Genomic DNA, 57,671 nt, shown 5'->3' with positions numbered 1-57,671 from the left:
ATCAACGGAGTAGATATTTATAGTCCTAAGACTGATACGGTTGATTTGCGGAAAAAAGTCGGGATGGTTTTTCAACAACCTAATCCTTTTCCATTTTCGATCTATGAGAATGTAACTTATGGGTTGCGGATTGCGGGTGTTAAAGATAAACAGCTCTTAGATGAAAGAGTTGAACACAGTCTAAAACAGGCTGCTGTCTGGGATGAAGTCAAAGACGATCTTCATAAAAGTGCTTTGTCACTCTCTGGTGGACAGCAGCAGCGTGTTTGCATTGCCCGCGTACTGGCAGTTCAACCAGATGTGATTTTATTGGATGAGCCAACGAGTGCACTTGATCCGGTTTCGAGTGGGTTAATTGAGGATATGCTGCTGACTATTAGGGATAAGTATACAATTATTATCGTAACTCATAACTTACAGCAAGCATCACGAATTTCTGACAGAACAGCTTTTTTTCTGAATGGTGAGTTGATTGAAGCCGGTAAGACAAAGAGAGTCTTTTTAAATCCGCAACGTCAAGAAACAGATGATTATATCAGCGGCCGTTTCGGCTAATAGGAGAGTGATTTTATGCGTAAAATTCTTGAAAGACAATTAAAAAATTTGCACCAGGATTTTGCTAATATGGGATTTGATGTTGCGTCGGCAATTCAAAATGCAATAGACGCATTTGAAAGCAATGATAAGGAACTTGCACAAAAGGTTATTGGTAATGATCAGAATATTAATGAGCAGGAGATCTACTTGGAGAGAAAAGCAGCACAAGTTATAGCTCTTCAGCAGCCAGTTGCAAGCGATTTGAGGATATTGATAACGATTCTAAAAGCGAGTTCTGATTTAGAACGTATCGGTGATCATGCTGTTAGCGTGGCACGAGCAGGGTTAAGAATTAAAGAAGAGAAGAAGAATGCATTGATTGAAGAAGCAATCAGTGATATGAGCAAACACGCATATGAAATGCTTGAACAGATAATTCATGCTTATGTGGAAAATGATGAGCAGTTGGCTCGGGATGTAGCTTTGTCTGATCGAAAAACGGATGAATATTTGAAAAAAATAAGAAAAGAAGCTTTTCGTTCAATGCAAAATGATCCTGATTTTATAGGTTCTGGAACTGAGTACATTGTAGTAGCCAGTCATATAGAACGAATTGGAGATTACGTTACAAATGTTGCAGAGTGGATTGTGTACACCAATACCGGAAGAATTACTGAATTAGGTTAAAACTAGTACACTACTTATCATAGATTCTGATGCTGAGATAGTAGCATTTTAATTCTATTTTTATAAAAATTAAAAATCACAAAGAAAACATTGTGCGCGAGGCTATTGGCTTTAGCGCATTTTTTGTATTGTATTTATTAAAATTATGTGATATTTTTAGGTAAATGAGATTGGTTCTCAACTGAATGGAAGTGATAAAAAAATGGAATCTTTGGCAAAGATTGGTAACAAAGGACAATACATTATTGTGGATGTTTTAGGGGAACGTAGGCTGGCGAAAAGACTAGCGGAGATGGGGGTTGCTGCTAATAACGTCCTAACTGTCGTAACTGTTTCAAATAATGAAAGTGGCATGGTAATCTATTTGCGCGGTCAGAGACTTGCAGTAAGTTACTCGATGGCCCAAAGTATAATGGTAAAAGATGTCAATAACAATGACAAGGAAAAACTGGTTTCATTGTCACGTGTAGGGCTTGGAAAATCTGGTGTTGTCAACAAAATTATTGGTAATAAAGAATTGAGAAAAAGGTTAATGGATATGGGGCTTACCAAGAACACGGTCGTTAAGGTTCACCAAATTGCTCCTTTAGGTGATCCAATTGAATTGATTGTGCGTAATTATAAATTAAGCATTAGAAAAAATGAAGCTGATTTTGTATTAGTCAGCGAAGTGGAGGTAATGGAATGACGGTAATTGCACTTGCAGGAAATCCGAATAGTGGTAAAACAACACTGTTCAATCGATTGACGGGCTCAAATCAATATGTTGGTAACTGGCCGGGCGTTACAGTTGAACGCAAAGAGGGAAAATTAAAAAGTGACAAGGCAGTCACTGTTCAAGATCTTCCAGGCATATATTCACTTTCCCCATACACAGCAGAAGAAGTTGTTACGCGCAAATACTTATTGGATGAGTCTCCAAACCTGATTGTTGATACTGTGGATGCAACTAATATTGAACGAAATCTTTATTTGACATTGCAACTGATGGAGACTGGTGTGCCATTAGTACTGGCATTGAATATGATTGATGTTTTAAAGAAGAATGGGCGTAAAATAAACATCAAAAAGCTGTCATATATGCTCTCTGTTCCAGTTGTAGGAATTAGTGCACTGAAAAAAACCAATGTTGATAAGTTAGAAAATGAAATTGAGCAGTCATTGAGCAAGGCAAGAGATTATCCTATTCCTGAGTATGACGAAAGGCTCGAAACAGCTTTAGAGATGATCAGTAATGATATTCAAGGTCTTGTCCCAGCTCAAAGTCTGCGGTGGTACGCAATTAAGTTTTTTGAACGCGACGAACGTGTTTGGGATGAAATCAAGCTTGATGCTACGCGCAAGGAAGATATCGAGCAGGTTATTGAAACCGCAGAAAAACTTTTTGAGGATAACAGCGATAGTATTGTTGTTAATGCACGATATGAATATATTGCACGTATCGTTGACATGTGCGTGATCGACGAAAAAGATTTCACCATGAGTATAAGTGACAGAGTTGATGAAATTGTTACGAACCGCTGGCTGGCTCTTCCAATTTTTGTCGGGGTCATGTGGGTCGTGTATTATTTATCCATTCAGACTATTGGAACTATGGGAACAGATTGGGTCAATGATGTTTTGTTTGGGGAATGGATTCCAAATTTTGCGGATAACCTATTAAAAAGTTGGAATGTTGCACCTTGGATGAACGGGCTAGTTGTTGATGGAATTATCGCAGGTATCGGTTCGGTTTTAGGTTTTGTTCCCCAGATAATGATGCTTTTTCTTTGCTTGGGTATTTTGGAAGACTGCGGTTATATGGCGCGTATTGCGTTTGTGATGGATCGTATTTTCCACCGGTTCAATCTTTCAGGTAAATCATTTATTCCGATGCTGATTTCAACTGGGTGTGGTGTCCCAGGAATAATGTCAACAAGAACGATTGAAAACGATAAAGACAGACGAATGACGATTATGCTGACAACATTTATGCCTTGTTCAGCTAAGCTGGTCGTTATTGCAATGATTGCGGGGACGTTTTTCAGGGGCCAAAGCTGGGTGGCGCCTTCTGCCTACTTTTTGGGAATGTTAGCGGTCGTTTTTTCTGGTATCTTTTTAAAAAAGACGCGCTTGTTTGCGGGACCACCGCTGCCTTTTGTCATGGAACTTCCAGCGTATCATTTTCCCAAGCCGAGCAATGTTCTAAGACAAGTTGAAAGCCGAGCTAAAAGTTTTATTCAAAAAGCAGGAACGATTATATTTGCATCATGTGTCTTGATTTGGTTTTTGATGAACTTTAATTTTAAACTACAGATGACAGATGAAAACCAGAGTATGCTACGTTATATGGGGGAATTTGTTGCACCTGTTTTTGCACCTTTAGGTTTTGGAGACTGGCATGCGACAGTGGCTGTAATTGCAGGCTTGATAGCCAAAGAAAATTGTGTAGGAACATTGCGAATATCTTTTGGAGGTGGCAGCACTGCAAGCTTTGCACAGGCTTTGCAGAATACTTATAGTTCGATGGGAGCTTATGCATTTCTTGCGTTCAATTTACTATGTGCGCCTTGCTTTGCAGCTATTGGAACAATGTATAAGGAGTATGGTGATATTAAATGGACTTTGTACGCCCTAGGGTACCAGACAGGGTTAGCTTATTTAGCATCAATGTTAATTTATCAGTTGTCGCAAATCGCACAGTTGCATATTACATCTGAGAGTGTGGTTCTCAGTTTATTCGTGTTAGCTTTAATTGTGTATGGGTTGTTTATCAAAAAGGATGAAAACGAAAAACTTTATAGTGTAGAAAAAATGGCAGTAGGAGGTAAATTATAATGATAGCTACAATTGTTCTGGGGATCGTTATTTTTGGGAGCTTTGGCTATGTGGTTTACACCAGGTTTATCAAACGACAAGGTGCTAAGGGTTGTCATAATTGTGATGATGTGGGCTGCCCGTTAGTCGATCCAGTGAAAGTTAATCAAAAAAGAAATACAGATAGCTAAAAGGTTAATTCACAAAAATCAGCAGCAGAATAATTCGGCTCTTAGGGTTGTAAATATTGTCTTTGTGGATTTACTTTAGTGAAAAAACTTGCAAATATTAATGCTCTTTGTTTGCAAACTGTGTTAGAATATAGACGTACTCGAATGAGTAATATATTTTAGGAGGCTGTTTTATGTCAATCGTAAACGGTAACGAAATCTTTGCTGCTGCTCGCAAAGGTCATTATGCAGTTGGGGCATTCAATATTAACAACTTGGAATGGACTCGTTCTATTCTTGCTGCTGCTCAAGAAACAAACACACCAATTTTAGTTCAAACTTCAATGGGTGCTGGTAAGTACATGGGTGGTTATGAATTATGTCTTAACTTGGTTCAACAAACGGTTAAATCAATGGGAATCACAGTTCCAGTTATCATGCATCTTGATCATGGGAACTACGAAGCTGCTAAGGAATGTATTGAAGTTGGATACACATCCGTTATGTTCGATGGCCATGATTTACCATTTGAAGAAAACTTAGAAAAAACAAAGGAAATTGTTGCTTTGGCTCATGCAAAGAACATTTCTGTTGAAGCTGAAGTTGGTTCAATCGGTGGTGAAGAAGACGGTATCATCGGTGAAGGTGAATTAGCTGATGTCGAAGAAGCTAAGAAAATTGCTGCAACAGGTGTTGATTACTTGGCATGTGGTATTGGTAACATCCATGGTAAGTACCCAGCAAACTGGAAGGGACTTCATTTTGATCGTCTGAAGGAACTTGCAGCTGAAATCTCAACACCGCTTGTATTACACGGTGGTTCAGGTATTCCTAAGGAACAAATTCAAAAGGCTATTTCATTGGGTGTTTCAAAGGTTAATGTTAACACTGAATGTCAATTGGCATTTGCTGATGCAACTCGTAAATATATTGAAGCTGGTAAGGACCTTGAAGGCAAGGGTTACGATCCTCGTAAGTTACTTGCTCCTGGGGCACAAGCTATTACAGATGTTGTTAAGGAACGCATTGATTGGTTTGGTACACCATCAGTTAAATAATAATTTTATTTAAGCTATCAAGGTCTGAAGACAAAAAGTCTTCAGGCTTTTTTTGACTGTGTCAAAAGATAAATTTTAACTTAGCTCCTCTATTTATTCCGTATAAGCGCATTTCATAAGTCAAAATACTTCGTCTACCGTGAATAAATGAATTACGCATAATAATGAACTCGCAGTGTTCGTAATTTTGTGGCAGCCCGCAAATTCTACTAACTTATTCACAATCTCCTCTTTCTACGGTTTAGTTAAGGGCAGAGTGTGAAGAACATTTACCTTATCGGTTGGCCTCTGGGTACGGGAAAAACTCTGACTAACTTAAATGGAAATATTGAATATCTCTGGGATCGCCCTCATAGTTGAACGAGTGTAAAAAAGGCAGTACCTTCCGCTGCTTTTTCCAATTGAAGTATCAATTCCAATAATGTCATGCTTATTTTAAATAAACACCTCCTAAATTATTTAGTAGAACTATGCAGGAATCATTCTCGGGTATTCTAATTTGGACACGGATCTGAAGACCAACATGCTTAAAAAGTAAATTACTGAGATAATGGTGGTAATCAATTTTATGGTTACTGACCCGAAATCCAGAGAGTATATGGGAACTTTAGCTCTATATATTTCGCTATGATGCAAAAAAGCTCTGTAAAATCGGTCTGATTTTACAGGGCTAACCTTGGTAGGCTTTAGTTGCACGCTTCTATGGTACGGTGTGGGTAACTATGGAAAATAAACACGGTTGATACCCCGAATCTCTGCTAGCGCCGCCTGAGTTAAAGTTAAGAAGTGCACAATCTTCTGTATAACATACCACCTTGCAGAGTAAGGGGTGTCAATGTTCAGCAAAAGTTGTTGTTAGCGACGATTCGGATTTAACTTTTTAAACATCGGCTTGTTGTGCGTGTTGCAAATCAATAAGCTTTTGACCAATAATCTTATATATAACAGAATGAACGGAGAATTGTTCAGTCAGAAGAATGAGCTCATCTTTGTAATTGAAATTAAGTGTTGCATCTTCTAAGTTGATTTTTTGCAAGGTTGAGTTGAAAAGATTTGCAAAATAGCTGTAAGATTCTTCAATAGTGTTATTTTTTAAAGATTGCGTAATTCCGTCTCGAATAGTTTCGAGTGGATAAATTGATTTTAATAAACTGATAACAACTAATTCGGCTAGGTTAGAAGTAGTATATTTTTTTTTAGTTGGACGCTGCATGAGCCTTTTTTGACATAACTGTTTATCATCGAGGGGGTTATCTCACTTTCTAATAATGGTGAGAGATACCGGTTCCCTAGACTAACCAATTGGTCCATATAAAGTTCTAAATCAGGAAACTCATCCCATAACGGAAGTCTTATTTGACTAAACTCTTCCAACCATTTCTTAAATTGACCATCATTCATTTTTTATGCCCTCACTCAAATATTTTTTCTTACATCAAATAGTTAATAATCTTATTATAACATACCAGTTCAGCATAAAAACGATGCATGTTTAATGTTATAAACGTATTTTTTTATCATCTAGACTTGAAGACTACATTATGTTGATTAGTGAGCTATAATATATTACAATAAAGACAACGGGTTAGGAAGGACTTGAATAAGATGATGTTGAACAAAAAAGAACGTTTGCTGAATGAAATTTGGAGTGGTATAACGCACGGAATTGGCTTGATCCTGAGTGTTATCGCGCTTGTTCTGCTTATTATAAAAGCTGTTGCAAGTCATAATTTGTTATATTTAACGGCGTTTATCACTTATGGTGTTTCATTAATGGTATTATATGCGGCATCGATGCTTTTCCATTGCCTGTATTTTACAAAAGCACAAAAGGTTTTTAGAGTGTTAGACCATTGTAGTATATTTATGCTGATTGCTGGAACATATACACCATATTGTTTGCTTGCGATAGGCGGACTTAAGGGCGTTCTTCTGTTGATTTTGATTTGGTTTTTAACAGTTGCTGGAATCTTATTTCATATTTTTTCCAAGGGAAGAAAACAAAAAATTGAAACGATTATTTACGTTATCATGGGTTGGCTATGCTTACTAGGAATAAAAAATCTTCTTTTGACCTTAGGATGGAGTGGTTTTACGCTTCTGTTAGTAGGTGGAATAATGTTTACGCTAGGTGCATTGGTTTATAGTATAAAGGGTGTTAAATATGCACATGTATATTGGCATCTATTTGTTATTTTGGGTTCAGCATCAATGTTTTTTTCAATTTATTGCTACATTTAGAATTTAGAACAAAAATAGAATTATTTTGAGCTAAGCTGCTGAGAAAACAATATTATCACTTCAAAATTAATTTATTGTATAATGAAAATGTGTTGACAGTTTGTGTGAACCAGGACTTAAGTTTGAATTATGAGCATAGTTATCAGTTGTTGACTATACATATTCTTCACGCTTAAGGGAAAAAGTGACTGTTGAAATACATGTATGAAACTAGGGATAGGACAAATATTACTTTTGACTCATTCCTTGTGTCGATGGGAGAGATGAGGTATCGCCTACAAATTTTATGCGGTTGCCCGCGGAAGAAAAAGGGGCATATATACAAAGTGGTCAGAGTGTCTTGAACAAATCAATGGATTCAGCCAAGCGAGGTACAAAGGGTTTCAGGAAAAAGCAGAGGCTGAGGAATGGATTAAACTAATTAATGAGGGTGGAAGTAAAACTAGCATTGTAGGCCACAGCTCCCAAAAAGAGAAAGCAGATATTTTGTTGTGGACAGATGGTGGCTCGCGTAATCATGGAAATAAATTGGGGCAACATGTTAAGAAAAATGATAAGGCTGCTTGGGCATTTTTGATAAAGATGAATACAGATCAGGTTGCACGTTCTGGCGGAGAACTGGGAGCAACTAATAATAGGATGGAAGTGATGGCACTTTTATGTGCCTTAAAATACTTGGTTGAACACAATCTTCAAAACAAGTCTATATTAGCAATCCTTGATTCAAGGTATGTTCTGGATGCGATTCAAAAGGGTTGGGTATTTGGCTGGAAACGTCGCGGATGGAAGACGTCTTCTGGAACAGAGGTGGCAAACAAGGAACTTTGGATGCAGATGACAACACTTCTACCGCGGTTTGAATGTTTGGCTTTTCAATGGACAAAAGGCCATCAAAAAAATGAAGGAAACATTTTTGTGGATCGACTTTTAAATGAAACAATGGATAAAATGGATTGAGCAGGAGAAAAAGTTAATGGAAACAATAGTGGTTGTTGCGCATCCTCGGCTCGAAGATTCAGGGACACAGCGTTTTTTGAAAGAAGCAGTATCTGATTTAAATTATGTTGTTTGGCATGAGTTAAGAGTAAATTCAGCTGGACATTTTGATAAAATAGCTGAAAAAAACAATTTACGAGATAAGGACAGAATTATTTTTCAATTTCCGTTGTATTGGTATTCTGCCCCGGCGCTTCTAAAACAATGGATAGACGAAATTTTCGATATGACAGATGCAGCATGGTTGCAAAAAAAAGAATTAGGCATAGTCGTTTCCTTGGGACAGCCATTAAGAGAATATCGTCTCGGTGGACGAGAAGGAATAGCGCTCTCTGAACTGTTGAGTCCTTTCAAAGCATTTGCTAAATACTTGGGAATGACTCTGATGCCGCTTTTTATCGTTGAGCAATTTTCTTACCAAAATGAAAAACAGCACCAGAAATTGATGATCAATTACCAGCAATTTCTTGAATTACCGCGTGCTTTTGATTTTGACCAAAAGCAACGATGGTTTGAAAATAAATTAAAGCAAAAATTGGAAACGTGCAGTGAAAATAAGGGTGACTTAGAGAAAATATTAGAAGAATTTACAGAACGGCATGATCAACTGAGTGATCTAAAAAACGAAATAAATTTAATAAGACGGAAGGATGATTATTATGGAGAGCCATAGTGATTGGCTTATTCAGCGTTTGGATGAAGCTGCAGACAGTAGTATGAAGTATGAAAATCGTGCCTTTTTCAGGGCAATGGCTGCAACCGCACTACAGCAGTCTAAGCGAATAGAGCAGGCTCAAGGTGAAATGGATGGCAGATTATGGAATCCTAATCGCTGGTGACATGAAGAATAACGCAAAAAAAGCGGTGAACAGTAAATGCTGTAAATGGAGTAGCTATTTTTGATGCATGTGGAAATAGTCAGAGGTAAGCCCAAAATGTTAATAGCAAAGCTAAGTCGCCTACTGAAATATTTGAATTGAAGTAGTTGGAATAATTCGTTTTTCATTCAAAAAACAAATTAAAAAATCATCATTTTAGTTTGTTTTTTGTTGAAAGGCGAATTATTTTTGCTATAATTAAAATGTTTAAAAAGAAGGGGAGTTTGTTGATTATGAAAAAGTTCTTCAAGCTTGAGGAGAACAAGACTAATGTTACGACAGAAGTACTAGCAGGTCTGACGACCTTTTTTGCTATGTCGTACATATTATTTGTAGCACCAAATATATTGGGATTGACGGGAATGCCAACGCAGGCCATCTTTTTAGCGACCATTATTTCTTCAGCCGTTAGTACGCTGATCATGGCATTATTCGCTAATGTTCCATATGTGCAAGCGCCGGGTTTAGGATTGGCAACATTCTTTACTTATACAGTTGTTTTGCAGTTAGGTTTTTCCTGGCAGCAGGCTTTAGCATTAGTTTTCTTATGCGGAGTCATTAATGTTATTGTTACGGTAACAAAAATTCGTCGCTTGATAATAAAATCAATCCCAGATGTTTTACAACATGCCATTGGTGGTGGAATAGGGATTTTTGTTGCATATATCGGGGTAAAAAATGCGGGTTTTCTGAAATTTATTACAGACAAAGGTGGAATCCTCTCTATTAATGGCTCAGCTTATGATGCAGGGGCGACACATTTTAAAGGAGGAGTTTCATCAGTTGTTTCTAATAGCAGTGTGACTCCTGCACTGATTAACTTCAATCAAGCTGCTCCTTTGTTAGCTTTGATAGGTCTCATAGTCATGATCTTTCTCGTTGTAAAAAATGTTCGTGGGGCAATTTTGATTGGAATCATTGTGACTACGATTATTGGTATACCAATGGGAGTCACACATACTGAACTAATTGGTGGAAATTCACTGGGCGCATCCTTCCAACAACTAGGAACAACTGTTGGCGCTGCTTTTGGCCCTAAGGGGATGGGATCGCTTTTTGCCGAACCTGGCCGTTTACTTTTAGCAGTAATGACAATCTTTGCTTTCAGCTTGACTGATATTTTTGACACTATTGGAACCTTTATTGGTACGGGTAAAAGAACTGGCATTTTTTCAGTGCAAGATGAAAAAGAGTTTTTTAATGGTCATGGTTTTAAATCAAAAATGGATCGCTCACTTTTTTCAGATGCAATTGGATCAGTTATATCAGCTATTTTTGGAACATCAAATGTGACAACTTTTGTTGAAAGTGCTTCTGGAATAGGCGTGGGAGGAAGGACAGGTCTAACTAGTCTTGTTGCAGCCGTTATGTTTTTACTCAGCAGTTTGCTGGCTCCATTCATTGCAATTATCCCAGGCGTAGCAACTGCCCCTGCTTTAATAGTAGTGGGTATTATGATGATGGCCTCATTTAAGAATATCAATTGGAGTAACTTGGAAGATGCTATCCCAGCATTCTTTGCTTCTGTTTTCATGGCAATATGCTATAGTATCTCTTATGGAATCGCCGCTGGCTTTATCTTTTATATAGCTGTTAAACTTGCTAAAAATAAGTTTAAAGAAGTTCATCCAATGATGATTGTTTGTACCTTACTCTTTATCTTAAATTTCATTGTATTAGCAGTAATTGAATAAAAAATAAAAATATTAATGTTTCTTAAATTCAAGGGCTAAACAAAGACCTTGAATTTTTTTTCGATTAGGTCTACCTTAGTGAAGGTGAAGTGTGGCGAGTTATTAAAATTGTTTTAACTTTGTAGGCATAATATTTTTTTTAAATTGGAAAGATTAACCTTTATTTCAAAATATGATATGCTTAGTGCTACGTGTACAGGTTTGAATTTTGATGAGGTGATTAAAATTAAGCATAAAAGAATGTTAATTGCAGGTGCAATAGGCATTATAGGTATTATTATTGGTAGCAGTTACACGTATTACCGAATGACCCATTTCAATCAAAACGTTGAAATAAATGGTGTCAATGTTGGTGGACTGAATAAAAAACAGGCGACAAAGAAACTTAAAGGTAAGAATGTCAGCAATGATGTTTATCTAGACAATCAGCTTTTTTATCGTGGTAAAAAAACTGTTTCAGGATTTTCGAGTAAGGATCAAGAAAAAGTACAGAAGCTTTTAAAAGAGCAATGGACTTTTTGGCCATCCGCAGCAAAAACTAACTATAAGGCTATTCCAAGTAAAATAAGTGACTACCGCCAAAATAAAGTTCGAAGAGCGGTTGTTTCTAAGTTGAGAAGTGAAAATAGAAATAGGAAAAAAGCAATTGATGCGAAAGCAGTTTTGAGATATGGAAAAGTTGGAATAGACAAAGCCCAAAAGGGAGATCAATATGATGTGAAGCAAACCTTAAAGGCTTTTGATGGGCAAAAGTATGGTCAAAATGTTTATTTGAAAAAAGCAATAGTTCAGCCCTTAAGTGCTTCAAGTAAAACGGTGCAACGTGAAAAGAAGATGCTGGAAGAACTTGCTGCCAAAAAAGTGGAGTATACGGTTCAAGACACTAAGCATGTTCTTGATGCAAAACAGGTTTTGAAGCAAGCAACATATGTAAACAATAAGTATCAAATTGACCGTACTGGTATTGATGAAAAAATTGATGAAATAAATAAAGAGCAAGCCACATTGGGGAAATCAATCGGATTTAAAACTCATAATGGGCAGAACATCAATATTGCTGGAGATGGTACTTATGGTTGGGCAATAAAAAATAGTGATGCGACCACACGAGTAGTTAACGCTTTCGAAAAAAGTGGGAAAACAACGCAACTTGAGGCCAAGCCGGATATTTATGGCAAGGGCTATCTAACATATGGAACGGGCTACGGAAATACGACTAATGGTGGTATAGGGAATAGCTATGCTGAAGTTTCGATCGCGGATCAGCACTTGTGGATATATAGGGATGGTAAAGAAGTTGTTTCAACTGATGTTGTGACCGGAAAAGCCAGCACGCATGAAGACACGCCAAAAGGCCTATGGTATGTAATGTATAAAGAATCACCTTCTGTTTTAAAGGGAAGTGAATCTGGGAGTGCAAATTACTCTGTAAAGGTAAATTATTGGGCACAGTTTACTAATGGCGGCTGTGGTTTCCATGATGCAAGCTGGCGTAAGAACTGGGCAAGTGATGCCTATGTGAATGATGGCTCGGGAGGATGCGTTAATACACCTGTCTCACAAATGAAAAGTGTTTATGACAACTTAGAACAAACCGAAGCAGTTGTCGTTTATTAACCAGCAAAAGTCAGTTTTTTGTAGCGAAATTAAAAACTTTCATGGTAGACTGATCTATGGTAAAATCATGCTATGGGGATGTTTTGGATTCGACAGGTATAGGTCGAGCTTAAATTGCGCCTCGTAGTTGCGCGACGTAAAGACGCTCAGTTAAATATAACTGCAAAAAATAATAACAATTCTTACGCTTTAGCTGCTTAATAACAGCTTAGTGTAGATCCGCCTAGCATCGTCCATGTGTTGGTCACGGGTCTTAAATTAAGTGGACTCACGCCTAAGGCTCACACCTGAAGCTGCTGGAAGAGAGTAATCAGGTTAGTTGTTGATGCTGGCCATGCCATTCGGCGTAATCGACAATGAATTTCAAATAGAATGACTATGGGCGTAGAGGTTTAAGTGACGATATGCTTGGACGCGGGTTCGAGTCCCGCCATCTCCATAAGATAATAACTATACAGTAGCTAAAAAGGTCCATGTACGGGAGCAGAGCTTCAGTACATGGACCTTTTTTGTGTTTGTTTATTGATTTTGAAGGCAAACATTATCAGTTTAAGTTATAATTCAGCGGTCTGCAGCAGTATCGGCTGAGGATGAACTTGGTTGGCTACTTGCATCAAGCGATGAGGACGCACTGGATTCATTTTCTTCATTCGAATCAGTAGTATTTAATTCGGGTGCATCTGACGAGTAATTATCAATAGTTGTTTTATTACCGTTGCGCGACCAAAGACTAGTTGATTTTGTACCAAGTTGTTGCTGAATTTGAGTGATTTGTCCAAAGTCATTCTTATAATCATAATTTTGTGGATTTACAGGTGTAAAACCGTTTGGAACATAAAACCGCAAAAGATTTTTGTTGTTCAACGAATCTGAGAGTGATAGTTCTGTATTGACCTTTGTACTTTCGTTTTTGACCTTGTTTTCCAGTGTGGTTGATGGGTGGGTTATCTGAAGCCCAGTTTTGTTATCGTAAATATTTCCATCAACTACAGTGTAGTTAGGTGTGATAAAGTTCTCGTTTCTAAATGCTACAACTTGATCATGTTGTTTTGAGAACAAGTCTGTTCCAAATTGGATATACGAACTGGTGTCTATTCCAACCAAGTGAAGCAGGGTGGGAAGAACATCTATTTCACCACCATATTGCTGTTGAATCCCACCATTTTTCTGTCCAGGAATATGGATCATAAATGGAACACGTTGCAACTGTGTATTATCGAAGTCAGTCCATGTAGAAGAAGACTTTCCTAATAATGATGCTAGTTTCAAATTACGCGAATTAGAGATCCCATAGTGATCACCATAGAGCACGATCATAGAATTGTCATATAGCCCACTCTTTTTCAAGTAATCAAAGAACTCTTTGACTGACTGATCAAGGTAATGAGCTGTCACGAAGTAATTGTCTACTGAGCTATCTCCGGTATTAGCTGGTTTGAAATCGGTATTTTTTTGATCTATCGTATAAGGAAAATGATTTGAAACGGTAATGAATTTTGCATAGAATGGTTGCTGCAACCGTTCCAAATACTTGACCGAATCATGAAATAGTAACTTATCTTTCAGGCCGTATTCAGTGAGGTTATTAGAAGTGGTGTTAAAATAACTTGCATCAAAGAAATACTGGTAGCCCAAGTTTTTGTAAACACTGTTTCGATTCCAAAATGACCCTTTATTGCCATGGAAAACTGCACTGGAATAGCCCTCTTTTTGATTTAAAATAGCCGGTGCACCTTGAAACGTATTATCAGTTCCGAGAGCGGAAAATAGCGAACCTTGCGGTAAACCATAAATGCTTGTTTCTAACATATTTTCAGCATCTGATGTTTTACCTTGGCCTACTTGATTAAAGAAATTGGCAAAACTGTAAGTTGATTTATCATTATACAGACTATTTAAGAAGGGGGTGACTTCTTTCCCGTCAAGGCGATAATTGATCAAAAACTGTTGAAAACTTTCCAGATGAATGACAATGATGTTTTTTCCCTTTGCTGCACCGAACATTTGTGAATCTGGTTTTGCATAATGCTCTTGCGTGAAGGTGAGAACTTTGTTTAAATCCGAACTGCTCGCCTCACTGCGAACATGATTATTTTTTGCAGTTTTAATACCGTCGTAAAAAGTAAAGGAATCAATGCCAAGATATTTCACTAGGTAATTACGATCAAAAGTTCGCGAAAGAAGTTGCGGCCGATTAATCTCACCTAAAGTAAGGTTCAGAAAAACTAGTAAAAGTGCAAAAGATGATACTGCAACAGCTTGCTGTTGTGGCAGGGGTTTCTTATCAAACTTAATAAAGCGAGTGGCAAATGCGACTATGACTAAAATGAAATCAAACACCATAATCAGATCTTGTGGTTTTAGCAATGCGAAGGAACTAGAACTTAGGCCCTCTGATACAGAAGAATATCCAAAAATAACATTCATTGTCATAAAATCAGTAAATTCCCGATAATAAATGACATTAAAGAGAAGCAAAGCCGAATTAGCAGTATAAAGTAAAAATAAAACTAAATATGCAGGAACGGGTCGTTTAATATATAAAGAAGCACTAAAAAGCAGCACGGTTGTGGCGATGGGGTTGAAGAATAAAACCGCATACTGGTATAAGCCTTCGACACCTAGTCGAAAGTCAATAAGGTATACTAAAACTGTTTTTAACCAAAAAAGAAAGACCATTAAAGAAAAAAGGCCCCAGCGAGTGCTAAGATAATTTCTTGTTCTTGATAGGAACACGGCATAAACCGTCCTTTCCGAGTGAATTCAACTAATGCTTAATTCTAAACCATTGGTTAAAATGAAGTCAATTTACCTACAGTATATTATAAAAGTTTTACAATGTTTGGGACAGCAGGAGCTAACAATATAGTTAAAATAATCAGATTTAGAGATAATCAACTGCTAAATCTGGTATGATAAAGGATAGTATAGAAATTTTTTAGATTTGAATAGGAGAACAAAAACTTGAAATCAATCGAAATAACGAATGAAGCAGCGCGCAAATACAAAGATGGGTATCCCAGATTGGATGTTAAGGACTTTTCAGCACCTTATCAAGGGACCGACGGTGAATTAATTAAGTTAGTAGTTAGAAATCAATTTGTAGCATATGCATATTTAGCTAAACAACGAAATAGTGATGGCTGGGTGCTTACGACAGAAGAAAAATATATCGATGAGAACTTCTTTCGAAAATTATTTACAATGGCGCAAATCAAAAGAGCGGATTTCTACTATTCTGAGGAAACAAATGTATTTCGGTTCTTCAATGGAGTAGGCGATGGGTTAGGTGGACTAACGATCGATTATTACGCTGGCTATTATGTCTTCACATTTGATAACAAAGGGCTATATCAACACCGCAGTACACTTTACAGTGCATTTGAAGCAGCAATTAAAGACTATGAGGGTATTTATGAAAAATTGCAGTTTAATGTTCAAAAAAATGCGTTAAAAAATAGACATGTGAAAGGCGAGGTTGCACCTGAAACATTGGAAGTTGAGCAAAATGGTGTTAAATACCTGGTGTATCTAAATAATGAACTTAGCAATTTTGCGCTTGATAAACGCGAATTATTGGCTGATTTAAAAACGAAATATGCAGCTGAAAAAATTGTATTTTCAGGTTTCAGTCGCAATGGTTCTGTCGGAGCGAACGCAATGCTTGGTGGGGCATTTAAGACAGTGAATGTTGACTTAACGCTTAAAGCAGGTGAGCGGCTGAAGAAACAGTTTTTAGCAAATGGAATCGATCCAGAAAAACAAGAAATTAGAACAATGGACGTTCAAGGGTACCTTGACTATGCATTTAATCATCATATCGAATTTGACGTAACTTTTTTGGATCCTCCTGTGTTTGTACGTTCCAAGAAAAGAACATTTAACTTAAGTAAGGACTATCCTTCATTGATTGAAGCAGCACTCAAGGCTACCAAAAATGAAGGGCTCTTGATTTTAACAGCTAATTCGGCGAGCCTGTCTCTGAAAAAATTAAAAGAACAGCTTGAGAATGTATTTACAGAGCACAATAGCCGTTTTGAAATTTTGCATACCTATCATTCACCACAAGATTTTGCGACATTAAAACAATATCGGCAGAGTGATTATTTTAAAGCACTGATTTTGAGAATTTACCGCTAAGCATTTTTTGGTATTTCCTTGTCTAGGGTTGTGATAAACTGCTATAATATCTAACCACAGAGAGAAAATGAGAAATGAGGTATTACAAATTATGTTAATCGCACTTATCCCTGCTATTGCGTGGGGAAGTATTGGTCTGGTCAGTGGTAAGTTAGGTGGTAATGCAAATCAGCAAACTTTGGGAATGACCTTAGGGGCCCTTCTTTTCAGCTTGCTCACAACGATTATTTTTTGGAGTCATATTCAGAATTATTTATCGCTCAAGGTTGTTCTCGTTGGTTTAGTTTCGGGCTTATTTTGGAGCCTAGGTCAGAATCAACAGTTCCATTCAATGAAAGCGATTGGAATTTCGAAGACAGTCCCTTTGTCAACGGGGTTACAATTATTATTCAATGCATTAGCGGGGGTCATCCTTTTTCACGAATGGCGCACAGGAGACCAAATAGCATTAGGAACGACGGCACTGTTTATTTTGATCGTTGGGGCTACTTTAACTTCTTTGAGGGATAATAAAGCAGCGACGGTGAAAAAGCGCAGTGAAAAAATTGGTGCGGGTGTCAGTGCTTTGACCTTATCTACAATTGGATATGTGGGATATACTGTAATCGTAAATTGGGCGGGGGTTGATGCCAAAGCAATGGTTTTACCTCAGGCTTTTGGAATGGTCATTGGTGCAAGCTTATTTGCGTATGGTAAAGACGCTTTTCAAAAAGAAACTTACAAAAATATTATTACAGGTTTGGTCTGGGGAACAGGAAATATTTTCATGTTTCTAGCGATCCCAGCGGTTGGTCTTGCCATCAGTTATTCATTTTCCCAGATGGGAATAATCATTTCGACATTCGGTAGTATTTTATTACTGGGCGAGAAAAAAACAAAAAAAGAACTTGTATATATTACGATCGGTTCATTAATGATAATTGTTGGTGGAGTTTTATTATCACGTCTTTGAAAATACGGTATTGAATGAAATACGATTAAGCGCTTTATTGTTGCTAAATTGTGTGCTTTTCTAAGTTTTTAAAAGTGTGTTATTAAGTTGTTATACGGTTGTATTAAGTAATTTTAAGTATAAATCATAATTTATCGTCAAAAAGTGCTTACAAGTTAGTTAATTTATTGTATAATGATAGCGGTTAGATAATACGCTAAAGGGGAGATACTAATGGCACATATAGCATTTGACAGTTCAAATTTGACAAAGTTCGTTCAAGAAAACGAATTGGGTGAAATGCAGGCACTTGTGACAGCAGCTGATACCGAGTTACGTGAAGGAACAGGTGCGGGCAATGATTTTCGTGGTTTCTTGAACCTACCAGTTGATTATGATAAAGAAGAATTTGCGCGTATTAAGAACGCAGCTAAAAAAATTCAATCTGATTCAGATGTTTTAGTGGTAATTGGAATAGGTGGATCTTATCTAGGGGCACGTGCAGCAATTGAGTTTTTGCATCATGGCTTCTTCAATCTGCTGCCTGCTGAAAAAAGAAATGCACCTCAGGTATTCTTTGCAGGTAATTCAATTAGCTCGTCGTACGTACATGATTTAATTGATTTGATTGGAGACCGTGATTTTTCAGTTAATGTTATCTCTAAATCTGGGACAACAACTGAACCTTCAATCGCATTTCGTGTCTTTAAGAAAAAGTTGATTGAAAAATACGGTAAACAAGGTGCAAAGGAACGCATTTATGCTACGACTGATCAAGCACGCGGGGCATTGAAAAAAGAAGCGGATGCTGAGGGCTATGAAGCTTTTGTTATTCCAGATGATGTCGGTGGTCGTTTCTCTGTATTATCTCCTGTAGGTTTGTTGCCGATTGCGGCTTCAGGGGCAGATATTGATGCCTTGATGAAAGGGGCAGCAGATGCACGTGTTGCGTATAACGAGGCTGATTTGAAGAAGAATGAAGCCTATCAATATGCTGCTTTGAGAAATATTTTGTACCGCAAGGGTTATACAACAGAGATTTTAGAAAACTATGAGCCATCGTTGCAGTATTTCTCCGAATGGTGGAAACAATTAATGGGTGAGTCTGAAGGCAAAGACCAAAAAGGAATATATCCTTCATCAGCTAACTTTTCGACTGACTTGCATTCATTGGGTCAGTATATTCAAGAAGGACGTCGCAACTTGATGGAAACTGTTATCAAGGTTGGCAAGCCTAAGCATGATGTTGAAATTCCAAAAGAAAAAGAAAATCTTGATGGGTTAGGTTATTTGGAAGGCAAGTCAATGGACTTTGTAAATACTAAGGCTTTCCAAGGGGTTGTTTTAGCGCATACTGATGGCAATGTTCCTAATATGATCGTTAATATTCCGGACCAAACGGCTTATACCTTAGGGTACACTATATACTTCTTCGAAGTAGCAGTTGCGATTTCAGGTTATCTGAATGGCATTAATCCGTTCAACCAACCAGGGGTGGAAGCATATAAGCACAACATGTTTGCTCTTTTGAATCGACCAGGATTCGAAGAATTGAGCCAAGAATTGAATGATCGTTTGAAGTAAAAAATAGTCACTTCTTCAGTCATGTTTCTGCGAGTAATTACTGATTTTCTTGGCTGTACAAATTATAATTGATTTGTGTGGCTGAGGATTTTATTTACTGGGCCAAGGAGATAGCAAAGGTCATTTTTCGGCGGTCGCTTATAAATTTAAAATAGCTGCTTGTTTTTCTAGGCGGTACAGAGCTGATTTAATTGACTCTGTACCGCCTAGTTTCATTTGGATTCTTCGTATTTGAAATAATTGGTTACCTGCCGATATTAGGGTGCAAGGTATAAAAGGAAAAGCAGGGCAAGAATAGATATGTGATTTTTAATTGTTAAGAATGATTGCTTTTGTATTATAATGAATGCTAGATTAGTTAACCGCAATAATTGTACTTATTTTCCAATTAGGACATATAGTACAAGAAACAAGTTTTTTTCTGAATGAATAGTTTCTGTTGTGTGTTTAGGGAGGAATTATGAAAAATAAGAGCGTATTAATCAAAGCAGCTATGGGGGCAGCTGCAACCTCATTTTTAGTTAGTGAATATTTGTTTAAATTATCTTTTAAACGAGTTGATTACGTACCTGAAACATCCGAAGAAAAGAAAAAATATGCGGAAAGTTATTGGAGATATGTAACATGGTTTCGAAAAATAAATAAGGAACATTGGTTTTTAAAAAACAAAGATGAAACGGAAAGAATGTCTGCTTATTTCATTCCAGCCAGCGACATCACTTCGAAGAAGGTTGTCATCATTTCACATGGATACAAAGGAAATGGAGAAACAATGGCTAATTTTGCGAAAATGTTCTATGAAATGGGCTTTAGTATCTTACTTCCCGATGATCGTGGGCATGGTGAAAGTGCAGGCAAGTATATCAGTTTTGGGTGGTTGGATCGATTGGATTATTTGCGGTGGCTAAAAAAAGTAGTCGCCAAAGTAGGTGTTGATGCGCAAATCGTTCTTTTTGGGGTTAGCATGGGGGCTTCGACGGTTGCAATGTTAAGCGGAGAAAAAATTCCGGCACAGGTAAAATGTATTATCGCTGATTGTGGATACTCCAGTATCGAAGAAGAGCTAATGTTTTTGCTAAAAAGGCAATTTCATCTGCCCAAGTACCCATTTTATCCGCTTATTGATACGATCAATCATCATCGTTTGGGATATTATCTTGGAGATGTTTCATCTGTGGAGCAGCTCAAAAAGAATAAATCGCCGATTTTTTTTATTCATGGTGAAGATGACGATTACGTTCCGAGTTATATGGCTTTAGAAAATTATAAGGCAACAAATGCCTCCAAAGAATTATGGATAGTTCCCAAAGCAACACATGCAGAAAGTTACTGGATTGACCCAGCAGTTTATAAGCGTCATATTCAATTATTTTTAAGCAAATATTTGGACTAGTTTTATTCTAGAAAGGTGGAGTGGGCAAATGAAAATAGATGGGCATACACATACTGAACTGTGTCCGCATGGGAGTGGAGAACCGGTTGAGAAAATGATCCAAAAAGCCATCATGCAGGGTTTGATCACTATTGTATTACGGAACATGCACCACTACCGCGTGGATTTGATAAAAAATACAGAGGTAGTGAAGAAGGATTGACAACTGCCGCGCTTGCATGGAGTGATTTAGAAGATTATTTTTCATTGACCGAGAAGCTACAAAAGAAATATGCAAAGGATATTCAAATATCTGTTGGTTTTGAAGTTGACTATTTGCCAGGTTTTGAGCGTGAAATAAAAGCATTTTTGGATGAGTATGGAGCACGAACACAGCAAAATATCCTTTCTGTTCATTTTATGCAAGGAAAAGAAAATGGGTTGTGGTGTCTAGACTATACGACCGCCGATTTTGTGGATGGGTTCTCATCGCTGCTGCAAAAACCGCAGCAATTATATCAAATGTATTTGAAACTTATCTATCAATCTGTAACAGCAGATCTCGGACAGTACCGACCCCAACGTATCGGACATATGAGTTTAATAAAAAAATATCAAGATTATTTTAAACTACCAGAATTTTTTGATGAAGCTAATCTTAACTTGATTAAAAAAATCTTAGATATTATAGCGGCCCAAAAAAGAGAACTGGATTTTAACACCGCGGGAATGTATAAACCATATTGTAATGATTTCTATCCAGGAAAACAAATCACAGAATTGGCTGTGCAAAGGGGAATACCGTTCGTATTCGGCTCAGATGCACATGGAATTGATGAAGTGGGTCGAGGGTACCATCTGAAGAATATTCTTGCTAAACCTTGACAACCCCCAAAAATGAAGTTAGAATTAGTTTAATTCAATTTAGTTAATCATTTTTTAATATAATTTAACATATTATGATTAGAAGAGTAGTTGTTGACCGCTTGCTAAGAGAATCCTCGATGCTGGGAAGAGGATGAATGTTAATAATGAAACACATCTATGAATTAATAGACTGAAAGAGTAGTTATTACTTTAATAAGTTTATTCGACTAAGATCGTTATCCTGTTGATTAATTCAACATGAGATTTATTTTGTGAGAAATAAATAAATTGAGGTGGAACCACGATAATTCGTCCTCTTAGCAATTAGCTAAGAGGACTTTTTTATTTTAGGGAGGTAATGATATGCATAAAATAAACTTGCCCTTGGGAACACGCGCCGAATTCGGTGAACGTGCCAGCAGGAAACAAGTATTAGTTAATGAACTTCAAAAAAGTCTAGAAAAAAGAAGTTTTATGAAAGTCAATACACCATTATTAGAGTACAAAGAAGTTTTTGCGAATTTTGATTTAAAACAAATGAGAACCTATCAGTTGCTTGATAGGAATAACAAAACGGTTGTTTTGCGACCAGATTTAACGCTACCCATAGCACGATTGTTAACAACAACCAACATCAAGTTACCACAAAAGCTTTATTATGTTGGGGATCTATTCAAGATAGCAAAGGAACTTTCAGGTCGTAACAATCAAATGACACAGGCTGGAATTGAGCTCGTTGGTTATTCTTCATCGAAAGCTGAGCTTGAATGTCTACTTTTGATCAATCGCATAAGTCGAAAGTGGTTGAACGGTCGAGTTAAGATTGAGATAAGTCATGCCTGTTTTGCTGAAAGTCTATTAACCAATATAACTGCAAGTACGGAACTGAAGAATAGAATAAAACGAGAACTTTATCGTAAAAGGATTCCAGAATATCAAAGAGCAATTAAACAATTTGAAAACACATCAATCTATGGATTTCTGCAAAAATGGCCTCGTCTTTTCGGAGAAGTAGCGGATATCACAAAAATGCTTGAAGGTATAAAACTTCCAACTCAAGCATATTCTGCACTGCAAGAAACAGTCAAAGTTGCAAAATGGATTGCAAAAATACCTGGGCAAAAAGTAATCATTGACTTAAGTACGGCACCACCACAGCGATATTACACCGGAATTACATTCAAAGGATTTGTTGATGATATTCCTGAGTATCTTTTCAGTGGAGGGCGGTATGATCAATTACTGGAAAGTTTTCAAGCTCAACCAGAACCAGCAGTCGGGATGGGAATTGATATTGATTTATTGAGTGAGATCGCCGAACTTGAAAACAAAAAAGAAGACAAAAACTATCTTTTCTTTGAACCGGATCAAACAGAATATGTGTCTGAATGGCTTTTGAAGAATGGCAATTATGAATTGTCATTGGAAGATGATCTTGAAACAGCTAAAGAAAAAGCGTACGAAAAAAACGCCAAGTTATTTAAAATAAACAAGCAGGGAGAAATTGAAAATGTCGTTAAAAATAGCTCTAACTAAAGGGCGTGTAGAAAGAAAAGTTATTCCGTTACTGGAACGAGCTGGGATTGACTGCGAACCCTTGAAAAATAAAAAAAGAAAATTGATTATTCAAACTAATGATGGCAAGCTTGAATTTATTCTAGCAAAAGGCCGGATGTTACGACATATTTGAATGCGGGTGTTGTTGATGTTGGAATTGTTGGTAGTGATATTCTTGAAGAACAGCAAAACGAACAATACGAACTGTTGGATTTAGAAGTTGGCAAGTGTCAATTTGTGTTAGCCTCAACCGCAGTTTTTGATGTGAATAGTCCTGAGCGTAAAATAATCGGTACGAAGTATCCAATTATAACGAAGAAGTATTTTGAGTCTTTGGGACAAGATGTCGAAATTGTTAAGATTGAAGGTTCCGTTGAATTGGCACCACTGATTGGTCTGGCAGATGCAATCGTAGATATTACAGAAACAGGAACAACGTTAAGGGAGAATAATCTTTATGTATTTGACTATCTGAATAAAGTTTCAACACGCCTAGTGGTCAATCGAATGTCACTTAAGCAGCATTCTCAGGAAATATTTACTTTGGTAGATAATTTAAAAAAAGCAGTTTTCGAAAAAAATGAAGTACGGGGAGAAAAGACAAGATGAAAATCTATAATGAATCATTAACTGAAATGAAAAAAATAGTTAGACGTTATACTACACAAACAACTGATTTGGAAGTAGAAAAACAAGTTGCGCAAATTGTTGAGAATGTCAGAGCAAAGGGCGACGATGCACTTAAATTTTATGAAAGTAAGTTTGACGGTGTGGAATTGGATAAATTGCGTATTCCAGATAGTCAAATTGAGAAAGCCTACCAGTCTATTTCGACGGATCTGAAAAATGCTTTAGAACTTGCAAAAAGAAATATTATTGCCTACCACGAGATGGAATTACAGCACGGTTTTGTTGATGCTGCTCAACCGGGAATTATTCGTGGACAAAAAGTAACTCCGCTTGAACGAGTCGGATTATATGTTCCAGGTGGGACAGCTGCATATCCGTCAACTATTTTGATGAACGCTCTTCCAGCTAAAATAGCTGGTGTTGATGAAATTATCATGGTAACTCCACCCCAAAAAGATGGCGTAGCTGCTGCTGTTTTAGCAGCAGCTAAAATAGCTGGTGTAACGGCCGTATATCAAGTGGGCGGAGCTCAGGCAATTGCAGCATTGGCATATGGAACTGAGGCAATTCCGCGTGTTAACAAAATAGTTGGACCTGGAAACATCTTTGTGGCAACAGCAAAAAAACAAGTCTTTGGACAAGTAGCAATTGATATGGTTGCTGGGCCTTCAGAAATTGGAATCTTGGCAGATCAGACTGCGAATGCACGTCAGTTAGCAGCTGACTTGTTGTCACAGGCAGAACATGATAAACGAGCTCGGGCTATCTTAATTACGAACAGTAAGGAATTGGCAGACAAGGTCAGCAAAGAGGTAGAAAAGCAACTTATTAGTTTGCCACGCAAGGAAATAGCAGAGGTTGCGATAAAAGAACGTGGGTTCATTGCAATTATGGACTCAATTGCGGATATGTTTACATTGATGAACGATGTAGCACCCGAACATTTAGAAGTTCAGTTGACTGATCCTATGCAGTATTTAAGTTCAATCAGGAATGCAGGCTCTGTTTTCTTAGGAAAATATGCATCTGAGCCATTAGGAGATTATGTTGCGGGACCAAATCATGTGCTACCGACTGGTGGAACAGCTAAGTTTTCTTCACCATTAGGTGTGTATGATTTTGTCAAAAAAACATCATTTATCCAATTTTCGAAAGCGGCATTAAAAAATGATCTTAAGGCGATCACAACTTTAGCACGAACGGAAGGACTAGAAGCACATGCTCGGGCGGTTGAGTCAAGATTTAAGGGGGATGAAAAGTAATGAGAAGTGCTGAAATTACACGTAATACAGCGGAAACTCAGATTAGTATCAGTTTGAATCTTGATCAGCAGACTGGCATTGAAATTGAAACAGGCGTTGGCTTTTTTGATCACATGCTGACGTTGTTTGCCAAACACGGTCGCTTTGGTTTGAAAGTGACGGCTCAAGGGGATTTAAATGTAGATCCACACCATACGGTTGAAGATACGGGAATTGTTTTGGGGGAATGTTTTAAACGAGCACTCGGAAAAAAAGAACAGATCGAGAGGTATGGAACTTCTTTGGTCCCGATGGACGAAACACTTGGACGGGTTTGTATTGATTTAAGTGGCCGTTCTTATCTTGTTTTCAATGCTGAACTGACGAATCCACGACTCGGAAGTTTCGAAACTGAAATTGTTGAAGATTTTTTTCAGGCTGTGGCATTCAGTACGGAAATGAATTTACATGCCGAAGTATTATATGGACGTAATACTCATCATAAAATCGAAAGTCTGTTCAAAGCTTTTGGAAGGGCAATGCGCCAGGCAGTTACTATCAATCCAGAAATACAAGGAGTTAATTCAACAAAGGGTGTGATTTAAATGATAACACTAGTTGATTATGATGCAGGTAATACGTACAATTTGCAAAAAGCGTTTGCGTATTTAGGTGTTGAAACTAATCTAACTGACGATCAAGACGAGTTACTGGCAAGTGAAGCAATCGTTTTACCTGGAGTCGGGGCATTTCAAAGTGCGATGACAGTTTTAAAAGCAAAAAAACTAGATACAACACTCCAAAAAGCCGCCACTGCGGGAATTCCTTTATTAGGTATTTGTCTGGGAATGCAATTACTATTTGATACTTCAAGTGAGTATGGCATAACTGAAGGGCTTCATTTGATTCCGGGAAATATCATCGAATTGCCGGCGAAAAAGGGATTTAAGATCCCTCAAATGGGTTGGAACCAAAACAACTTGCTGCAGCCTGATTCTGAATTTTCTTTGCTGGAAGATGAATACACGTATTTTGTTCATTCATACTATGCTAAGTGTGACCCTAAATATGTTGTATCGGAAGTTGAATACTCGGTTAATGTTCCAGCTGTTGTGCAAAATAAAAATGTTTTTGGAATGCAGTTTCATCCTGAAAAAAGTGGGCATATCGGGCTTGAAATCTTGAAAACATTTAAGGAAAGGGTGGTGGTTAAATGATTTTTCCGGCCATTGATCTACAGGAAGGTAGAAGTGTACGCTTATTTCAAGGAGATTTTTCAAAAAAAACACTAATTAATAAAGATCCTGTTGAACAAGCAGAAAAGATTAATCAAAGTGGAATTCACCAACTTCATTTAGTTGATCTAGACGGTGCTAAGACGGGAAAACCACAAAACCTGGCTACAATAAAAAAAATTCGTAATCATTTTGAAGGGTTGATTGAACTTGGCGGTGGTGTACGTAAATTTCAACAATTAGAGCATTATTTTGAATTAGGTTTGGACCGAGTTATTATTGGCTCAGCTGCATTGAAGGATCCGGATTTTGTAAAAAAAGCGTTGAAGCGATATGGAAAGGAAAAAATAGTGATTGGTGTCGATGGTACAGATGGAAAGGTGGCCATCAATGGCTGGCTTGAGCAGTCAGAGACATCAATGAAAGATTTAATCGCTGAGATGCAAAAGGCTGGTGCACACCACTTTGTAGTAACTGATGTTGCACGTGATGGAACAATGAAAGGTGCTAACACAGAATTACTTGTGAATCTGAAGAACTTTTTCCCAGCTTGCAATATTGTTGCCTCAGGTGGAATTCGTAATATAGATGATGTCAAAAATTTAATGCGGAATGGTATAGATGACATAATTGTTGGAAAGGCCCTTTATGAGGGTGGGTTAACCTTGAACCAGATTGCAGAGGTGGAGAAGAATGCTGGCTAAAAGAATTATTCCGTGTCTTGATATTGATGATAACAGAGTAAAAAAGGGAGTAAACTTCGTTAATCTATCAGATGTAGGCGATCCGGCAGTGATAGCGGCCGAATATGAGCGGCAAGGTGCAGATGAGCTAGTTTTCCTTGATATTACTGCAACAAATCAGAAAAGATCAACGATGATAGATGTTGTTGAAAATGTTTCACGGCAAGTTTTTATGCCACTGACAGTCGGTGGAGGTATAAGGGATGTGCAGGATATGCAAAAGTTGCTTAAAGCTGGTGCAGATAAAATATCGTTAAACTCCGCCGCGGTTGCTAACCCCCAACTGATTCAAGCTGGTGCACAGAAATTCGGCAATCAGTGTATCGTTGTTGCAATTGATGTCAAGAAAGATCAAAAGACTGGTCAAAAAATGGTTTATACTCACGGTGGGAAGCAGTCAACAGAATTGGATGCGATTGAATGGGCTAAAACAGCTGTAACTTTAGGTGCAGGTGAACTTTTAATTACGAGTATGGATAAGGATGGAACAAAATCAGGTTTTGATCTTGAATTATACCAAGAGATGGCGGCTGCTGTTGATGTTCCAATAATTGCATCTGGTGGAGCCGGCAAGATTACTGATTTTATTGATGTTTTTAAAAAAGCTCCGGTCGATGGGGCTTTGGCAGCCTCAGTTTTCCATTTTGGTGAGTTGACGATACCGCAGGTCAAAGGGAAACTAGCAGCCGCGGGGGTGAATGTGCGATGAGTTATCCTAACTTTGAGAAGGGTCTTTTAACAACTGTTGTAATTGATTCAACGACTCGTGAAGTTTTAATGGTAGCTTGGATGAATGAAGAAAGTTACCATAGAACTCTCAGTACCAAGCAAACATGGTTTTGGTCGCGTTCCCGACAAAAACTTTGGCATAAAGGCGAAGAAAGCGGACATACACAAAAAGTAAATAAAATGACTTTAGATTGTGATGAGGATACATTATTAATTGAGGTAACGCCAAATGGTCCAGCTTGTCACACTGGCATAACAGTTGTTTTTTCAATGAAGTTGAGTTAAAAAATAGGAGGAATTAAAATGCAGGATTTAGAAGAGTTATATCAATTAGTCTTAGAAAGAAAAAACAATCCCAAGAAGGGGTCATATACAGATTATCTGTATACAAAGGGTTTGGATAAAATTTTGAAGAAGGTCGGTGAAGAATCAACCGAGGTCATAGTAGCTGCTAAAAATCCTGATCGAAATGAATTGATTTATGAAACTGCTGATCTGCTGTATCATCTGATGGTATTACTTGTGGAACAGAAAGTTTCATACGATGAGATTAAAGGAGAACTTGCAAAGAGAGAAGGTTGATGAGCAAGACAAAAGATCGCCCTGAAATTAAAGATTTGTAAAACCAGAAAGAGGGATCTTGTATGAAAAAACAAATTCAAGCAATCCAAAGTTATACACCGGAAGAACCGCTCAGTGAAGTAAAAAAACGTTATGGGATAAAAAGATTGGTCAGGTTGTCGGCTAACGAGAACCCATACGGAACATCAGCGTGTGTTAAGGAAGCAATTTTGAAGTGGAATTTTGAAGAAGAGAACCGCTATCCTGATGGCTATGCTTTTGAATTAAGAAAAGCTGTAGCTCATAAACTAAATGTTGATGGTAAGAAACTGATTTTTGGTGTAGGACTTGATGAAATAATTGCGATGTTTTCGCGTATTTTTCTTGAAACTGGGGATGAGGTATTAGTAACTAATCCTACTTTTTCAGAATATGCTTTGCATGCAGGTATCGAGGGTGCTAAGGTCATAAAGATTAACTGCGATAAGGAAACCGGAAAATATAATTTTAACAGTTTTCTTGATAATATTACTTCAAAAACAAAGATCATTTGGCTCTGTAACCCTAATAATCCTACAGGAACTTATGAAGATGTCGCTGACATAGAAGAGTTTGTAAAAAAAGTCCCTAAATCTGTTCTGGTTTTGATTGACGAAGCATACATCGATTATGTTACCGAAAGTAAGCATCCAAGTGCTTTAGAATTAAGCAAACAGTTTGAAAATGTTGCAGTTTTAAGAACCTTTTCTAAAATATATGGGCTAGCAAATTATCGTGTAGGATACGCAGTTGTTTCAGCGAAGATAGCGACTTACATGGAGGCTGCACGCTTACCTTATAATTTGAGTTCTATTTCACAGGTTGCGGCTCTTGCTGGGTTGCAAGATCAGCAGTTTGTCAATACCTCAATTGAAAAAAATAAAAAAGAAAGGCAAAAGTGGGAGAAATTTCTCACTAACAACGGATTTCGTTTTTATCATAGTCAAGCCAATTTTATTTTCTTTCAGTGCTTGCAAGCTGATACTTTAGCTGAAAGGCTGTTAAAGCATGGATATCAAGTTCGGCGTGGCTTACGGCCTGATTGGCTGAGGGTAACAATAGGAGAACCGGAAGATAATTTGGAAATACAAAAAATTATGATAGCAAAAGAAAACCGTTAAATTAGCTGTTATTGTTACGAGGACCTCAATTTGTTTGATACAATAGAAACGTATATTCATGGTTTCTATTTCAAATGAGGTGAGATTTATGGCAGATAAGATACGTTACGGTATTATAGGTGCAACAGTTCAAGCATCAAAGTTTGTTGAGGCATTGAATTTGAGTGCTAATAGTGTTGTTGTTGGAATTGCAGATGGTAGGCAAGCTTTAAGCAGAAAATTCGCAACTGAGCTAGATGTACCACATGTTTATGCAAGTTACTCGCAACTGTGCCAGTCAAGTGAAGTTGACATTGTCTATATTACAGTAGAAAATAAGGAACGCTATGATTGTGCTAAGCTGGCTCTGAAGAATGGCAAAAACGTTCTTTTGGAGAGCCCGTTTACGCGTCATCGGGTTGGAGCGGGCGAACTTTTTCAGCTAGCTGCTAAGAAGAAACTGTTCATAATGGAAGCACAAAGTGCACTTTTTTTACCAATCATAAAAAAAAGTCAAAGAACTACTTGAAGATAAAACTATCGGTGAAGTAAAATTTATTGATGTCAAAGAAAAACATGAGATAGATGACAAAGGTGAATGGTTCTCTGAAATAGCATCTGGTGGCGGTGCATTGTTTAATGGCGGTTCAAACTTACTGGGTGTTGTCCAGTTCCTTTTACAGGATTCAATAAAAGAATGGTCTGGTTTCGGATATAACAGAGTCGGTAAAGCTGATACTAGGTGTGTACTAGCTTTAAAATGCGGGGCGGTTTTGATCAACAGTCTGATTACAACTGATTTTGATGTTGAGAGCGAACTGGTAGTTTATGGAACAAGAGGGAAAATAAAGATTCCTAATTACTGGGAAGGATCTGCAGCGATTCTTGAAAATGGATTGGGTACGAAACGGTTTGTCCTTGAAAATCAGGAGAATGAGCTGGTCTATGAGGTTGACCATATAGCCTCCTGTCTCGCTTCAGGTGCAGTCGTTAGTCCAATTGTAACGCCAAAATTAACGATGCAATCGATGACAATAATCCAAGATTTGTATCAAAAATGGTATGGTGATCCGTTGAACTAGATTTTTTGTGAATTGGTGTGTTAAGCATTACAGCTATCGTTTATCTAATAGAAAGGGTCTTTGTAGTAGTGCAGGTCCCATTTGGAAATCACATATTAGAATTATTTTTTTAATAAGGGGAGGGGTCAAACGATATGTGTTGACCCTTCTTCCTTTTTTATTGCACTATTTATTCCCATTAATCCAGCTGCCGCAACACGTTGTGTTACATAATATGAGGTTAAAAAAGGAGCTGTGCCAAAAGTTAACTTTTGGCACAGCCCTCTTTTTATTCCGTATAAACGTGTTCCATAAGCCAAAATTTTCTGTCTAACTTCGAATTACTCATAGCAAGGTACTCGCTATGTTCGTAATTTTGAGTTATTACTCAAATTTTTCCGACTTATGTCACACTCCCTTTAGGGACAACTTCTGTAGTTTTCAGCGCAGATAACATACTGTTGCTTTATAAAAATATCATTTTAAACAAGGCAACTGCGCATATACCTGCAAGGAGTGGTGCAATAACAGGGACCCAACTGTAATCCCACTGAGAGGATCCTTTATGCTTCAATGGCAGAATTTGATGAAGTAAACGAGGACCTAGGTCACGCGCAGGGTTCAATGCTGGACCTGTCGGACCTCCAAAAGATGCAACAATAACCATCACGAGTAGGCCGACACCGATGAAACCTGACAACTGGTTTCCCTTAGCAAAAGTTGGGGAGTTGGTGATGCCAAGAGCACCGAAGACAAGCGTGAAAGTCCCAAAAAATTCATTGATGAATCCATTAAGCTTGCTTTTGGTGGCGTCTGTGGTGGAAAAAGTCCCCAAGACCCGATTAGTATCTGCAGTTAAGTCGTAATGAGGCTTGAAGCATGCGTAAATGACTAGTTGGCCGGCGATAGCGCCTAACAACTGTACAACTATGTATGGAATGACCTCTTTCCAAGGAAAGAGTCCAGAAACGGCTAAACCAACAGTAAAAGCAGGATTAATATGGTTCCCTGAGATACTGCCAAACATTAATGCTGGGATCATAACAGCGAAGCCATAACCAACTGAAATGATGATCCAACACTGTTACTCCCCTTGGTACGCTCTAAATCGACGGTTGCAACAGAACCATTACCCAGAATGATCATAATTGCTGTTCCGAAAAATTCTGCCGCTAACCGTGTTGTTAGTGAATAATCCATGATAACCTCCTTAAAAATAATACTTTCTAATCTTATCATAAAATAATCTAAAGTAAATATTAGTAAACGCTTAATTTTAGATGTTATAGTTGGTTTTTGCCAAAAAATAACCTAGAATATAAATAGTGGCCGAAGGAGGTTAATGATGTGATAGCAAAACCAGTTGAGCATATGTTAAATGAACGCCAAGATCATTTTCTGATCCCTGCAGAAATTGTCGCAAATGTTCAGGAGACTAACCATTTGGATCACGCGTTTTTGGTTTTGACAAAGGTTCGTTATTCAAAAATCCCGGTTCTAGATAATGAGCAGCACTTCAAGGGATTGCTGTCTTTGCCAATGATTACTGAAACAATGCTGGGTATGAATGGGATCGATGCTACCAAGTTGGGCCGAAAAACCGTTGGTGATGTTATGGAAAGGGATGCCCCGACCATTACCTTACCGTATGATTTCGAGGAAATATTACATCTTTTGGTTGATCAACCATTTTTGGTGGTAGTCAATCAAGATGGGATTTTCACAGGAATTGTAACACGGCGTGAGGTTATGAAGAGCTTTAATTATGTTGCACATGATCTTGACAAAGATTATAATGTTTCAGAAAAAGATGATGACAAGAGGGCAGATGGTGACAATACACCTGAAGGCTAATTAATAGTATTGGAGGAGTTTTAGTGGCTAAATTAGATGCACATGACATTATACGCACTATCGCTGAATCAAAAAAGAAGACACCGGTCAAGGTATATATCAAGGGTAAAGTTGAAGAACTTACGATCCCTGACGGTGTTGAAGCATACTTAGAAAAGAAAACAGGGGTTTTATTCGGTGATTGGAAAGAAGTTGCACCTCTTTTAGAAGATACCAGTAAAATTACCGCTTATCACATTGAGAATGATGGGCGAAACACTGGTGTGCCTTTATTGGATAAAAAGAAGTTTAATGCACGGATTGAGCCCGGTGCAGTTATACGCGAACAAGTCGAAATTGGCGACAATGCGGTCATTATGATGGGAGCCGTTATTAATATTGGTGCTGAGATCGGTGCTAATTCAATGATTGATATGGGAGCTATTTTAGGTGGCCGTGCAATCGTAGGTGAGAATTGCCATATTGGTGCCGGTACAGTCCTGGCTGGTGTTGTTGAGCCGCCGTCTGCACAGCCAGTAGTTGTTGAAGATGGGGTTTTAATTGGTGCTAATGCGGTTGTTTTAGAGGGTGTACGTATTGGCAAGGGTGCAGTCGTAGGGGCAGGTTCAGTGGTTACTAAGGATGTTGCTCCTAATACTGTTGTTGTGGGACTGCCAGCTAAGAAAATCAAGAATGTTTCTGATGTCGCTGCTGGAAAAACTGATCTTGTTGATGAACTTCGTAAAATTTAAGCATTAGTTTATGCTCTGGTAATACTCGAAGATAGTTTCATATTTTCGGGTATTTTTTTAGATGCTTTTTCAAAAAAATATAGAGTAATGTAATGGGCAAAATACTTTAGAATGGGAATTGATGACATGGCACTTAACGAAGAAGAACTGATAAAAATTAGAAGAGAACTGCATAAAATACCAGAAATTGGGATGGAGGAGTTTAAAACACAGGCGAAGTTGCTTGAAATTATTAAGAGTTTCCCACAGAAGTATTTAAAAATAAAGGTGTGGAAGACTGCTATCTTAGTTAGAGTTGTAGGGAAAAAGCCTGACTACACGATTGGATATCGAACTGATATTGATGGATTACCAGTTGTTGAACAGACCAGATTGCCTTTTTCTTCCGAAAACCCCGGCAGAATGCATGCCTGTGGGCACGATATTCATATGACAGTTGCTCTTGGAATACTCAGCTTTTTTGCTGATAATCAACCAACTGTCAATATGACCTTCATCTTTCAGCCCGCTGAAGAAAATGCAAGTGGTGGCAAGCAACTCTACGAAAGTGGTGTATTAGATGAGTGGATGCCGGATGAAATATATGCTTTTCATGATAACCCACAGCTTCCAATGGGAGCGATTGGGTGTCGTCAAGGCACTTTATTTGCTGGAACATGTGAGATACATGCACGTTTTATTGGTGAAAGTGGGCATGCTGCTTTTCCGCAGTATGCAAAAGATATGGTCGTTGCGGGAGCTCAGTTTGTCAATCAGATTCAAACGATTGTCAGTCGCAATGTGGATCCAATTCAAGCTGGAGTGGTTACCTTAGGACATTTTGAGGCTGGAAAAACTGGGAATGTTATTGCCGGTACATCTCAAGTTGATGGAACAATCCGCGCACTGACCCAAGAGATGAATCTGCTAATTCAAAATCGTGTTCGTAAGGTGGCAGAAGGCGTTGCGGCAACTTATGAGTGCCGTCTAGAATTAGACTTGCATCAAGGCGGTTATTATCCTGTTGAAAATAATGCACAAACGACAGCTGCTTTCATTGAATATATGAAAAAAGCTGAAAACGTTAATTTTATTGAAACTAGGCCTGCAATGACTGGGGAAGATTTTGGGTTCCTGCTGTCTAAAATTCCAGGTACGATGTTCTGGCTGGGTGTTGAGAGTAAATATTCACTGCACTCTGAGTTCTTTGCTCCAAAAGAGGGAGCGATCATCAAGGGCGTTAAGGCAATGCTTGGATTCTTACAGGCCAGACAAAATGGTGTAATAGTGGCGTCAAATAACAAATAGAACACTTTTATACGGACAAATAAGATGAAAAGCTACAACCTTCAAACAAATTAAAACATTAAATCAACCCTTAATCATTAGTTCAAAGATTCAAAAAATAAGAGATTAGGGGCTTGACTAAACGTAGGAAGGAGCTAAGTCGAAATTTAATTTGACTTAGCTCCTTTGATTAGTTCCTATTCTTTGTGTTCAAACATTCGTTAGGTTAAGCGGTGAATTATTGATTTTGAAGCCTGCTTTTCTAAGTTCCTCAAGATACGCTGCCAAGAATGTTCGTTGAATTTCATACTGAGCACCATTTTTAGTATAGATAACTACCCGTAATGAAAGGTTGCCTTTACCGTTGTCAACGGTTCCAAGCAAAGTCGGTTTTTTTGTTATGTCTGGGAAGTGGGATGTTAGTTTGTCGTTAACTTGTTTGATGATTAGTGACATTGCCTGAATATCCTCTGTGGGATCGAAATAAATGTCAATCAACGCACGCATATCATTGCGTGAGAGGTTGCTAACAATGGTAATGTTACGATTGGGAACAAAATGCAGAGTTCCATCGTAGCCGATGACCTGAGTTGTTCGCAGACCTATTGCGTGGATAGTCCCTTCAATTTGGCCGATTTTAACTTCATCGCCAACATCGAACTGCTGCTCCAACAAAATAAAAAAACCGGTAACTACATCTGTCACGAATCCTTGAGCACCTAAACCTAAAGCAACACTCATAATACCAGCTCCAGCAATTAGTGTTCCAACGGGAATTCCTAAAACAGACAGAATTGCATAAAAATAGAAAAAAAGTACAGAGTAGTGGAAGATATTTAAGGATAAAGTATAAATTGTGTTGATGCGATTTACCGTTAAATGCTCATTTTTACGAGTTGTTTTGAAACTACGGTAAATAATTCTTTTTCCGATCCAATTAATTAGTATAAAAAAAAGAGAAAGTAAAATGATGGATAGAAGAAGTGTTACCATTTTACTGATTATCTGATTCCAATTTATACTTGAAAAGTAACTGGTCAGAAAATTTGTTTGTCGACTGACTTGATGGGAAACATCTGTAGTCAGCGATGAATTTTTAGCATCTAGAAAAAAATATTGCATATGACAGCTCTCCTTTGACTATACTATCTATAATAGCAAAAAAAATGCAGCAAGACAGCAATGTTTTGAAATTGTCTGACTTAGGTGTCCCTTGTCTTTTAATTGAAGTTTTAGAGTGTCAATGCTATTCTAAGGATAAGTATTTAAGACGAGGAGGCGTTTATATGACACTATCTTTGGGACAGCTGGCGGGTTTGATAGCTGCATTAGCATTCTTGTTGCTTGTTATTTTTATGTGTGCTGTTTTAGTCAAAGTTGCGAAGACAATGAGTGAGGTAAATCAGAGTGTTAAAACATTGCGCGACGATGCTGATGCAATTTCAAAAGAAGTCGAGGCCATTCTGGCAAAATCGAATGTATTGCTGGAAGATGTCAATGGTAAGTCGAAAAAAATAGATCCGCTTTTCCAAACGGTAGCAGATCTCAGCGAAAGTGTCTCGGATCTGAATAGTGCAAGCCGTAACTTTGTGGGCAACTTTTCATCTTCATCAAAAAATGTTGGCAAGGCAACACTCGCGGCTGGTATTTTGAAACGTATTTATGGAATGCGGCGAAGAAAAAATAAGAAGTAACGAAACATATTTTAAAAAGGGGATGATCTGATGGGGAAGAAGACAGCAATAGCTATTACTCTAGCTACAGGTGCTGCTGCTGCATACGCGGCAACAAGATATTTGCTTAAAGATGAGAATAAAGACAAGGTTCTTGATAAAGTTAATGACTTAACTGAAGAAGGACGGGAAAATGCTTTAAGATATTATCGTTACGCAAAGGAATATTTCAAAGAAGATAATGAATTTCGAGATGATTTAGAGAATCTAAAACAAAAATTCTCTGAGAGAGCCAAGAATCTGAAAAGTAATGAAAATGTAAATAAAGCATTCGATTCTTTGAAAGAGGCAACTTCTGACTTGAAACAACAGTTTGAGAAGGAAAAAGTAGAGTATAATGACTTGGCGCCAGAGACGGATATTGTGATTGATGGTCGCTCTGCTTTTGGGCAGGCGAAACAGGCCGCTGAATCTGAGGATGAACCGACTGAAGTTTTTTATCCCAAGGAAGAGAATTAAGGGACAATTAGTTTTCTTGAATAAGACAATAATCTAAGATTAGTTCTGCTGTTAATTGGTGAAAAAGCAATTAACAGCAGAACTTTTTTAGACTGAAAGTAAAGTTTTGCTCGTTCACAGCCAATGGAATTTCAAGTCCGTAATTATGTAAAAAGAATTTCATCATTTTCATCGTGCTAACATGCTTTAAGGTTGCAATCTCACAAATTTGTGTTTAGAAGGTAATTTTACACATTGAAAATCGTAAACTATGTCATAGTTTTATCAAACAGCAATACTTTATGTGCTGTAAATGTGTTATTTTTTTCGGAAAAAACATAGTTCTATCGACTGGTCTCAAGCAAAATCAGTTAGTTTGAATTGAATCTTAAAGCGGTGGGTGATTGTGTAAGTTCTGTGTTTGAAGAGTACTGATAGTTAGTGAATGTAATTTTTAATCTCGAAAATTTTTACAATAAAAACACCACTAAAGTTAGATTGTTCTCACCTTAACTTTAGCGGTGTTTCTGATCTTGTATTAGAACGAACAAATTAATGTGTTTCAAAAGTCGAATTTAGGAGTTGCTTTTTATTGACGGACGGGAATAGTTTGTAATTCTTTAGGTGTATGTGTAAAGGGAGCACAGCCGTCTGCAGTAATATGGACACAGTCCTCAATCCTGACACCCGCAACACCTGGAATGTAAATACCAGGTTCGATTGAGAAACACATGCCGGGCTGCAGTTCCATTTTATTTCCTTCCATGATTGAAGGAAATTCGTGTTCACTTTGGCCCATTCCATGACCTAAACGGTGGATGAAGTAATCACCGTAGCCAGCCTTAGTGATAATATCCCGTGCTATTTTATCCAAATCTTCTGCTACGACCCCAGGTTTGGCGGCAGATTGAGCAGTTAACTGTGCTTCAAGACAGACTTTATAAATTTCCCGTGCTTTTTCGTTTACTTCACCAAAAGCAATAGTACGACTAGCATCTGAGATATAGCCTTGATAGACAACACCCAAGTCAAAAAGAACAAGTGCATTCTCTTTTATTTTATCTGGCTTTGGAAAACCATGCGGTTCAGCAGCGTTGGTGCCGCTTTGAACGATTGTATCAAAACTGGTGTGGGTAATTCCTTTTTTCTTCAAAGCATATTCGATTTCTGCAACTATATCTTGTTCGGTGCGAGATGTTCTAAGAGAGTCAAAACCAATTTGAAAAGCAAAATCAGCCCACTTGCCTGCGATTTCAAGCTTTTTAATCTCAGCAGGCGTTTTGATAAGTTGTTCATTTTGGATGAAAGGGGTAAGATCCCCGCTAAAGTCAGAGCTAGTAAATAAATTTCTGAGAATTTCGTAGCGGGTAACGTTTAAATCCCCTTTTTCAAGTGCCCATCTTTTAGGATTGCTGACGCGTTCACGGATTTTTGCAGCGATAATTGCAAAGGGATTTTCATGATCCAAGTAGCCGTATACTGAATAAGGCCAGCCAGTATCTTTAATTGCTTCAACTTCCAGTGCTGGAGCAAATAAAAACGGATCTTTATTTTGAAAAACAAAAAGTGCAAGTACACGTTCAACTGGATCGCTCGAAAAGTCGGTAAAGTATTGAATATTCTTAGGATTACTGATATAACCGACGTCATAGTTATTGTCGGTTAACCATTTTTGTACAGCTTCGATATGTGACATATGATCGCTCCTTTAATTTTAATAACTCGATTATAGCATAGCTGTAAGGCAGCGGATTGATGTAAAATGAAAAGAGTGTGAAAAGAAGTCCTTCAAACTATGAAACGCTTGCATTTATTCTTTTTTTTTGATAAATTAGATAACGTTAATGAAAATGAATGAAAATAAGAAAGGGTCAATCATGGAAAAACAAACAATAACAATTTATGATGTTGCACGTGAGGCAGCAGTTTCAATGGCAACTGTTTCAAGGGTTGTGAACGGAAATCCGAATGTCAAACCAGCTACACGCAAAAAGGTACTTGAGGTTATCGATCGGTTGGATTATCGTCCCAATGCTGTTGCACGTGGCCTCGCAAGTAAAAAAACGACGACGGTAGGGGTCATTATTCCTGATGTAACTAATGTTTATTTTTCATCCCTTGCACGTGGAATTGACGATGTTGCGACGATGTACAAATACAATATTATACTTGCAAATTCTGATGGAAATGTTCAAAAGGAAATACAGGTTTTAAATACACTTTTAGCAAAACAAGTTGATGGAATTATCTACATGGGAAATAAAATAAGTGATGAGTTGCGAGTGCAATTTGACCGTAGCAAGACGCCCATCATTTTAGCTGGTTCTGTTGATGACAAAGAAGAATTGGGCAGTGTGCACATCGATTATGTAGCAGCTGTTGAAGAAGCTATTTCTGATTTGATAAATCATGGGAATAAAAAAATTGCTTTTATCTCAGGCCCGTTAAACGAACCGATTAATAGCGAATATCGCTTAAAGGGATATAAGAATGTTCTTGCCAAAAATGGTATTGAATATAGAGAAGACTTGGTTTTTGAAACTGATTACAGCTATCGTGCTGGAGAAATTTTATGGCCAGCGATCGTTTCAGCCGGTGCAACTGCTGCTTTTGTCGGTGATGATGAACTGGCAGCTGGGGTGTTGAATGGTGCACAAGATGCTGGGGTAGAAGTTCCAGCAGAATTTGAAGTCATCACAAGTAATAATTCTAAGATAACTGAGATTGTTCGTCCAAAACTTTCATCTATAACACAACCTCTTTATGATATCGGTGCAGTTTCAATGCGCTTTCTAACTAAGTTGATGAATAAAGAAGAAGTAACAGAAAAAACCGTCGAATTACCTTATGGTTATATAAAACGTTCTTCAACGAAATAGCTTAATTTTGGGTATGCTGAAACATGAGTAGGTTTGATAGTGCTGTTATCTTTCGATTAGGAAAAGTGACAGTGCATTTTTTGTAAAAAATGAAAATTAGCATTTTCTCTTTTGGATTTTTTAGGGAGAATGGGTCTGAGGTGTTTGCGTTGCGTATTAATAAACCGAGTCCGAATACCTATCTTTTGCTAGCATTGTTGATTGGAGTTGTTTTATTCATTAGTTCTTCAATGACATACCAGCAGCAGACATCGGTTCCTTTTTTGGAAAAATATCTTACAAATAAACCGTTTGAGCAATTATTGAGCGGCTTATCGTTTCAATACGCCAATGAAACAGTTAGTATCAGTCAAATGGGATATTTTAAGTTCCTTGAATTTTTTATTAGGAAAGGTGCACATTTTTCGATTTATTTAGGATTGGGGGCTTTTTTAGCAGCCGGTTTGAGCCCGAGGCTTAATAGTAGGCTGTTAACTGTCATTGTTAGTTCCCTATCCGCGATTGGTTATGCTGCCCTTGATGAATTTCATCAGATGCTTACAGGGGATAGAACGCCCTTATTTCAGGATGTGGTTTTAGATGGGTTGGGAGCCTTGGTTGGTGTTGGCTGTGTTATTCTTTTTTCTTTGAGGAGAAAAAAGAGAAGTTAGCTTTTATAAGTTGTTGCGTTAAGCTTAATGATTTGGTACTATGGAGATTGTCTGTAACGTCAATTTTCAAGAAATTATCGGAAAGAGGTATTAGAAATGTCAGGACATTCTAAATGGAATAACATCCAAGGCCGCAAAAATGCCCAAGATGCTAAACGTGGAAAAGTTTTCCAAAAATTATCACGAGAGATCTATATGGCTGCAAAGAGTGGTGGTCCTGATCCGGATTCTAACCCACAACTTCGTTTAATGATTGATAAAGCACGTGCGGCGAACATGCCTAAAGATAATATCAAACGTGCGATTGATAAGTCTACTGGAGCTGATGGCGCTAATTATGAAGAAATTACGTATGAAGGTTACGGCCCAGGTGGCGTTGCAGTGCTGGTCCATGCACTGACAGATAATCGCAACCGTACCGCGTCTGCTGTTCGTGCTGATTTTACACGTAATGGCGGGAACTTAGGTGAGTCTGGCTCAGTTAGTTTTATGTTTGATCGCCAAGGATACATCGCGATTGTACGCGAAGACCTTGATGTAGATGAGGATCAGATGTTTGAAGATGTAATCAATGCAGGCGCTGAAGATTTGCAGACTTCAGATGATGTTTTTGAAATCTATACTGATCCTAAGGATTTCACAGCGGTTCGTGACCAATTGCAAAAAAAGTATGATCTTGATACAGCAGAACTGACCATGGTCCCACAAAATTATGTGCCTGTTCCTGAGGACAAGGTTGAACAATTCGAAAAAATGATTGATCGTTTGGAAGATGAAGATGATGTTTCTGCGGTGTATCACGCTGGAGATCTTCCAGAAGAATAGTTTTTAGTTAAAATTTAACATTTAAGAAAAACATTAAATGGGAGAGCAGGACATTTTACATTTGTTCTAGCCCTCTTTTTGTTTGTCTGGGGGATGTTAAAATAATTGAGCAGATATTGTATTTGTGATAGGGTTAACAAAAAGAGAAGGAAGGAAAGAAGGAAGATGAAGAAAAGAAAAAGGGTTGTTATTTTAGGTAGCATTAATGTCGATATTATTTTGCAACTTGCAAGGCTTCCTAAGCCTGGAGAAACGATGAAGTTACAAGGTTTTGAAACTGCTGGTGGTGGAAAAGGCGCTAATCAGGCGATTGCAGCGGCACGTAGCAGTGCGGATGTGCATTTTATTGGACGGGTTGGTGCTGATCAATATGGCAAGCAAATGCTGTCTTTGTTGCAAGAAAACGATGTTAATAGTGAACATGTAAAAATTGATGCGGATAAACCTACTGGACAGGCATACATCCTGCTGCAGCAATCGGGAGAAAATAGTATTTTGGTTAATAGTGGTGCCAATGCCTTTATTCAAAAAGAAGATGTTGAAAACGCACGTCAATTGATTGAGGGTGCCGATGTTGTTGTAGCACAGTTTGAAGTTCCAATTCCAAGAATAATAGAGGCTTTTGAGATTGCACGGCAGGCAGGGGTTTCGACAATTTTGAATCCAGCTCCTGCATTAAAAGTGCCGGATGAACTGCTTGAGCTAACTGATTTGATAACTCCCAATGAAGTTGAGGCGGAAATGCTGACCGATATTCATGTGGATAGTAAAACTGCACAGCGACGAGCAGCAGAAAAACTTAAAGCAAAGGGAGCAAAAAATGTTCTCCTTACGTTAGGAAGCGAAGGAGCATATTATTTAACTGAGGCTGATCAAGAAGAATCTGTTGCGGCCTTTAAAGTTGAAGTTGCCGATACAACTGGTGCAGGAGACACATTCATCGGCTGTTTGGCAGCTAAGTTAGCACCGGATTTCACTAATATTGCTCAGGCGGTTCGTTATGCGACCAAGGCTTCATCACTTACGGTCCAAAAAATTGGAGCAATTCCATCAATCCCAACTGAGAAAGAAATATTGGCTAAATAATAGTACGGTTTAAATATTTTTCAGAGTTAGCGGTTAAAGTAGCAGCTGGATAGAAGATATATGAGTTGAATACAAAATAAAAACAGAGAGAGTGTGACATAAGTCGGAAAATTTGAGTAATAACTCAAAATTACGAACGTAGCGAGTACTTTGCTATGAGTAATTCGAAGTTAGACGGAGAATTTTGGCTTATGGAACACGTTTATACGGAATAAAAGAGGGGCTGTGCCAAAATTTCACTTTTGGCACAGCTCCATTTTTTTCGAATTTTTAGTGAAAACAATATTTTTAAACACCCAAAATATTTCGGCTAAATACATACTTTTAAATTATTTGCAGTTGATATCCGGAGAAACTAGTTTCCAATTAGAGCGACGATTGTATTTGTTGTACTAGGAGCAAAAATTTTGCAATTAGTATATTTGTATCAGTCAACTTGCGTATTTATTTAACAAGGGGGATACAAAACATGTTTAAGGATCAGGTGGATAAGTTAGTGCAAACAGCAATAAGAAAAAGAGCAAGTGATATTTTGTTTTTGCCTAGAGGAGAAGAATATGTTATCAAGTTAAACATTAGAGGAACAGTAGAAAAATTTTCTTGTATTCCGTTGACATATGGACTGCAAATAATTAATTATCTGAAATTCAAAGCCGATATGGCGCTTAGTGAACATCGAAGGCCGCAAGTCGGATCATATTTATTAGAGGAAAAGCAAGGTAAAAAAGTTTTTGGTCGATTTTCTAGCATTGGGGATTTTTTAGGGCGTGAATCGCTAGTTGTTCGTTTGATTTACCAAGAAAAGGATGCAAATGAAAAATATTTTTTCCCAGAAAGATTGCAAAATATAAAAAAACAATGTCAGAAAAAAGGGCTGGTACTTTTTTCTGGTCCTGTTGGTTCAGGTAAAACGTCAACAATGTACCATTTGGCACGATCTATGGCCGAGAAACAAGTAATGTGCATCGAAGATCCTATTGAAATTTATGAACCAGCTTTTTTACAAATTCAGGTTAATGAGAGAGCTAAAATGTCGTATGCAGAGCTAGTTAAGGCTTCTTTACGGCATCGGCCGGATGTTTTTATAATTGGTGAGATACGTGATGCACAAACAGCACAAATTGCTACAACGGCCGCTTTAAGCGGGCATTTGATCCTGAGTACTGTTCATTCTCAAAACGCGCTTGGTGTTGTGCGACGATTGTTAGATTTAGGTGTTTCTAAAACAGATTTGGAACAGACGCTACAGTTGATTGTATATCAACGGTTGCTGCCAACGAGTGCAGGATCAAGCAAGGCTTTATTCGAAAAAATAAGCATTGAGGAATTATCTTGGAAAGAATTGGAAACAGCTGCTGTACGAAAAATGACAATAGGTTGGAGGGAAGATCTTGAAACGTGTTTTCACAATAATTGGATATCAAAAGAAACCTTTAAAAAATACAGTGAAGGATAGAAAAAAACATTTGAACGCACGTAAACAAGCCATATTCTTTCAGAGTTTAGCAGATTTATTAAATGCTGGTTTTTCGATAAGGCAGGCGCTAGCAGATATTCTAATATTTTTCCCTGAGCATAAATTGATTTTTGATGATATTCAGCATGAATTACTTGAAGGAAAGATGCTAAGCAGTGCACTTAAACCTTATATTAGTGAAAGTACATTCAATCAAATTTATATTGCAGAAAAACACGGCAAATTAAGCGATAGCGTGAAACAATTAGGACGGACGCTTGAACGAAAAGTTCAACAAACCGATAAATTAAAAGCTATTCTCCTGTATCCCATGATGCTATTGGTTATGCTGGGGGTTTTAATGATTGCTATTCAGGTTTGGCTTAAACCCGAATTAGATAAGTTTCAGGATTTACAAAATTTAAATACCTCAGCATGGCAAAACTACTTGTATTTGCTGTTAGGGGGAGGTATGGTAATAATTCTTTGTGCTTGTTTCCTTAAAGTTGCTCACTGGTTAGCTAAAAAGCCCTTGTTGGCTCGTCAGGAATTATATTGCCGAATCCCATTTGTTGGCGCAGTTTATCGGCAATATTGTCATTATTATATAGCTTTTAATTTTGCTTTACTTTTAAAAAGCGGTCTTGATATCCGTGAAATTTGTAAGTTCTTAGCAGAATTTGATGAAACCTCTTTGCTTGCTCAGTTTGGAAAAGAATTGAATAAAAATCTGTCAGATGGTAATGAATTAAATTATTTTGTTTCAAAATATGTTTTTATTCCGCAAGAATTGAATTTATTTCTGGGAAAAGGAAACACGATTGCTGAGATAAGTTCCGAGTTAATGTTTTTTTCAGAATTAACCTATGACAAGTTGATAAGACAAATTGACAGACTTATCAATTGTATTCAACCGTTACTTTTTTTGGTAATAGCTTTGATAATAGTTTCAATGTATTTGAGTATCTTACTGCCAATGTACAACAATTTAGGAGGAATATATAAATGAAAAAAGTTGACGGCCTAGCGATAAAAGAAAGATGGCCTGCATTCACATTAATTGAAATGGCAGTTGTAATGTTCATAATAAGCTTGCTTATTTTGATAATACTGCCTAATATTGGTAAGCAACGCGACAATGCACGAGGGATTGGGACGCAGGCTTTAGGAGATGTCGTCCAGACACAGGCTGATCTTTACCAAAACGAAACAGATAAAGAAGTCGTGACACTTGAAGATTTAAGAAGTAGTGGATATTTGAATGAAAAACAATATAGTGAAGCCAAAAAGTCGAAAATAAGGGTTCAGACGGAAAATGAAAAATAAATTATCAGCTTTCTCTTTAGCAGAAACAATAGTGGTGTTAATGTTGACTGCTTTTACATTATTGTTGACAATTAAACCACTCAATAATTCACTCAACGGCTTACAGGAGCGAATTTTTTGGAAGTCATTGAAGCAGACTTGGACAAAAGAAATAATTTCTTCAGCGAAATTTGATAAAGTACATACCATTGAATTTAAACGCAGAAAAATTATTTTCAGTGAAAAAAATAATAATAAAGTCGTAATTACATTACCTCAAACGATGACTATTAGGCGCTATGAAGTAATTAGAATAAATGAAACAGGAAGTATAGCTGGAAGAACTGTTATTGTTGATTCAACTTTGCAGGATAGGCCATATCATATATTAGTTCAGTTAGGTTGGGGGAAATATCATGTTACCCATTAAAAGGAAGGCTTATTCAATGGCAGAAGCGATGGTGGGACTTTTTGCTATTAGTGTGACGATTGTTATTTTTTGTGAGAATGAGCGTTTTCTTATGCAAAACAAAAAAGAGATGGTGGCTCAATATGAAGCTTCAGAAAATTTATTCAATGAAAGTAAAAAAATATTGATTGCTAAGGAGAAGGTGCTTTCTCAAAATGAGGCAATACATTCCCCTAAAAAATTATCTGCTAAAAGTCGTTATGGGGCGATTGAAGTCAAAATTCAAAATAAGTAGAACAAGTGCTGCCTTTACAATGATTGAAACTATAAGTGCATTGCTGATAACAGCGATGACGTTCAGTATATTAGGGGTTGCGTTTGAGAGTTCGGATATAGCATTAAAGCAAACAAGATCAAGTGATGATTTTGAATGGGCTCAATTCGTTGATTTAATCGGCTCTGACAACTTAGCGTTAGAATTTGTGGCTGGTGAAAATATGGTAAGGTTTTATAGTCCAACTAAGGACAAATTTTATCGGTTATCCTGTAAAAACAATGTGCTTAGAATGACAGGAATTGAAGCTGGCTATATGCCGCTACTCTACGAGGTTAGTACTTTTACGACGAAATATGAGGATTCAACTTTGACGATGCGAGTTCAAATGAAAGGGCACAATTATATTTGCCATATTGTCATGTCAAAAAAGGAGATGGGTGAGTGAAGAAAATACAGGGTCACCTATTATATTCAGGAATAGTTGTAGCTAGTATTTTGGGAATAGTTTTTAGTGCTCAAGTACTGTATTACCGCCAGCAAGTGCTGGGATATCAAAATATGAAAAACTATAATATAGCTCGGACAATGCGTAATTTAGCTTTAGCTAATGGAATTAGCAACAATGAAGTTATGTGGTTTAATCATGGGAGTGTCACAAAAAAGAGTGATCATTTTACGGTGAAAATGGATAACAAAGAAATTATTGAATTAAAAACTTTAATGAAATACGATTTTGAGTATCAGCGACAAAAGGTGGCAGACTTGAAATAACGCGAAAGAATCGTTAAACTAAGACAAGTAATTTAATACTTGAGGTGTGCTAATTGACATTAGAAAAGATAGAACGATTTTATAAAAAATTTGAGCAAGCTGTTGACCTTCTCCAAAAAGATTTAACTGTTTCGTATTTAGATGCAATAATTGAAACAGGGGATAATCTTGCAGATGGAGGGCGGCTTTTGGTTGAAGATGGAAAGCCATCAGCGGAAGTCAGACAGCAGCTTACAGCTCTTTATGAGCAATTGTTAGCCATGTCCATGGCACCAGAAGAGTTGCGACAAGTTGTTCAGTTTGCGCTCGTGAAAGCTAACCAAATCGATAAGATACAGGCTAACCATCAAATGACACCTGATACAATTGGTTTTTTAGTAGAATATCTTTTGGAAAAAGTCCTGATTAAAAATGCAAGTTACAAAATTTTGGATATTAGTGTTGGAACTGGGAATCTGTTAAGCACGATTTACTACAGAATGATGACAAACGGTTACAAGGAAGTTAAGCTTTATGGGGTAGACAATGACGATACATTGTTGTCAATTGCAAGTATGAGTGCGCGTTTACAAAAAACTCCGACTGAGCTCTTCCACCAAGACGCGATAGACAATTTGGTAACCCCCAAAGTAGATGCTGTTGTGAGCGATTTACCGGTTGGATATTATCCACTGGATGAAAAGGTTGTTAATTTCAAGACACGTGCAAAAAAAGGTCACTCATATGTGCATCATTTGCTTATCGAACAGGCATTGTTGCAACTTGTCCAGGTGGTTATGGTTTCTTCATTGTACCGCGAGGGTTGTTTGAAACAAAAGAGACACAGGGGCTGCTGCATGTAATTCAAGAGCAAGCTTATTTTCAAGGAATGTTGAATCTGCCAGAGGATCTTTTTGTGGATAAAAATAGCGAAAAAGCTCTCTTGCTGCTGCAAAAGCATGGTGGTAAAGGCCAGCAAGTTGAACAAGTTCTTATCGGTGATTTTCCACCACTGAAAAATAAAGAAGAATTTGCCCATTTCTTGGAGCGTATTGATAATTGGGCTGATAAAAATTTAGATTAGTAATTGGAGAGAAAAGAGAATGATTAAAATTTTAGCAGTGAATGCAGGCAGCTCCACACTAAAATGGAAGTTATTTCAAATGCCAAGAGCTGACGTTATTGCTAAAGGTCAGATTGAGCGTATTGGTTTTAAGGATGCACGGCTGTCAATTACAACGATGAGAGATGATTTTTCTGAAGAATTAACAATAAAAGATCATCAGCAAGCAGTCGATAAACTTTTAGGGATTTTAACTGAATATAAGATAGTTGATAAACTGGACGAGATAAAAGGAGTAGGGCATCGTTTCGTTAATGGCGCAAATCACTTTGCAAAATCGATAGTTATTGATGATACTGTGCTGAAGGAAATGGAAGATTTGGTGGAATTTGCGCCATTGCACAACCCTGCTAATATTATGGCAATTAAAGCTTTCAGAAGAGAATTGCCTAATGCGTTGAGTGTTGCAGTTTTTGATACAGGCTTTCACCAGACCATACCTGAAGAGAACGTTGTTTATGCGATACCGTATGAATATTATCAAAAATTTCATGTTCAAAAATTTGGAGCACACGGAATAAGTTACCGTTACGTTTTACAGCGCTTCTTAAAAGTAACTGAATGCAACAAAGAAAATAAAAGAGTTATTATTCTACATCTTGGTTCGGGGGCGTCGGTATGTGCTATTCAAAATGGCAAGTCTTTGGATACAAGCATGGGTTTTTCACCAGTATCTGGGATAGCAATGCAGACAAGATCGGGTGATGTCGATCCATCTATGCTAATTTATCTTGAAGAGAAATTAGGGGTTAACTCTAAAAGTGTACTTAAAATGTTAAATAATAAGTCAGGCATTTTAGGAATTTCTGGAGTATCTTCAGATATGAGAGAAATTATGGAAATTCATCAGAAAAACGAAAGAGCAGATCTTGCGCTTAGAGTTTTTGTTAATCGCATTGTAAAATACATTGGAGCATATGCTACAGAGCTAGGCGAATTGGATGCAATTGTATTTACTGGTGGGATTGGTGAAAACATTCCCCGTGTTAGAAAATTAATTTGCGATAAATTAGGAATATTTGGTGTCAAAATTGATAATGCTCTGAATGAAGTCAAAGCAAAGGAAACTAAGATTAGTGCAATGAATTCAAATGTTGAGGTTTGGACGATTCCGACGAACGAGGAGTTAATGATTGCAGAGGATGTTGAAAAACTATACAATGAAAAAAGGTAAGTAATATCTAAATGTAGAAAATTAAAACTGTGAAAGCCGTTGGACAATAAAAGTCGCGGCTTTTTGTATATCGTGAAGCCTAAGTTAAACAAAAAAGATATTTTAAGTTTTATTGGATTTAAGTTGTAATAGTGTGAGTATCAAATTTTTGAGTTAGAAACAGGCGTTTTGTTTTGTGAATGTTGTATTTTAAAGAAAGTAAATTATATTTAAGATGAAATTCTATCATTACAAAATGAACTTGTTGAATTTTACTTCAATTAGTAATTAGTTTACACTATTAATTGTGTTTATTATTTAAATGGACAATTATAGAAATCGTTACACGATATTAGTTAGGAGTTTTTTAATGGCTGCAAAGCAAGAATTTTCAAGAGAGTTAAAGAGTCGGCACGTTCAGTTAATAGCATTGGGAGGGACTATTGGGACAGGCCTGTTTTTAGGGGCCGGCAAGTCAATCCACTTGGCAGGGCCATCAATTGTGCTGGCGTATCTGATTACAGGAACTATTTGTTTCTTGCTAATGCGTGCAATGGGGGAGTTGCTGCTATCGGATCTCAAGAAAAATTCTTTTATTGATTTTATTCGAACTTACTTGGGCGAGAGTGTTGGTTTTGTGACGGGATGGACATATTGGATTTGTTGGATTACTATTGCAATGGCTGATGTTACAGCAACAGGTTTGTATATAAAGTATTGGTTCCCTAATGTTCACAGTGGTTGCCAGGCTTGCTTATTATCGCAGTTTTATTAACAATGAACTTGATTACAGTCGGGTTGTTTGGTGAAACAGAATTCTGGTTTGCACTAATCAAGATTATCGCTATTATAGCTCTGATCGCAACTGGGATTTTACTTGTTGTAGTAGGATTTAAAACGCCAGTTGGTAAAGCTAGTTTAGGCAATTTGCTAAATTATGGAGGGCTATTTCCAAAAGGATTGAAGGGGTTCTTACTGTCTTTTCAAATGGTTACGTTCGGATTTATTGGGATCGAACTCATTGGCGTAACGGCTTCAGAAACAGAAAACCCGAAAAAAGTTATTCCCAAGGCGATAAATGAAATTCCAACGCGGGTGATTATCTTTTATGTTGGTTCCTTATTAGCATTAATGAGCATTTATCCTTGGAAAAATATTTCTGCATCGCAAAGCCCATTTGTTCAAGTTTTTGAAAACATAGGAATAACGGCAGCCGCCGGAATCATTAATTTTGTTGTATTAACGGCGGCTGCGTCGGCATGTAATAGTTCTTTATTCAGTACAGGCAGAATGCTGTTTTCATTAAATTATAAAAATAACAGTTCTTTTTCAAAATGGCTCAGCAAGTTATCGCGGCGCCAAGTTCCAGCTAATGGAATAGTTTTTTCAGCAATTGTGATTACTTTTGCGGTAATAGCAAATTTTGTTATTCCCAACACGGCCTTATTTTCGTTCATCTCCAGTGTGGCAACCACTTGCTTTCTGTTTATCTGGGGAATGATCATAGTTGCTCATTTGAAATTTAAGAAGCAACAAAAGCTACAGAAAAAAAATAATAAAAGTAAATTTAAAATGCCGTTATTCCCTTGGGGTGATTATCTAGTGCTCGCTTTTCTGATTTTCGTTGCAGTAATAATGTGTCTAGATAAAACAACTTTAGCAGCATTGATAGCTTCAATAGTTTGGCTAGGCCTTTTATTTTCAATAAAGTCAGCCGCTCGCCGAATGGAATAGTTTTAGTCTACTAGATGATGGGTGATTATTTTGAACTTATCATCTTTTTTTGTAGAATGTTAGTTGTAAGGTTAGACTGGAGTATGTAACCTAACTAAAATGGGGGATGGTTAAAGATGCTCTTTTTTACATCAGATACGCATTTCTTTGACGAAAATTTAGCGCACAATATGCATTTTGCACATCGGAATTATGTGAATGCTTCTGAGATGAATCAAGATATCATTGATCATTGGAACAAAGTTGTTTCACCACATGATGTCGTATATCATTTAGGCGATGTGGGATTGGTGACCTCTAACCGTGAGGGTTTTACTAAACTTTCGGCTGTGTTAAATAAGCTGAATGGTCAGTTGAATATCATAAAGGGGAACCACGACACTAGAGACTTTTTTAAGTTTTTAGAAAAGAATAATTACCAACTCGATAATGGTAAAAAAAAAGTTTGTTTTACATGATGTAGGATGTATCATAAAATTTGAGCATTATCAATTTTTTTTGACACATTACCCATTAATGCTGGGGATTTCTAGAAATAGTATCAATCTTCATGGCCATGTCCATTATTACAGCATTAACGCCTTTTATAATATTAATGTTGGGGTAGATACGCCTGAAAGTGAATATCTGAATAAAAAAATTGAGTTTGGAACCCCTTTTAGCAGTTCAGATGTTCTTGAAATGCTTGAGGCAAAAAAAATCGATTTTCAGAGAAGAAATATTTAGAAAGAAGACGGTTAGCAATGGATGAGAGAATTACACTGCTGCATACTAATGATATACATTCACATTTTGAAAACTGGCCGAAAATAAGAAGGTACCTTATTGCGACACGAAAACAACTGTATAAAAAAGGAGAAAGCGTTATTACGGTTGATTTAGGCGATGCTATGGACAGAGTGCATCCTTTGAGTGAAGCGACTGATGGCAAGATAAATATTGAATTAATGAATACTATCGGGTATGATGCGGTTACGATTGGAAACAATGAGGGGATTGGCAATTCGCATGAACAATTGAATGCAATGTATGAGCAGGCCGCCTTTCCTGTAATTTTAGATAATATTATTAATGGCCGCACACGAACTGCACCAACCTGGGCACATACCAGCAAAATTATTACGACAGATAAGGGGACTAAAGTCGGTCTTTTGGCCTGTACAGCTCCTTTTTCTGCAACCTACCGCATGAATGATTGGATACCTTTGAAAGTTGACGATGTCATACCAAAACTAGTAAAAAATTTGCGGCCCAAAGTGGATGTTTTAGTGCTAATGTCTCATTTGGGAATTGATGTAGATCGGGCAATTGCAAATAAATATCCAGAATTTGATGTTGTCTTAGGGAGCCACACGCATCATTTGTTAGAAAAAGGTGAAGAGATAGGGCAAACTCTGCTTTGTGCCGCAGGAAAATGGGGGAGATATATTGGGCAAGTTACCCTAGATTTAAATAATCACAAATTGATTGGTAAAAAAGCAGAAGTCATCAAGACGGCCGCTTTGCCTGAAAGTTCTGGTGATGCTGCTGAAATTGAACATTATCAGCTGCAAGGTGAAACATTGCTGCAAAAGAAGCAGGTTGCAATTTTACCCAAAGACTATCCTGGATCATGGTTGAAAAGATCTCCATTAATGAATGTTAGTTTAAAGGCCATTCAGTTTGTCACTCAAACAGATGCTTCAATACTGAATGGCGGCCTTTTTTTAGGTGATCTGCACCAGGGTGTTTTATCAGCTTATGAATTGCATCATATACTGCCGCATCCGATGAGAATAGTTAAAGTACGGTTAAATGGTTATAACTTATGGCGCTTGGTACGTGAAATGGAGAAAAATAGAAATCATTTACGCCACGCAGTTGTTAAAGGAAATGGCTTTCGTGGTAAAGTTTTTGGAGAAATTGTGTATGACGGAATAAAGTTTGATCCATTAAGCAAAAGCGTCAGTTGGCATGGACAAGTATTAGATCCGGGTGCGGATTATGAGTTTGCAACAGTTGACAATTTTATTTATTGCCCATTTTTCCCAACTCTAGAAATTGTGGGACACCCACAGTATATTGGTGACCGTTTTTTAAGGGATGTTGTTGGGGATTACTTCGGCGCTAAATATCCTGTATAATAAGAGCAGCATTTTTTAAGGAGATTATCCATGAACAGTGAAAAGAAGGAACGACGAGAAGCTCAACTTGCAAAAAAAGCTGAAACATTGAAAGCATATGCAAGTGACATTCAAATGAAAAATTCAACAGAATTAACAATTGACGGACACCCGTATATTTTGGTAAAAAATGTGCGTGATGGTTTTCAAATTGAAAAATTAAAAGAACGTTTCAGTCAGATACTGACCAAATATGATTATATTGTCGGTGATTGGGGCTACGACCAACTTCGACTGCATGGCTTTTATGCAGCCGATAGTAATAAGGGCTTTCCATCACAAAATATTGCTCATTTAGATGATTATTTATACGAGTATTGTAATTTCGGATGTGCGTATTTTATCTTGCATAATTTAGATGTCCAAAAGGTTACGCGCTCTGCAAATGATAAAAAACATGGGCGTAAACGGAATTCAACTAAACATTCAGAAAAGAATAAGAGTTTCACTAAGAAAAGTTCTAAAAGAAGCACTAAAAAGCAACATGCTTTTGTCGAAGAAAAAAGATTTGATATTCATAAAAAAAGAGACAAAAAACAAGGGCTTAAGAGTAGATCGGTGCACAGTAAAAATACAAAAAAGAGACATTTTACTATCAGACAAAAAAGTAAAAACGAATAAATGAGGTAAGACAATGAGAAAGTATAAAGGATATTTAATTGATTTGGATGGTACGATGTATCGCGGAAAAGAAAAAATTCCTGCTGCTAAACGTTTTATTGAGAAATTGCAAAAAAATGATATTCCTTTCCTGTTTGTCACAAACAATAGCACACAGGAACCACAAGCTGTGGTCAAAAATTTAGCAGATAATTTTGACATTCATGTTACGACCGACAATGTTTATACGACTGCTCTTGCAACGGCTGATTATCTAGCAAGTTTAGATGAGAATAAAAAAGCAGTATACGCGATAGGTGAATTTGGGTTAAAAAAGGCATTGACTAATAAAGGATTTTATTTTGAAGAACAGCATCCTGATTATGTAGTTGTTGGATTGGATTATGATGTAACATACCACAAGTTTGAATTGGCGACTTTAGCAATTAAGAGAGGTGCAACCTTTATTGGAACTAATGCGGACACTAACTTACCAAATGAAAGAGGTTTGGTACCGGGAGCTGGCTCAATAATTGCATTAGTGGAGTGTGCAACACAACAAAAGGCAACGTATATTGGAAAACCGGAAGCCATTATTATGAAGAAAGCACTGAATAGGCTGAAACTAAAGAAAAATGAAGTTATTATGGTGGGCGATAATTACATGACCGATATTACCGCAGGAATTAATTTAGGAATTGACACATTACTTGTTTACACAGGTGTTTCAACGCCAGAACAAGTTAAGGAAAAAGAAATTAAACCAACTTATGAAATCGAGTCGCTAGATAATTGGACATTGAGTGATGACTAAAGAGAGAGTTTTGACAGCTTTTGAATGGCTGTGTCTATTTCTTTTCTTGATTTCGCTAAGTATCATTTTAACGATCAGTTTTACACCGCTATACAAATTTTTTGTTATTCATGATGATCTAGGTAAGAATGTTGGGTTGACTAATAGCCAGCTAATAAGCGAGTATTATCGCTTACTAGAGTTTTTGAATTTTCCTTGGGTAAATAAGCTCAATTTGTCATTAGAAATGTCTTACAAGGGACTGAGCCACTTTTACGATGTAAAAAGATTGTTTCTAGTCAACCATTTTGTCTTTTTGGTTACTTTACCTGTGAGTATTTTGTTTTTGGCTAAAATAAAACGCAGAAAACAGTTTTGGCGTCTAATTTTACCTTTTAAGCTTGCAATGGCTGCGGTCGCATTTGCGGCAGTTATGATGGTACTCCAATTCAATACTTTTTTTGTGGATTTTCATCGTATTCTCTTTAGAAATAATGATTGGCTTTTTGATCCTGCTTTAGACCCGATCATAAATGCGTTACCGGATACATTTTTCATGGCTTGTTTTGTTGTTTTCTTTTTGGTGCTGGAGTTTTTATTTTGGTTTGGTGTTTTGTGCGGACGTAAAAGCTTGTAGCGTGTTATAGGTGGAGTAAAATATTGCAATAATTATTATAGTTTAAGTATTGACAGTGAATTATGGACTTAGCCTAGGATTGATTACGAGCAATTTATGGCTAAGTTAATTGTGTGGCTAAAATGAGTTTGAAAAAGCCAATTAGTTGTCGTAAAAGGTAACTTTTGAACATCCAAAGCACATCAATGAAAAAATAGATTATTCAAAAAGAACCCGCGTGTTTTTTTGGTCGTGGGTTCTTTTTGAATAATCTATTTTTTGTTTATATCGTTCTAACTTGTCCTACTTCTTAGAAAAACGCTTCTTTAATCCTGCAGCAATGGCAGGAATTAAAGAAACTATGATAATGCCGATAATTATTAGTGAAAAATGCTTTTTCACGATTGGAAAGTTACCAAAGTAATAACCTGCACTGCAGCAAAGCATCATCCATGCGGTTGCACCTAGAAAATTATAGCGCAAGAATTTACGGTAATGGATACCACTTCCACCGGCCACAAAGGGCGACATGGTACGAATTATTGGCATAAACCGAGCCAGTGAAATAGCAATGCCGCCGTGTTTTTCGAAGAATGCTTCCGTTTTATCCAGATTTTCCTTTTTGATGAACCGACCTAAAAATGAGGTATCATTAATTGTTGAGCCAATTTTTTGGCCTATGAAGAAGTTTAGAGAATCACCTAAAAGTGGAGCAATCCAAAATAAGAACGCAAAAAGCCAAACGTTGAGATGATACTCTGGGTTTGCTGCGAGTGCGCAGGCCGCAAAAAGTAGTGAATCACCGGGAAGAAATGGCATAATGACCGCCCCAGTCTCAATAAAAATGACTAAAAAAAGAATTAGGTAAGTCCAGTTGCCAAATGTGTTTACAATGGTAACTAAGTGTGAATCAATGTGTATGATAAAATCGATTAGAAAGCTCATAGGGTACTCCTTACTGGCTAAATATAGTAGAATTTTTTATTTATCCTCTTTTGCAAGGAAGTGCTTCATTAATTGTGTACTATGGACAGCTTGACGCAAGTCAGGATAAACGTAGCGCATAGCACTGTTGACAGCGATAGGCGCTTCGCCAAAGCCCGTTGCAATCAAGTTTGCTCGACCGGAATAGGATACAATGTCTCCAGCTGCGAAAACACCTGGTATTGAAGTTTCCATATTACGTGCAACGGTAATTAAATTGTGTTCAGTTTCCAAGTCCCAAGAATGGAGTAATTTGTTATCGGAAATAAAGCCGTAATTTACTAACAGATAATCTGCTGTTATCCTCTTTTGTTCGTCACTTTTCACCTTTTTCAAAGTAATGTTAATTTTATCATCATTACGTTTTTGAACATCATTGATTAAGTAAGGGGTGTCAAAAATAGTATCTGTCTGAGCTAATTTATCAACATTAGCTTCTAATGCACGGAACCGATCTCTTCTATGAACAATGTGCAATGAAGAGGCCGTTTGGGCAAGCTCCAATGCCCAATCAACAGCTGAGTCGCCTCCCCCAGCGATGACAATATCTTTATTTTTGAACTCTTGGGGATCTTGAATAAAGTAGCGAAGCTGATTTCCCTCAAGTTTGTGTGCTTCAGCAACAGCAAGCCGACGAGGCTGAAATGACCCTATGCCCGTTGTAATGATAACAGAGCGTGAGTAGGTAACACGTTTGGATGTTGTAACTCGAAAACCTTCAGATGTTTTTTCAAGATTTTCAACTGTTTCATTTAAAAAAATATCAGGCGAAAACATTTTGACTTGGTTAATCAGATGATCAATTAGTGCGGAGGCCTTTATAGAACTGAATCCTGGAATATCATAAATATTCTTAGTGGGAAACAGAGTATTTGCTTGTCCTCCTAATTGATCGAGACTTTCAATGATTTGAACATTTGCATTGTGCATGCGAGCGTATGTAGTGGTAAAAAGTCCAACAGGTCCGCCGCCAATAACTGTAATATCATAGTAGTTCTGGATTGACATCAAAATACTCCTTTCAATTGTTTACACTAGGCTAGATTAGCATAATTGCGAGACAAAATAAATTAAATTGGAAAAATAATTGTTTTTTAGATAGAATGAAGAATATGAAGAACATTAGGGGAGGAATTAAATTGACATTTCCACAATTGCATTTAGAAAAAATCAAGGGACCAAAGGCAACAATTAAAACAAATTATGGGGATATTGAAGTAGCATTATTTCCCGATGAGGCACCGAAAGCTGTTGAAAACTTTTCCGCTTTAGCCAAGAAAGGCTACTATGATGCTGGGATATTTCATCGAATTATTTCTGATTTTATGATTCAAGGTGGAGATCCTACAGGAACTGGAATGGGAGGGGAAAGCATTTGGGGCGCCCCATTTGAAGATGAATTTTCTAACAATCTTTTTAATTTCAGAGGAGCACTTTCAATGGCTAATGCGGGACCCAATACGAATGGAAGTCAGTTTTTTATTGTACAAAATAAAAATCTTCCAACGCAAATGGTAGAGCAAATGAATGGGGCTGGGTATCCGCAAGAGGTTGTAGAAATGTACCAAAAAGGCGGGACACCATGGCTAGATCATCATCACACTGTTTTTGGGCAAGTTTTCGATGGACTGGAAATAATTGACAAAATTGCGGCCGTGAAAACAGATTTTAATGACAAACCTATCAATGACGTTGTTATTGAGAAGATTATACTTGAATAAATTTATGATGTGGGGAGAAAAAATGAATTATAGGATAGGAATGATTGTTGAAGGAAAAATAACCGGTATTCAACCTTATGGAGCGTTCGTTACCCTAAAAGATCATACGCAAGGGCTCATCCACATTTCTGAATGCAAACATGGTTTTGTCGATGATATCCACAAATATCTAAAAGTTAATCAGGAGGTTAAAGTTAGAATTATTGATATTGATGAATACACACAAAAAATAAGTCTATCGCTGAGGTGCTTGGAAAAAAGTACTTCTAGTTTAGATAACATTGGAACAAAAGTTAGGTGTGAGCATAAACATTATTGGACAAGCAGACATGTTGAAACTGGTTTTGCTCCAATTGCAGAACGTTTAGATGGGTGGATTGAAGAAAGTTTGGCAAATATAAGAAAATAGAATAAAAAAAGCTTGACCATTAATGAATATGTTGGTAATATATTTCTTGTTGGTGCGAATGCACAGGTAGCGTAATGGTTGCTTTTATGCAGTTGAGTACTAACTTAATAAAAATATATTGTGTATTTTTATTTAGAAATGCTGAATATTTATTAAGGCGTTTCAAAAAAAGATATTGACTTTTAAGTTTAACCGAGATATCATATAGTGGTTGCGTTGGAAAAATGTAATGCTTGTAGATCTTTGAAAACTG

At 37.3% G+C, this 57,671-nt stretch carries 55 protein-coding genes, 1 other RNA gene, 9 pseudogenes and 1 other annotated feature (1 of these 66 running past the window's edge); of the genes and pseudogenes, 58 read left to right on the top strand and 7 right to left on the bottom strand.

What is annotated here, in order from left to right; translation table 11 throughout:
• The 6 genes from pstB to JCM15457_RS11000 all read left to right on the top strand — a co-directional run.
• Positions 1–555, top strand: partial view of a phosphate ABC transporter ATP-binding protein PstB gene (gene pstB / locus JCM15457_RS11020; protein WP_034989935.1) — the 3' portion only. Its footprint begins 201 nt before the window's first position; only the last 555 of its 756 coding nucleotides appear in the window; the start codon falls outside the window, past its left edge; its stop codon occupies positions 553–555.
• A gap of 15 nt (positions 556–570) precedes the next feature.
• Complete coding sequence (gene phoU / locus JCM15457_RS11015) at positions 571–1,224, top strand: phosphate signaling complex protein PhoU (RefSeq protein ID WP_034989934.1); 654 nt, start codon at positions 571–573, stop codon at positions 1,222–1,224.
• 202 nt (positions 1,225–1,426) lie between these two features.
• Positions 1,427–1,912, top strand: coding sequence for a FeoA family protein (locus tag JCM15457_RS11010; protein WP_034989933.1), 486 nt, complete (start codon positions 1,427–1,429; stop codon positions 1,910–1,912).
• Positions 1,909–4,041 (top strand): ferrous iron transport protein B, encoded by a 2,133-nt coding sequence (feoB, locus tag JCM15457_RS11005; RefSeq protein WP_034989932.1) that lies wholly within the window; start codon positions 1,909–1,911, stop codon positions 4,039–4,041. The genes JCM15457_RS11010 and feoB overlap by 4 nt, the downstream gene beginning before the upstream one ends.
• Positions 4,041–4,211 carry a FeoB-associated Cys-rich membrane protein gene (locus tag JCM15457_RS12090; RefSeq protein ID WP_152537324.1) on the top strand — a complete coding sequence of 57 codons (171 nt, stop codon included), beginning with the start codon at positions 4,041–4,043 and terminating at the stop codon, positions 4,209–4,211. Before feoB ends, JCM15457_RS12090 begins: the two co-directional genes overlap by 1 nt.
• 173 nt (positions 4,212–4,384) lie before the next feature.
• Complete coding sequence (locus tag JCM15457_RS11000) at positions 4,385–5,248, top strand: class II fructose-bisphosphate aldolase (protein WP_034989930.1); 864 nt, start codon at positions 4,385–4,387, stop codon at positions 5,246–5,248.
• 880 nt (positions 5,249–6,128) lie between these two features.
• On the opposite strand, the pseudogene JCM15457_RS10995 reads toward JCM15457_RS11000, so the two are convergent.
• Positions 6,129–6,559 (bottom strand): annotated as a pseudogene (locus JCM15457_RS10995) (DUF1836 domain-containing protein).
• Between the two features lie 300 nt (positions 6,560–6,859).
• Here JCM15457_RS10995 and trhA point away from each other — a divergent pair.
• The 8 genes and pseudogenes from trhA (at position 6,860) to ssrA (ending at position 13,116) form a co-directional block, all read left to right on the top strand.
• Positions 6,860–7,489 carry a PAQR family membrane homeostasis protein TrhA gene (gene trhA / locus JCM15457_RS10990; protein ID WP_034989961.1) on the top strand — a complete coding sequence of 210 codons (630 nt, stop codon included), beginning with the start codon at positions 6,860–6,862 and terminating at the stop codon, positions 7,487–7,489.
• Positions 7,490–7,759: 270 nt separating this feature from the next.
• Positions 7,760–7,891, top strand: a pseudogene (locus JCM15457_RS12695) (ribonuclease H1 domain-containing protein); the annotation flags it as partial.
• Between the two features lie 87 nt (positions 7,892–7,978).
• Positions 7,979–8,446, top strand: coding sequence for a ribonuclease H family protein (locus tag JCM15457_RS10985; protein WP_369384630.1), 468 nt, complete (start codon positions 7,979–7,981; stop codon positions 8,444–8,446).
• 16 nt (positions 8,447–8,462) lie between these two features.
• Positions 8,463–9,158, top strand: coding sequence for an NAD(P)H-dependent oxidoreductase (locus tag JCM15457_RS10980; RefSeq protein ID WP_034989928.1), 696 nt, complete (start codon positions 8,463–8,465; stop codon positions 9,156–9,158).
• Positions 9,145–9,324, top strand: a complete 180-nt coding sequence (locus JCM15457_RS12200; protein ID WP_034989927.1) for a hypothetical protein — start codon at positions 9,145–9,147, stop codon at positions 9,322–9,324. The genes JCM15457_RS10980 and JCM15457_RS12200 overlap by 14 nt, the downstream gene beginning before the upstream one ends.
• Positions 9,325–9,596: 272 nt before the next feature.
• Positions 9,597–11,057 carry an NCS2 family permease gene (locus JCM15457_RS10970; RefSeq protein ID WP_034989925.1) on the top strand — a complete coding sequence of 487 codons (1,461 nt, stop codon included), beginning with the start codon at positions 9,597–9,599 and terminating at the stop codon, positions 11,055–11,057.
• 201 nt (positions 11,058–11,258) lie between these two features.
• Entirely contained in the window at positions 11,259–12,674 is a 1,416-nt protein-coding gene (locus JCM15457_RS10965; RefSeq protein ID WP_235725699.1) for a L,D-transpeptidase, read from the top strand.
• 74 nt (positions 12,675–12,748) lie between these two features.
• Positions 12,749–13,116, top strand: a transfer-messenger RNA (tmRNA) gene (gene ssrA, locus JCM15457_RS11995).
• A 119-nt stretch (positions 13,117–13,235) separates the two neighbouring features.
• Here ssrA and JCM15457_RS10960 read toward each other — a convergent pair.
• Positions 13,236–15,410 carry an LTA synthase family protein gene (locus tag JCM15457_RS10960; RefSeq protein WP_034989924.1) on the bottom strand — a complete coding sequence of 725 codons (2,175 nt, stop codon included), beginning with the start codon at positions 15,408–15,410 and terminating at the stop codon, positions 13,236–13,238.
• Between the two features lie 228 nt (positions 15,411–15,638).
• Between JCM15457_RS10960 and JCM15457_RS10955 the strand changes: the two genes are divergently transcribed.
• From JCM15457_RS10955 to JCM15457_RS12465, 17 genes and pseudogenes are all read left to right on the top strand, one after another.
• Positions 15,639–16,814 carry a class I SAM-dependent rRNA methyltransferase gene (locus tag JCM15457_RS10955; protein ID WP_034989923.1) on the top strand — a complete coding sequence of 392 codons (1,176 nt, stop codon included), beginning with the start codon at positions 15,639–15,641 and terminating at the stop codon, positions 16,812–16,814.
• Positions 16,815–16,905: 91 nt separating this feature from the next.
• Positions 16,906–17,766: a GRP family sugar transporter gene (locus tag JCM15457_RS10950; protein WP_034989921.1), complete on the top strand. Its 861-nt coding sequence runs from the start codon at positions 16,906–16,908 to the stop codon at positions 17,764–17,766.
• A gap of 213 nt (positions 17,767–17,979) precedes the next feature.
• The gene (locus JCM15457_RS10945; protein ID WP_034989920.1) at positions 17,980–19,329 is read left to right on the top strand and encodes a glucose-6-phosphate isomerase; all 1,350 of its coding nucleotides are present in this window, start codon (positions 17,980–17,982) and stop codon (positions 19,327–19,329) included.
• A gap of 460 nt (positions 19,330–19,789) precedes the next feature.
• Entirely contained in the window at positions 19,790–20,722 is a 933-nt protein-coding gene (locus JCM15457_RS10940; protein ID WP_034989919.1) for an alpha/beta hydrolase, read from the top strand.
• 28 nt (positions 20,723–20,750) lie between these two features.
• A pseudogene (gene hisJ, locus JCM15457_RS10935) lies at positions 20,751–21,586 on the top strand (histidinol-phosphatase HisJ).
• 65 nt (positions 21,587–21,651) lie between these two features.
• Positions 21,652–21,888: a binding site (T-box leader), on the top strand.
• 43 nt (positions 21,889–21,931) lie between these two features.
• Entirely contained in the window at positions 21,932–23,104 is a 1,173-nt protein-coding gene (locus tag JCM15457_RS10930) for an ATP phosphoribosyltransferase regulatory subunit (RefSeq protein ID WP_034989918.1), read from the top strand.
• Positions 23,079–23,734, top strand: a pseudogene (gene hisG, locus JCM15457_RS10925) (ATP phosphoribosyltransferase). The gene JCM15457_RS10930 and the pseudogene hisG overlap by 26 nt, the downstream one beginning before the upstream one ends.
• Positions 23,731–25,017 carry a histidinol dehydrogenase gene (gene hisD, locus JCM15457_RS10920; protein WP_034989916.1) on the top strand — a complete coding sequence of 429 codons (1,287 nt, stop codon included), beginning with the start codon at positions 23,731–23,733 and terminating at the stop codon, positions 25,015–25,017. The pseudogene hisG and the gene hisD overlap by 4 nt, the downstream one beginning before the upstream one ends.
• Positions 25,017–25,601: an imidazoleglycerol-phosphate dehydratase HisB gene (hisB, locus tag JCM15457_RS10915; RefSeq protein ID WP_034989915.1), complete on the top strand. Its 585-nt coding sequence runs from the start codon at positions 25,017–25,019 to the stop codon at positions 25,599–25,601. Before hisD ends, hisB begins: the two co-directional genes overlap by 1 nt.
• Positions 25,602–26,213 (top strand): imidazole glycerol phosphate synthase subunit HisH, encoded by a 612-nt coding sequence (gene hisH / locus JCM15457_RS10910; protein ID WP_034989914.1) that lies wholly within the window; start codon positions 25,602–25,604, stop codon positions 26,211–26,213. It abuts the gene before it with no gap.
• Positions 26,210–26,935, top strand: a complete 726-nt coding sequence (gene hisA / locus JCM15457_RS10905; RefSeq protein WP_034989912.1) for a 1-(5-phosphoribosyl)-5-[(5-phosphoribosylamino)methylideneamino]imidazole-4-carboxamide isomerase — start codon at positions 26,210–26,212, stop codon at positions 26,933–26,935. Before hisH ends, hisA begins: the two co-directional genes overlap by 4 nt.
• Positions 26,925–27,683: an imidazole glycerol phosphate synthase subunit HisF gene (gene hisF / locus JCM15457_RS10900; protein WP_034989911.1), complete on the top strand. Its 759-nt coding sequence runs from the start codon at positions 26,925–26,927 to the stop codon at positions 27,681–27,683. Before hisA ends, hisF begins: the two co-directional genes overlap by 11 nt.
• Positions 27,680–28,005 (top strand): annotated as a pseudogene (hisI, locus tag JCM15457_RS10895) (phosphoribosyl-AMP cyclohydrolase). The gene hisF and the pseudogene hisI overlap by 4 nt, the downstream one beginning before the upstream one ends.
• A 1-nt stretch (position 28,006) precedes the next feature.
• A pseudogene (hisE, locus tag JCM15457_RS10890) lies at positions 28,007–28,326 on the top strand (phosphoribosyl-ATP diphosphatase).
• Between the two features lie 21 nt (positions 28,327–28,347).
• Complete coding sequence (gene hisC / locus JCM15457_RS10885; protein WP_034989910.1) at positions 28,348–29,424, top strand: histidinol-phosphate transaminase; 1,077 nt, start codon at positions 28,348–28,350, stop codon at positions 29,422–29,424.
• Positions 29,425–29,512: 88 nt separating this feature from the next.
• A complete protein-coding gene (locus JCM15457_RS12470; RefSeq protein ID WP_051993488.1) occupies positions 29,513–29,932 on the top strand; it encodes a Gfo/Idh/MocA family protein in 420 nt (139 codons plus the stop codon).
• Between the two features lie 10 nt (positions 29,933–29,942).
• The gene (locus JCM15457_RS12465; RefSeq protein ID WP_439645839.1) at positions 29,943–30,485 is read left to right on the top strand and encodes a Gfo/Idh/MocA family protein; all 543 of its coding nucleotides are present in this window, start codon (positions 29,943–29,945) and stop codon (positions 30,483–30,485) included.
• Positions 30,486–30,930: 445 nt separating this feature from the next.
• Here the strand turns inward: JCM15457_RS12465 and JCM15457_RS10875 are convergent.
• Positions 30,931–31,664 (bottom strand): annotated as a pseudogene (locus JCM15457_RS10875) (MIP/aquaporin family protein).
• A 147-nt stretch (positions 31,665–31,811) separates the two neighbouring features.
• On the opposite strand from JCM15457_RS10875, the gene cbpB reads away from it, so the two are divergent.
• The 3 genes from cbpB to JCM15457_RS10860 all read left to right on the top strand — a co-directional run bounded on the left by cbpB (position 31,812) and on the right by JCM15457_RS10860 (position 34,336).
• Complete coding sequence (gene cbpB / locus JCM15457_RS10870; RefSeq protein ID WP_034989909.1) at positions 31,812–32,318, top strand: cyclic-di-AMP-binding protein CbpB; 507 nt, start codon at positions 31,812–31,814, stop codon at positions 32,316–32,318.
• A 23-nt stretch (positions 32,319–32,341) separates the two neighbouring features.
• Positions 32,342–33,049, top strand: a complete 708-nt coding sequence (gene dapD / locus JCM15457_RS10865; protein ID WP_034989908.1) for a 2,3,4,5-tetrahydropyridine-2,6-dicarboxylate N-acetyltransferase — start codon at positions 32,342–32,344, stop codon at positions 33,047–33,049.
• A 126-nt stretch (positions 33,050–33,175) separates the two neighbouring features.
• Positions 33,176–34,336 carry an N-acetyldiaminopimelate deacetylase gene (locus tag JCM15457_RS10860; protein ID WP_034989907.1) on the top strand — a complete coding sequence of 387 codons (1,161 nt, stop codon included), beginning with the start codon at positions 33,176–33,178 and terminating at the stop codon, positions 34,334–34,336.
• 189 nt (positions 34,337–34,525) lie between these two features.
• Here the strand turns inward: JCM15457_RS10860 and JCM15457_RS10855 are convergent, their stop codons facing one another.
• Positions 34,526–35,437 carry a mechanosensitive ion channel family protein gene (locus JCM15457_RS10855; protein WP_034989906.1) on the bottom strand — a complete coding sequence of 304 codons (912 nt, stop codon included), beginning with the start codon at positions 35,435–35,437 and terminating at the stop codon, positions 34,526–34,528.
• Positions 35,438–35,601: 164 nt separating this feature from the next.
• Here JCM15457_RS10855 and JCM15457_RS10850 point away from each other — a divergent pair, with 164 nt between their 5' ends.
• Together JCM15457_RS10850 and JCM15457_RS10845 are read left to right on the top strand one after the other, a co-directional pair.
• Positions 35,602–36,009 (top strand): DUF948 domain-containing protein, encoded by a 408-nt coding sequence (locus JCM15457_RS10850; RefSeq protein ID WP_034989905.1) that lies wholly within the window; start codon positions 35,602–35,604, stop codon positions 36,007–36,009.
• Between the two features lie 30 nt (positions 36,010–36,039).
• On the top strand, positions 36,040–36,507 hold the full coding sequence (locus JCM15457_RS10845) for a hypothetical protein (protein ID WP_034989904.1): 468 nt from the start codon (positions 36,040–36,042) through the stop codon (positions 36,505–36,507).
• 568 nt (positions 36,508–37,075) lie between these two features.
• Here JCM15457_RS10845 and JCM15457_RS10840 read toward each other — a convergent pair.
• Positions 37,076–38,182 carry an aminopeptidase P family protein gene (locus JCM15457_RS10840; protein WP_034989903.1) on the bottom strand — a complete coding sequence of 369 codons (1,107 nt, stop codon included), beginning with the start codon at positions 38,180–38,182 and terminating at the stop codon, positions 37,076–37,078.
• 181 nt (positions 38,183–38,363) lie between these two features.
• Here JCM15457_RS10840 and ccpA point away from each other — a divergent pair, with 181 nt between their 5' ends.
• The 20 genes and pseudogenes from ccpA (at position 38,364) to JCM15457_RS10745 (ending at position 54,325) form a co-directional block, all read left to right on the top strand.
• Positions 38,364–39,365: a catabolite control protein A gene (gene ccpA, locus JCM15457_RS10835; RefSeq protein WP_034989902.1), complete on the top strand. Its 1,002-nt coding sequence runs from the start codon at positions 38,364–38,366 to the stop codon at positions 39,363–39,365.
• A 149-nt stretch (positions 39,366–39,514) separates the two neighbouring features.
• A complete protein-coding gene (locus tag JCM15457_RS10830; RefSeq protein ID WP_235725697.1) occupies positions 39,515–40,015 on the top strand; it encodes a VanZ family protein in 501 nt (166 codons plus the stop codon).
• Positions 40,016–40,111: 96 nt separating this feature from the next.
• Positions 40,112–40,840 (top strand): YebC/PmpR family DNA-binding transcriptional regulator, encoded by a 729-nt coding sequence (locus tag JCM15457_RS10825; protein WP_034989901.1) that lies wholly within the window; start codon positions 40,112–40,114, stop codon positions 40,838–40,840.
• A 165-nt stretch (positions 40,841–41,005) separates the two neighbouring features.
• The gene (gene rbsK, locus JCM15457_RS10820) at positions 41,006–41,926 is read left to right on the top strand and encodes a ribokinase (protein WP_034989900.1); all 921 of its coding nucleotides are present in this window, start codon (positions 41,006–41,008) and stop codon (positions 41,924–41,926) included.
• A 469-nt stretch (positions 41,927–42,395) separates the two neighbouring features.
• Positions 42,396–43,382: a competence type IV pilus ATPase ComGA gene (comGA, locus tag JCM15457_RS10815; protein WP_034989899.1), complete on the top strand. Its 987-nt coding sequence runs from the start codon at positions 42,396–42,398 to the stop codon at positions 43,380–43,382.
• Positions 43,318–44,391 (top strand): competence type IV pilus assembly protein ComGB, encoded by a 1,074-nt coding sequence (gene comGB, locus JCM15457_RS10810; protein WP_051993484.1) that lies wholly within the window; start codon positions 43,318–43,320, stop codon positions 44,389–44,391. The genes comGA and comGB overlap by 65 nt, the downstream gene beginning before the upstream one ends.
• Entirely contained in the window at positions 44,388–44,708 is a 321-nt protein-coding gene (comGC, locus tag JCM15457_RS10805) for a competence type IV pilus major pilin ComGC (RefSeq protein WP_152537323.1), read from the top strand. The genes comGB and comGC overlap by 4 nt, the downstream gene beginning before the upstream one ends.
• Positions 44,698–45,117, top strand: a complete 420-nt coding sequence (locus tag JCM15457_RS10800) for a hypothetical protein (protein WP_034989898.1) — start codon at positions 44,698–44,700, stop codon at positions 45,115–45,117. The genes comGC and JCM15457_RS10800 overlap by 11 nt, the downstream gene beginning before the upstream one ends.
• 16 nt (positions 45,118–45,133) lie before the next feature.
• Complete coding sequence (locus JCM15457_RS10795; RefSeq protein WP_152537322.1) at positions 45,134–45,391, top strand: hypothetical protein; 258 nt, start codon at positions 45,134–45,136, stop codon at positions 45,389–45,391.
• A 19-nt stretch (positions 45,392–45,410) separates the two neighbouring features.
• Entirely contained in the window at positions 45,411–45,818 is a 408-nt protein-coding gene (locus JCM15457_RS10790; RefSeq protein WP_161633675.1) for a ComGF family competence protein, read from the top strand.
• Positions 45,815–46,144 carry a hypothetical protein gene (locus JCM15457_RS10785; protein WP_034989895.1) on the top strand — a complete coding sequence of 110 codons (330 nt, stop codon included), beginning with the start codon at positions 45,815–45,817 and terminating at the stop codon, positions 46,142–46,144. Before JCM15457_RS10790 ends, JCM15457_RS10785 begins: the two co-directional genes overlap by 4 nt.
• A 53-nt stretch (positions 46,145–46,197) precedes the next feature.
• Positions 46,198–46,986, top strand: coding sequence for a class I SAM-dependent methyltransferase (locus JCM15457_RS10780; RefSeq protein WP_235725696.1), 789 nt, complete (start codon positions 46,198–46,200; stop codon positions 46,984–46,986).
• On the top strand, positions 46,947–47,207 hold the full coding sequence (locus tag JCM15457_RS12460) for a class I SAM-dependent methyltransferase (RefSeq protein WP_235725695.1): 261 nt from the start codon (positions 46,947–46,949) through the stop codon (positions 47,205–47,207). Before JCM15457_RS10780 ends, JCM15457_RS12460 begins: the two co-directional genes overlap by 40 nt.
• 19 nt (positions 47,208–47,226) lie before the next feature.
• A complete protein-coding gene (locus tag JCM15457_RS10775) occupies positions 47,227–48,420 on the top strand; it encodes an acetate/propionate family kinase (RefSeq protein WP_034989894.1) in 1,194 nt (397 codons plus the stop codon).
• Positions 48,421–48,769: 349 nt separating this feature from the next.
• A pseudogene (locus JCM15457_RS10770) lies at positions 48,770–50,133 on the top strand (amino acid permease).
• 116 nt (positions 50,134–50,249) lie between these two features.
• A pseudogene (locus JCM15457_RS10765) lies at positions 50,250–50,859 on the top strand (metallophosphatase).
• A gap of 17 nt (positions 50,860–50,876) precedes the next feature.
• Positions 50,877–52,256: a bifunctional metallophosphatase/5'-nucleotidase gene (locus JCM15457_RS10760; protein ID WP_034989893.1), complete on the top strand. Its 1,380-nt coding sequence runs from the start codon at positions 50,877–50,879 to the stop codon at positions 52,254–52,256.
• A 30-nt stretch (positions 52,257–52,286) separates the two neighbouring features.
• The gene (locus tag JCM15457_RS10755; protein ID WP_034989892.1) at positions 52,287–52,916 is read left to right on the top strand and encodes a YutD family protein; all 630 of its coding nucleotides are present in this window, start codon (positions 52,287–52,289) and stop codon (positions 52,914–52,916) included.
• A gap of 13 nt (positions 52,917–52,929) precedes the next feature.
• On the top strand, positions 52,930–53,709 hold the full coding sequence (locus JCM15457_RS10750; RefSeq protein ID WP_034989891.1) for a TIGR01457 family HAD-type hydrolase: 780 nt from the start codon (positions 52,930–52,932) through the stop codon (positions 53,707–53,709).
• The gene (locus JCM15457_RS10745; RefSeq protein WP_034989889.1) at positions 53,702–54,325 is read left to right on the top strand and encodes a TIGR01906 family membrane protein; all 624 of its coding nucleotides are present in this window, start codon (positions 53,702–53,704) and stop codon (positions 54,323–54,325) included. Before JCM15457_RS10750 ends, JCM15457_RS10745 begins: the two co-directional genes overlap by 8 nt.
• A gap of 282 nt (positions 54,326–54,607) precedes the next feature.
• Here the strand turns inward: JCM15457_RS10745 and JCM15457_RS10740 are convergent, their stop codons facing one another.
• Positions 54,608–55,249, bottom strand: coding sequence for a VTT domain-containing protein (locus JCM15457_RS10740; RefSeq protein WP_034989886.1), 642 nt, complete (start codon positions 55,247–55,249; stop codon positions 54,608–54,610).
• 36 nt (positions 55,250–55,285) lie between these two features.
• Complete coding sequence (locus JCM15457_RS10735; protein ID WP_034989885.1) at positions 55,286–56,296, bottom strand: NAD(P)/FAD-dependent oxidoreductase; 1,011 nt, start codon at positions 56,294–56,296, stop codon at positions 55,286–55,288.
• Between the two features lie 131 nt (positions 56,297–56,427).
• On the opposite strand from JCM15457_RS10735, the gene JCM15457_RS10730 reads away from it, so the two are divergent.
• Together JCM15457_RS10730 and JCM15457_RS10725 are read left to right on the top strand one after the other, a co-directional pair.
• Positions 56,428–57,009: a peptidylprolyl isomerase gene (locus JCM15457_RS10730; RefSeq protein ID WP_235725694.1), complete on the top strand. Its 582-nt coding sequence runs from the start codon at positions 56,428–56,430 to the stop codon at positions 57,007–57,009.
• 22 nt (positions 57,010–57,031) lie between these two features.
• Positions 57,032–57,418, top strand: coding sequence for a CvfD/Ygs/GSP13 family RNA-binding post-transcriptional regulator (locus JCM15457_RS10725; protein WP_034989954.1), 387 nt, complete (start codon positions 57,032–57,034; stop codon positions 57,416–57,418).
• Positions 57,419–57,671: the final 253 nt, after the last annotated feature.

The organism is Liquorilactobacillus sucicola DSM 21376 = JCM 15457 (assembly GCF_000612445.1).
GTDB lineage: Bacteria > Bacillota > Bacilli > Lactobacillales > Lactobacillaceae > Liquorilactobacillus > Liquorilactobacillus sucicola.
Note: the sequence above shows the minus strand (reverse complement) of the source record. Positions and strands in the feature narration are given on the sequence as shown.

What these genes read in the sequence shown, in the direction of transcription:
- phoU (WP_034989934.1), top strand. Translation starts at nt 571, where the DNA reads ATGCGTAAAATTCTTGAAAGACAATTAAAAAATTTGCACCAGGATTTT.
- JCM15457_RS11010 (WP_034989933.1), top strand. Translation starts at nt 1,427, where the DNA reads ATGGAATCTTTGGCAAAGATTGGTAACAAAGGACAATACATTATTGTG.
- feoB (WP_034989932.1), top strand. Translation starts at nt 1,909, where the DNA reads ATGACGGTAATTGCACTTGCAGGAAATCCGAATAGTGGTAAAACAACA.
- JCM15457_RS12090 (WP_152537324.1), top strand. Translation starts at nt 4,041, where the DNA reads ATGATAGCTACAATTGTTCTGGGGATCGTTATTTTTGGGAGCTTTGGC.
- JCM15457_RS11000 (WP_034989930.1), top strand. Translation starts at nt 4,385, where the DNA reads ATGTCAATCGTAAACGGTAACGAAATCTTTGCTGCTGCTCGCAAAGGT.
- JCM15457_RS10980 (WP_034989928.1), top strand. Translation starts at nt 8,463, where the DNA reads ATGGAAACAATAGTGGTTGTTGCGCATCCTCGGCTCGAAGATTCAGGG.
- JCM15457_RS12200 (WP_034989927.1), top strand. Translation starts at nt 9,145, where the DNA reads ATGGAGAGCCATAGTGATTGGCTTATTCAGCGTTTGGATGAAGCTGCA.
- JCM15457_RS10970 (WP_034989925.1), top strand. Translation starts at nt 9,597, where the DNA reads ATGAAAAAGTTCTTCAAGCTTGAGGAGAACAAGACTAATGTTACGACA.
- JCM15457_RS10950 (WP_034989921.1), top strand. Translation starts at nt 16,906, where the DNA reads ATGTTAATCGCACTTATCCCTGCTATTGCGTGGGGAAGTATTGGTCTG.
- JCM15457_RS10945 (WP_034989920.1), top strand. Translation starts at nt 17,980, where the DNA reads ATGGCACATATAGCATTTGACAGTTCAAATTTGACAAAGTTCGTTCAA.
- JCM15457_RS10940 (WP_034989919.1), top strand. Translation starts at nt 19,790, where the DNA reads ATGAAAAATAAGAGCGTATTAATCAAAGCAGCTATGGGGGCAGCTGCA.
- JCM15457_RS10930 (WP_034989918.1), top strand. Translation starts at nt 21,932, where the DNA reads ATGCATAAAATAAACTTGCCCTTGGGAACACGCGCCGAATTCGGTGAA.
- hisD (WP_034989916.1), top strand. Translation starts at nt 23,731, where the DNA reads ATGAAAATCTATAATGAATCATTAACTGAAATGAAAAAAATAGTTAGA.
- hisB (WP_034989915.1), top strand. Translation starts at nt 25,017, where the DNA reads ATGAGAAGTGCTGAAATTACACGTAATACAGCGGAAACTCAGATTAGT.
- hisH (WP_034989914.1), top strand. Translation starts at nt 25,602, where the DNA reads ATGATAACACTAGTTGATTATGATGCAGGTAATACGTACAATTTGCAA.
- hisA (WP_034989912.1), top strand. Translation starts at nt 26,210, where the DNA reads ATGATTTTTCCGGCCATTGATCTACAGGAAGGTAGAAGTGTACGCTTA.
- hisF (WP_034989911.1), top strand. Translation starts at nt 26,925, where the DNA reads ATGCTGGCTAAAAGAATTATTCCGTGTCTTGATATTGATGATAACAGA.
- hisC (WP_034989910.1), top strand. Translation starts at nt 28,348, where the DNA reads ATGAAAAAACAAATTCAAGCAATCCAAAGTTATACACCGGAAGAACCG.
- JCM15457_RS12470 (WP_051993488.1), top strand. Translation starts at nt 29,513, where the DNA reads ATGGCAGATAAGATACGTTACGGTATTATAGGTGCAACAGTTCAAGCA.
- JCM15457_RS10860 (WP_034989907.1), top strand. Translation starts at nt 33,176, where the DNA reads ATGGCACTTAACGAAGAAGAACTGATAAAAATTAGAAGAGAACTGCAT.
- JCM15457_RS10855 (WP_034989906.1), bottom strand. Translation starts at nt 35,437, where the DNA reads ATGCAATATTTTTTTCTAGATGCTAAAAATTCATCGCTGACTACAGAT.
- JCM15457_RS10850 (WP_034989905.1), top strand. Translation starts at nt 35,602, where the DNA reads ATGACACTATCTTTGGGACAGCTGGCGGGTTTGATAGCTGCATTAGCA.
- JCM15457_RS10845 (WP_034989904.1), top strand. Translation starts at nt 36,040, where the DNA reads ATGGGGAAGAAGACAGCAATAGCTATTACTCTAGCTACAGGTGCTGCT.
- JCM15457_RS10840 (WP_034989903.1), bottom strand. Translation starts at nt 38,182, where the DNA reads ATGTCACATATCGAAGCTGTACAAAAATGGTTAACCGACAATAACTAT.
- ccpA (WP_034989902.1), top strand. Translation starts at nt 38,364, where the DNA reads ATGGAAAAACAAACAATAACAATTTATGATGTTGCACGTGAGGCAGCA.
- JCM15457_RS10825 (WP_034989901.1), top strand. Translation starts at nt 40,112, where the DNA reads ATGTCAGGACATTCTAAATGGAATAACATCCAAGGCCGCAAAAATGCC.
- rbsK (WP_034989900.1), top strand. Translation starts at nt 41,006, where the DNA reads ATGAAGAAAAGAAAAAGGGTTGTTATTTTAGGTAGCATTAATGTCGAT.
- comGA (WP_034989899.1), top strand. Translation starts at nt 42,396, where the DNA reads ATGTTTAAGGATCAGGTGGATAAGTTAGTGCAAACAGCAATAAGAAAA.
- comGC (WP_152537323.1), top strand. Translation starts at nt 44,388, where the DNA reads ATGAAAAAAGTTGACGGCCTAGCGATAAAAGAAAGATGGCCTGCATTC.
- JCM15457_RS10800 (WP_034989898.1), top strand. Translation starts at nt 44,698, where the DNA reads ATGAAAAATAAATTATCAGCTTTCTCTTTAGCAGAAACAATAGTGGTG.
- JCM15457_RS10795 (WP_152537322.1), top strand. Translation starts at nt 45,134, where the DNA reads ATGGCAGAAGCGATGGTGGGACTTTTTGCTATTAGTGTGACGATTGTT.
- JCM15457_RS10790 (WP_161633675.1), top strand. Translation starts at nt 45,411, where the DNA reads ATGATTGAAACTATAAGTGCATTGCTGATAACAGCGATGACGTTCAGT.
- JCM15457_RS10775 (WP_034989894.1), top strand. Translation starts at nt 47,227, where the DNA reads ATGATTAAAATTTTAGCAGTGAATGCAGGCAGCTCCACACTAAAATGG.
- JCM15457_RS10760 (WP_034989893.1), top strand. Translation starts at nt 50,877, where the DNA reads ATGGATGAGAGAATTACACTGCTGCATACTAATGATATACATTCACAT.
- JCM15457_RS10755 (WP_034989892.1), top strand. Translation starts at nt 52,287, where the DNA reads ATGAACAGTGAAAAGAAGGAACGACGAGAAGCTCAACTTGCAAAAAAA.
- JCM15457_RS10750 (WP_034989891.1), top strand. Translation starts at nt 52,930, where the DNA reads ATGAGAAAGTATAAAGGATATTTAATTGATTTGGATGGTACGATGTAT.
- JCM15457_RS10745 (WP_034989889.1), top strand. Translation starts at nt 53,702, where the DNA reads ATGACTAAAGAGAGAGTTTTGACAGCTTTTGAATGGCTGTGTCTATTT.
- JCM15457_RS10740 (WP_034989886.1), bottom strand. Translation starts at nt 55,249, where the DNA reads ATGAGCTTTCTAATCGATTTTATCATACACATTGATTCACACTTAGTT.
- JCM15457_RS10735 (WP_034989885.1), bottom strand. Translation starts at nt 56,296, where the DNA reads ATGTCAATCCAGAACTACTATGATATTACAGTTATTGGCGGCGGACCT.
- JCM15457_RS10725 (WP_034989954.1), top strand. Translation starts at nt 57,032, where the DNA reads ATGAATTATAGGATAGGAATGATTGTTGAAGGAAAAATAACCGGTATT.